This window comes from Convivina intestini (assembly GCF_003096575.1).
GTDB classification, from domain to species: Bacteria; Bacillota; Bacilli; order Lactobacillales; family Lactobacillaceae; genus Convivina; species Convivina intestini.
In genome coordinates this window covers 1-57,671 of the sequence record NZ_QEKT01000005.1, presented here as the reverse complement: position 1 = coordinate 57,671, position 57,671 = coordinate 1, and the positions used below count along the sequence as shown (strand labels likewise).

Genomic DNA, 57,671 nt, shown 5'->3' with positions numbered 1-57,671 from the left:
GTGCAAACTTTAAGCCGAGTTAAGGATGGCGCCTATTCCAATTTACAGTTAAACCAAGTGATTAAAAAGCATCAGTTGTCAACAGCTGATCGTTCCTTGCTAACGACTCTTGTTTATGGTGTAATCCAACATCGGTTAACTTTGGCATTCTATCTAGCCCCCTTTATTAATCCGGCTAAAATTGATCCCTGGGTTCGTGAATTATTATATACGGCCTTATTCCAATGGCAGTTTTTAGACCGAGTGCCTAAGCATGCTTTATTTAATGAAAGCATTGAAGTCGCTAAAATTATGGGGCATCAAGGAACCGCCAAATATGTAACGGCTATTTTACACAAAATTGACCGGCAAGGCTTACCTGATATACAGACGATTGACGATTTGACTGAGCGCTTGGTCGTTGAATACAGCGTACCGCGTTGGTTAGTGGAAAACTTAATCAGCCAAGTTGGTCAGTCAAAAACGCTTGCCATTTTAAAGAGTATTAATTTAGCACCGAAACAATCAATTCGGGTCAATAGCGCTTTGGCCACTGATGATCAGGTGGTTGCATCCTTAGAAGAAGCCGGTTTAACGGTCGAAAAATCAGCGATTGTACCGCATGCTTATTTGGTAACTGGCGGTCATGTTGCTACTAGTCAAGCCTTTCTAAAGGGCTGGCTAACAATTCAAGATGAAAGTGCCATGCTGCCAGTGGAAAGTATGCAGTTAAATTCGACTGGCCAATCGGTATTAGATGTTGCGGCAGCACCAGGTGGTAAAACCACCCAAATTGCGGCAGCCTTGGGTGAAGCAGGACATGTGTTGGCGCTGGATATTCACCAGCATAAAATTAAGCTGATTTTAGATAATGCGCAGCGTTTGGGTGTGGGAGATCAGGTTAGTGCTCAAATGCTTGATGCTCGTCAAATTCCAGAACAATTAAACCAGCAATTTGATCGTGTTTTGGTGGATGCTCCTTGTTCGGGTTTGGGCTTATTACGGCGTAAACCTGAGATTCGTTATGAAAAAACTTTAGCCGATGTGGAAAAATTAGCGCAACTACAGGGAGAAATCTTAAGTGCAGCTAGTCACATTGTGAAAAAAGATGGTATCATGGTTTATAGTACTTGTACCATTTTGCAGCAGGAAAATGACGATGTTGTGCAGCAGTTCTTAGCGCAACACCCTAATTTTGAACTGCTAGCCACTAAAACAGATTTTAATTTAAAGTCTGACCGTCAAGAAAAAACATTGCAAATTTATCCTGATGATTACCTGACGGACGGTTTCTTTATCGCCACCTTCCAACGCAAGGAGTAATATTCTATGCAAATTGCCTATCAAACGAGTGCCGGACCTTTACGAACCGATAACCAAGACGCTGTTGGTGTTTTTTATAATACTAAAAAAGCCCCACTCATGATGGTAGCTGATGGGGTTACTAGTAATCCCGGCAGTCAGCAGGCTAGTCAAGTAGTTATTCGATACTTAGGCGCGCAATGGGAGATTAGTCATTTTGACGATTTAAAGCAGGTACAAGCATGGCTGGTTAGCCAAGTACACCTAGCAAACCAAGCGGTGATTGAAACTGGTCGCCATCAGCCTGGTGCAGCACAGATGGCGACAACCTTAGTTTTAGCAGTGGTGATTGACCATCAGTTACTCATTGCTAATGCAGGTGATTCCAAGGCCTATATTTTACACAACCACGAATTATCTCAACTGAGTTTTGACCACAATTTAAGAAATGAGTTATCACGAGAACAAGGAAAAGTTTATGATGATTCTTTGCCACAAGGAAATAGCTTAACGCGTTATTTAGGCGTAAATGATCAAGTGGACTTGGAGTTTAATTATGGCAATTTCTTTTTAGAGGATGTCTTATTTTTGACTTCGGATGGTTTATCAAAGGTTCTTAGTGATGATGATATCGTTAATATTATTGAGCAAAGCCATTCGGCTGCCCAGCGAGTTGAAGATTTGATGGCGGCTGCGGTAAAACTTAATGTTTCCGATAATATAACCGCATTGATTGCCCTTGATGATGAGAGTTGATGAGCTAAGCTCATAAAGGATAGAGATTAGAATGCAAGCAGGGACTATAATTGATAATCGATATCGTATCATCCGCCCACTGGGTGGGGGTGGTATGGCCAATGTTTATTTGGCTCATGATCAAAAGCTCAATCGTGATGTGACTTTTAAAATCATGCGAATGGACTTACGTGATCGCCAAAACTTAGTCAAACGTTTTCAACGGGAAGCTCAAGCGGCTAAGGATTTAGTCAATGAACATATTGTTCAAATTTATGGGACTGGTGAATATGATGGCTCCCACTATATGGTCATGGAATATGTCGAGGGGATGGATTTAAAGGAATATGTTTCGCAGCATTTTCCCATTCCTTACCGCCAAATTGTCGACATCATGCTCCAAATTCTAGAAGCAGTCGAAGTTGCCCATGATGCCGGCATTATTCATCGGGATTTAAAGCCCCAAAATATTTTAATTGATGACGATGGTCAAGTAAAAATTACTGATTTTGGGATTGCCGTAGCCAAAGAAAATCAAAATCTGACGCAAACAAATTCCGTTATCGGTTCAGTACACTATATTTCGCCAGAACAAATTGCCGGAGAAAGTGCTTCCGTCCAATCTGATATTTATGCTTTAGGGGTGATTTTATATCAGTTAATTACCAAGCAAGTACCATATGAAGGAGAAACGGCGGCCACAGTTGCCCTGCAGCACACTACCGGCACGATGCCGTCGGTTCGTAATTTTGATCCGACCATCCCGCAACCTTTGGAAAATGTGGTCCTTAGGGCAACCGCTAAAAATCCGGAAGATCGTTATGTTAGTGCCCTAGACATGGCCGATGACTTGCAGACTTGTTTGTCGCCTAGACGCGCCCATGATCCTCGATATGTTCCCCTAGTTGATGATGACACTCGGGTAATTCCGCTAGATGAACTAGAGGATTATAACCTGCCTGAAGAGCAAGAAAAAGCCACTAGTGCAACGGAAGGGGAGAATACTAAACCAGTCGTTGATCAAATTATTGACTATGCTAATCGAGGTTATGCCATTAAAAAGATCGCCGGTCTAGTCGATCGTACCCCCCGTTATGTGCGTAAGGTCCTTAAAGATAATGGTATTAAATTCCATGACAAACGTCGTTGGCTGGTCGGATGTGGACTAGTTTGCTTACTGGGGCTGATTATCTTTTTCATTAATCAATCCCAGAATAACTATGTCAAAGTGCCAGATTTAAGTAATTTATCGCAGAGTCAAGCAACTAGTAAATTGGAAAGCGCCCATCTAGTAGCCGATAATAATGTGACTTATACTACTTCTAAAACTGTTAGTAAGGATGAGGTGATTAAGACCTCTCCTAGTGTAGGAAGTCGGGTAAAGCGTGGAAGCAAGATTCGCCTAATTATCTCAACTGGGGCTGGTAAAATTCGGTTTGGCGATTTTACTGATTCTGATTACGGTGCTACGGCTGCGCAATTAAATGCCCAAGGCTTTACCGTTAAAAAGGAACTAACAACGTCTAATGACGTGCCGGCTGGTAAAATTATCAGTCAATCCATTGAAGCAGGGAGTTTGGTTGATCCAACTGATACGACCGTTACTTTTGTTGTTTCTAGTGGCGTGGCTAAGGTTAGTGTGCCAGATTTTTCTGGTAAAACGCGCAATGATGTCCAGGCCTGGAGCCGGGCCAACAATATTACCGTTTCTTATATATCACAAACTAACCAGGCACCTAAAAATGAAGTCTTAACGCAATCCTTAAGTGCTGGATCAAAAATGTCAGTTGACCAAACTTTAGAAGTAACCATTTCAGATGGACCAGCTTCAGCTAGTTCTGCTGATAGTTCATCCTCAGCTAGCTCTAGTAGTTCCAGTGGGACGAATTCATCTAGTCAAAAGAGCTCAAGTGGCTCATAAATAAATAGTACGAGCTATTGCAGGTTATTACACAGTAATGACCTGCTTTTTATTGCGTCAAACCGTCTATTAAATCTTGGCATGGTATAATAACAGCATGAAAACAGGTAGAATTATACGCTCATTAAGCGGTTATTATGATGTTCAGCTGGCCGATGGTACGGTTGAACGGACCCGGGCTCGGGGACAATTTAGAAAGTCTAAACAAAAACCCGTCGTGGGTGATTTTGTTGATTTTGAAAGTGAAAACGATGAAGGCTTTATTTGGCAAATTAAGGCTCGAGAAAATGAATTGATTCGGCCACTAATTGCTAATGTTGACTTAGCGGTTATTGTCACGGCGGTGCGCCAGCCGGATTTTACGAATAATTTATTGGATCGACAATTAGTTGCTTTAGCAGCTGCTGATGTTCAACCCGTGATTTATTTCTCTAAATTAGACTTATTAGAAGCTAATCAAAGGGCTGATTTTGAACAAGTAGTCCAGTTATACCGTCACATCGGTTATTCAGTCGTCTGTTCTGACCAGGAGCCTTTATCTCAGTTAAAACAATTATTTAAGGATAAAGTAGTCGTTTTTATGGGCCAAACCGGGGCTGGAAAATCCACCCTGTTAAATCAAATTGCCCCAGAGTTGAATTTAACTACTGGAGAAGTTTCTAAGGCGCTTAGTCGTGGTAAACACACGACTCGGCAAGTTTCTTTAATTACGATATCAAGTTATGAGGCCATGATTGCTGATACACCTGGCTTTTCATCTTATGAAGTTTTTGATTTTCCAGTTGAAGACTTGGCTGATTATTTTCCAGAAATGGCAGCCATTAGTGGCCAATGTCGTTTTCGGGGCTGTTTACATTTGAATGAGCCTGGTTGTGCGGTTAAAGCCGCCGTTGAACTTGGCACGATTGCCCCATCACGGTATAATGATTACAAGCTATTTTATAACTTAATTAAGCAACAAAAGCCCCGTTATTCAAGGGAATAGAAGGAAAAGAGGACCTTTCTCATGGCAGGAATTATTGCCCCATCAATTTTAAGTGCAGACTATACGAATTTGGAACGCGATGTCAAAATCGTGGAAAATGCCGGTGCTGAGTACCTACACATCGATATTATGGACGGTAGCTTTGTACCAGCCATTTCTTACGGACCTAACTGGGTCAAGCAGTTGCGTCCTGAGACCAATATGACTTTGGATGTGCACATGATGGTTGTTCATCCAGAAAACTTCATTGACCAATTTGCCGATGCTGGTGCTGACATTATTGGGGTTCATGTAGAAGCCACTCCCCATATTCACCGCGCTTTGCAAATGATTCAAAATCGTGGTGTTAAGGCTGAAGTCGTGATTAATCCTGGAACGCCGGTTAGTGCTATTCAACCAGTTTTGGATATGGTTGACCAAGTCTTGGTCATGACGGTTAATCCTGGTTTTGGTGGACAAAAGTTTTTGCCATCTACTTTGGACAAGATTAGTCAATTGAATACTTATCGGACGATGAATGATTTGAACTTTGATATCGAAGTTGATGGTGGTATTAACAATGAGACGATTCGTCTAGCCTATGAAGCTGGCGCTAATGTCTTTGTTGCTGGTTCTTATGTTTACGATAAGAAGGACCCAGCTGCTAAGGTAGCCCAGTTGATGAAGTTGACTTCTGGATCAGTTGTGACTGACTAATTGAGGAGGGGGATTTGATGCAGGTTAATATTTTAGCAGGCGGTAGCGCAGAACTTTGGCCAACCGATATCTTTGATCAACCCGGTGTATGGATTGGCGCTGATCGTGGTGCTTGGCGCCTGCTAAAGGCTGGGGTTAATTTCCAATTGGCCGTTGGCGACTTTGACTCGCTAAATCCCCAAGAGTATCAATTTTTAAAAGAGCATTTTCAACAAGAAAATATTAAACAAGTCCCCACGGTTAAAGATTTTACCGATACCCAATTGGCCCTTCAAACGGCAATGGGCTTTGATTGTGATTTAATTAAAGTGTATGGTGCTACCGGAGGGCGAGTTGACCATTTGCTTAGTAATTTATGGATTATTAACGAGCCAGTTTTTCAACCGATTGTTGAAAAAGTTCACTTTGTGGATTGCCAAAATGACATCAGTTACTTACAACCCGGTTATAAAACCATTCAGCATATTCCTGGTATGAAATATCTGGGCTTTATGCCGTTGGGTCTAGTTGATAATTTGCATATTATTGATGCCAAGTATACCTTGACATCTGCGGTAAATTGGCCTAAGATGTGGTCATCAAATGAATTTGTCGACGAATTGGTACATGTTAGTTTTGATTCTGGAATTATCATGGTTACCCAGACAAAAGATAGGAGCAGCGATGACAGTAGCAGTAGTAACTGATGCAACTTTTGAGAAGGCCTCCAGTCAAGGGGTTAGTATCACTGATTTTTGGGCTCCTTGGTGTGGCCCTTGTAAGATGCAGTCACCTGTTTTGGACGCTTTGGCGGAGGAAATGACGGATGTCCACTTCTTAAAGATGGATGTCGATCAGAATCCACAAACACCAGCCAATTTTGGTGTTCGGGCTATTCCAACCCTATTGCTTAAAAAGGATGGAGAAGTAGTTGATCGTTTAACTGGTTTCCACAATAAAGAGCAATTGGCAAAGATCTTAGAGAATTATCTATAGTAGCTTGTCAAAGTTCGGCACTTCTGGTAAAATTTATTATTGTTGTAAGAAGAGCGTTTAAGATAAAAGGCTCGCAAAAGGAGGGTTGAACATGGCAAAGGATGCTATTACTGGCGCACGTACACGTTTCGGTAACCAACGTTCACACGCACTTAACTCAAGTCGTCGTAGTTGGAAGCCTAACTTGCAAAAAGTAACGGTTAAAATTAATGGTTCTGCACCTAAAAAAGTTTATTTGACAGCACGGACTTTAAAGGCTGGGTTGAAGAACGGTTCCATTGAACGTGTTTAATGAAAAGTCACTATTCAGTGGCTTTTTTATTTTGTGAATTTATCCTCGAGCTTATCAATAATCGAACTGGTTGAATATGATACAATAGAAGGCAGCAAGTACGGACTGGAAGGAAAATAGGGAATAGTAATATTCCTTATCACTGAAAGAAATGGCAATAAAAATTAAAACCAAAAATGGCGAAATTAACATTGAAAATGATGTTATCGCTAGTATCGTTGGCGGCGCAGCAATTGCTAATCCTGGTGTAGTTGGCATGGCTTCTCGGGCCGCTTTGCGAGATGGAATGGATCAGATTTTAAATCGAGAAACCTACGGTCGCGGAGTGGTTGTCCATCAAAAGAATATTGGCTTGAGTGTTGATGTTTATGTGGTGGCTCAGTATGGGATGCGCTTGGCTGAAATTTCAAAATCAGTCCAAAAAAAGGTTAAGTATAATTTAGACGCTCAATTAGGCGTTCGGGCTGCCGAAGTGAATATTATTATTCAAGGCATTCAAACGGGCGACTATCGCTAGGAAGAAACATGACAAGTAAAAAAGTAACAACCATAACCAATGTCGAATTTGGCAAAATGATTAATGCTGCTGCGGCCATGTTAGCTGCTAATGCTGAAAAAATTAATAAATTAAACGTTTTCCCAGTCCCAGATGGTGATACCGGAACTAATATGAGTTTATCGATGGCTAGTGGTGCTCAGTACGAGCGTGACGCCTTAGATACTCAGATTGGGGCCTTGGCCAAGGCAACTTCTAAGGGATTGTTGATGGGCGCTCGTGGTAATTCGGGCGTTATTTTATCGCAGATCTTTCGTGGTTTTGCCAACAGTGTTGCTGATAAAGATACTATGTCGGCCCGTGATTTGGCTGACGCTTTAATGGAAGCTGCTCAAGTGGCTTATAAGTCGGTGATGAAGCCGACTGAGGGAACAATTTTAACAGTCATTCGTGAAGCAGCTAGTCAAGCTAATCAAAGTGCTAAAGAAACCGATGATGTTGTGGCTTTGATGGCTGCTGTAACCGATGCTGCCCAGACGGCCTTAGACTCAACTCCTGATTTATTACCGGTCTTAAAAGAGGTCGGTGTAGTTGATTCTGGTGGACAGGGACTAGTTTTCGTCCTCCGTGCTTTTTATGAAGTACTTAGCGGCCAGTTTAATGAAGATGAATTGACGGCTCCTGATAATGCCGAACTCGATCGGATGGTTGAAAACTTACATGCCGGTGCTCAGGCGGATAGTAATTTGGATCCAGCTGATATTAAGTACGGTTATTGTACCGAAATTATGGTCGAAATAGCCCGGGGAACAACGTTTGATAAGCAGTTTGATTATCAAGAGTTTTATGATTATTTAGCCCAATTAGGCGATTCTTTGCTAGTCATTAATGATGATGAGATCGTCAAAGTGCATGTTCACACTGAAGATCCAGGATCAGTACTACATTGGGGAACTGAGTATGGTTCTTTGGTCAAGGTCAAAGTGGATAATATGCGTGATCAGCAACAGGCTGTTATTGATGAACAAAAGCGCCAAGATGCCCAGCAAAGTGGTCAGGTGCCTCAAGCAACCAAGGTCCCTGATGTAGCCGTCATCGCTGTTGCCGCTGGAGATGGTGTGGCCGAACTCTTTAGAAGTTTAGGAGTTTATACCGTTATTAGCGGTGGTCAAACCATGAATCCATCAACGGCTGACATTGTACAAGCTATTCAAGAAAGTGGCGCCAAGGCGGCGGTTGTTTTGCCTAATAACAGTAATATTTTCATGGCGGCGGAGCAGTCCGTGGATTTGGCTGGTGTGCCAGTTGAAGTTGTCAAAAGTCGAACGGTTCAACAGGGATTATCGGCTATGTTAGGCTATAACCCTGAAGGTAGTTTGGCAGATAATGCGGCTGAAATGACGGCCTTGTTGGCAGAAGTGAAGTCAGCACAAATTACCCAGGCGGTCCGAGATACTAGCTTGAATGGTCGCGAAATTCAACATGGTGACTGGTTAGGAATTGTCGATGGTGAGATTGAAGTGGTCGGTAAAAAGCTTATGACAGTGGCTACCGACACGATTCAAGCCATGCTAGACGATGATTCCGAGATTGTTACGGTTATCTACGGACAAGATGCTAAAAAACGTGATGCCGAATCATTAATGAAGTGGGTTCAGGATTACGATGAAGATTTAGAAACTGAAATTCATGATGGTAAACAACCGCTTTATCCATTCTTAATTTCAGTTGAATAAAAAAGTGGAACTGTGTAGCGGTTGGAAAATCAATTCCTCCGGCACGGTTCCACTTTTTATTTATCATTTAAAATCACATTAAGCCTAAGGCACTTACGGCGGCGTAAATAACACCACCAACCATGATGAAGACCATTAGAAAAGACATGAAAAGGGTTAAACGATGTAACTTGGTTTTTTCCTTTTTTTGGACCTTGGGAATTGGTCGTTTATCTAATTGTTCCGTCACTTCATCAGCTAACTTTTTATTAATCTTAATTTTTTTTGTATTCGTTGCCATAGCTTTCCCTCACTTAGAATAGTAACATGGTATCATATTATTTTTTAAAATTGAAATTTAGAGGTGTTTATGGATTGGAAATATTGGGCCTTGGGCCTGTTAGGAATTTTAATCTTATTGTACTTTTGTAGGCACTTTTTTCGTACCTGGCGACAGATAACCTTTTTTGATTTAGCCGTATTCCCGAGCTGGATTGCCCTCTATATGACGATGGGATTAGCTTTTGGGGTGTCATATTTACCATTCATCTTAGGAATATGGTTATTTCTTGGTTTGGTTTTTTCTTGGTGGTTATTGGGAAAGGATTGGCCAGTGCATGTTTTTTTTCATAAATATTGGCAATGGTCTGCCTTGGTGGCGATTTTAGCTGAATTAGTAGTTGTGATTGTGGCCATTTATTTAAAAAAATAAAAAAATCTTAAGGACTTAATTAGTTCTTAAGATTTTTTTTATGGTCTCTAATTGAAACTAAGTGGTAAAAAAGTGGAGGAAAGTGGGGGAATGTGGTAAATTAATCTTAGTAAAGCAGAGGAAAGGAGGCGATTCTTATGTTCATGGGAGAATATTCACATACCGTTGATACTAAGGGTCGCCTGATTATTCCTGCTAAATTCCGCCATCAACTGGGGGATAGTTTTGTCATTACTAAGTGGATGGAGCATGCCTTGCGGGCCATGCCCCGCGATGTTTGGGAAAATCTTGAAAAACATTTAAATCAACTACCGATTGGTAAAAAAGAAGCCCGGGCTTTCAAACGCTTTGTCATGGCGGGGGCCTTAGAGGCTGAATTTGATAAACAAGGCCGAATTGTGATCCCCAGTAATTTACGACAGCACGCCCAGTTAGATAAAGATGTGGTCATTACCGGAGCGGGTGATAGCTTTGAAATTTGGAGTAGCCAAAATTGGCAAAACTATACCCAAGCTACTGCTGAAGACTTTGACGAAATTGCTGAAGGTTTGGTTGATTTTGACTTTTAAGGCCTGCATACGAGTAAGGAGACATAATGGCATTTGAACACGTAACCGTCCTATTAAAAGAGGCCGTTGAATTTTTAGCGATCAAACCAGATGGTATTTATGTCGATGCTACTTTAGGTGGTGGTGGTCATACCGGTGAAATCCTTAAACAGCTAGAAACTGGGCGTTTATACAGTTTTGATCAAGATGATGTGGCCATTGCCTACAATCAAGACCAGTATGCCACTGAGATTGCGGCTGGTAAATTAGTACTAGTACATCAAAATTTTCGTGATTTAAAGTCAGCTTTAGCTAATCAGCAGGTTAAACACGTTGATGGAGTCCTCTATGATTTAGGGGTCAGTTCGGTTCAATTTGATGATGGTCAGCGTGGCTTTTCCTATAATCATGATGCGCAGTTAGATATGCGCATGGATCAGCGGCAGACTTTAACAGCTTGGCAGATTGTCAACCAGTGGTCCTTTCAAGACCTCTATCGTATTTTAAGTCGTTATGGTGAAGATCGATTTCCTAAGCAGGTTGCTCGTAAAATTGAGCAAAGTCGGCAAGTAAAAAGTATTGATACCACACTAGAATTGGTTGAGGTTATTAAAGAAGCTATTCCAGCGCCAGCTCGTCGTCACGGCGGACATCCGGCTAAGCGAACATTTCAAGCGCTGAGAATTGCAGTTAATGACGAATTAGGTGCTTTGGAAGATTCTTTAACGCAGGCCTTAGAATTATTGGACTTACAGGGACGTGTCAGCGTAATTACCTTTCAGTCGTTAGAAGATCGCTTAGTAAAGCAAATGTTTCGTGAAAAAGCGAGTGGACCGGATTTACCGGCCGAACTGCCAGTCCTACCTGGCCAGTTTGAAGCTGATTATCGCTTGTTAAGCCGTAAGGCAATTAAACCCAGTGAAAGCGAAATTCAAAACAATCATCGCGCCCAGTCAGCTCAGTTACGTGCAATTGAGCGGATTCATTTTTCAAAGGATTAGGAGTTAATCTTATGGCACAAAATCCAAGTTACCGGACCGCTAATTTAGCCCGTGATTTTTCTAATAAACCAGCTAAAAAGAAAGTTTTGAAACGCTATAAAGCCGCGGTTTGGACTAAAAATGAACGGCGTTTAGTTTTTGGCTTTGCTTTGGGAACGCTAATAATTATGTTGGCTACAGTTTATACTAGTGTTCAAACCGATAATGTGCTTCAAAAGAATGTCCAAACGCAGCGTAAAATGACTCAAATTAAGCAAGATAATGATAGTTTGAGGGCTGATATTCAAAAAAAAATAAACCGTCAGAATTTAGATGATGTTGCTAAAAAATCAAAAATGTCACAGACGGGTGATAGCGTCCGTAATATTAATCAATAACTATTATGAGTAAAAAAATTAAGCGTCTATCCAATCGAAGAGTGTCAAAAAATGCCAAATTTTTTGGCTTTTTTCTGTTGATTGCGACTGGATTGCTAATTTTGATTATGGGCTTACGTTTGTTACAAATTGCTACCTTAAAGCGAGTTAATTCACATAATTTAACCACGGCAACCCGTCAAGCCTTTATGCAAGAGCAGATGGTAGCTGCTACGCGGGGGCGAATTTTTTCTACTGATGGCGAAGTTTTAGCTGATAACAGTACGGTTTATGATTTATATGCCGTTTTAGATAAAAATCAGTTTGATGGTAAGAAACCCAAGTATGTTCAAGATAAAAAAGAAACTGCCAAGAAATTAAGTTCAGTGATTGATTTATCTGAGGATGATATTTTAAAACGCTTAGATAGCAATAAATTGCAAGTTGAGTTTGGTACAGCCGGTAAAGGCCTAAATATAGACCAATACAATAAAATTAAGGCGATGAAACTAACGGGAGTAGGCTTTATCCCGCAGCCGGCTCGTTATTACCCTAATAATCGGATGGCTTCCCATATTATTGGTTTAACCAACTCGATTACCAATGCCTTTGGTAAAAATACCCTGAATGGTATTTTAGGGATTGAAGATACCCGTAATAAGAGTTTAAAGGGTAAGGATGGCGTCAAGGATTATCTGGGTAATCAGGTGTCACAAGGACAAAATCAAGTTAAAAACGGTGATAATGTTACCTTAACTCTGGATGAAAAGTTACAAACTACTTTGGAAAATCGAATGGATGTCATGTTTGATGGTACCAAAGCTAAGTCTGCAATGGCGGTTTTGATGGATAGTAAGACCGGTAAAATTTTAGCGGCGACTCAGCGACCAAATTTTGATCCCAACTCGCAAGATGGCTTAAAAGATAACTGGGTGAATTTGTTAAACCAATCGACCTTTGAACCAGGATCAACAATGAAAACCATCACCCTAGCGGCTGCCATCCAAGAAGGTAAATGGCACCCTAATGACACCTACCAATCCGGAAGTTTGAACATTGATGGGGGCCGAATTGTTGATGCCTTTGGGCAAAATGAAGGGGTGCTAACCTACCGAGAAGGTTATTGGCGTTCTTCGAATGTGGCCTTTGCCCACATTGAACAATCTTTGGGGGCGACAACTTGGAAAAAGTATATCGATCGTTTCCATTTCTTAGAGCCGACCCATTCAGATTTACCAAATGAAGCCAGTGGGTCAATTTCCTTCCAACAGGCCATTGACCAGGCCAATACCGCTTACGGACAGGCGATTAACGTGACTACTTTACAACTATTGCAAGCCTATAGTGCGATTGCCAATAATGGTAAAGAGGTAAAACCATATCTGGTTGAAAAAGTGGCCGATTCTAAAACTGGTAAAACCCTATATCAAGGCAAAACCACAACCGTGGGGCAGCCGATAACTGCTGCCACTGCTAAAGAAGTTCGTAAGTACATGACAGATGTTGTTAATCAAGAAACTGGAACAGCCAAGCAGTATGATTTACGCGATGCTGGTTATCAAATTTCAGCCAAGACCGGAACGGCTCAAATTTCAGAAAATGGTCGTTATTTAGATGGCTTGAATAATGATATTCATTCGGTCATGACGATTGTCCCAGAAGAAAATCCGCGCTTCATTATGTATGTGTCGGTCCGCCAGCCAAAAGTTTTCCCTGATCCTAACATTCAGCTCACGTTGAATAAAGTTTTTCGGCCGGTCATGCTCCAGGCTTTGAATGATAGCAAGAGTGCGGTAAAATCAAAAACAAATGAAGTTAAATTACCGCAAGTTACCGGTCAATCAATTGATGATGCTCGTGGTAAGCTAGAAAAGGCTGGTTTACGGGTTGCTGTGGTCGGTTCAACTGGTCGGGTTAAGACGCAGTCAGTTTCGGCTGGTAGTTATGCCCTCAAAGATCAATTGATCATTCTAAAGGCTAACGGTAAAACGTTATTACCAAATATGGACGGGTGGAGCTTGGCTGAAGCACAACGCTACGCCAATGAGACTGGTTTTAACCTTAAGACTGATGGCACAGGTTTTATTACCAAACAGAGTATGGAAGCCGGTCAAGAAGTGAATGGTCAGTCGGTTGTAAGCGTCGAGTTAAAGGAAAAAGAGTAGGGGGAAATAATGAAGGAGAATTTTTTGGTGTTTTTGATTGCCCTGATTATCACGGTAGGAGGAATGCCCTTTGTCATTAAGTTTTTACGACAGTCAAAAGAGCAAGCTGTTATTCGTAAATTAGGGCCTGATCATCGTGCTAAGGCCGGAACGCCTAGCATGGGTGGTGCTTTATTTATCGCAGCAACAATTATTGCCACTCTTTGTATGCCTAGTTCTTATCAAAGTTGGACCAGTTTCACTTGGACCTTGATTTTGATTGTGGCAGTGGGATCTTTTGCCGCGATTGGTGGTATTGATGATGCCTTAAAATTAATTCGGCATGCCGATGAGGGCTTTGCTTTCAAACCGAAACTGTTGGCTCAGACCTTGAGTGCCGTTTTGATGATGTTGCTAATGTGGGCCCTCAAAGTTCCTTTCATCATTACCATTCCCTGGGTTGGTCCAGTCAACCTTGGTATCTTCTATTTCTTCTTCCTCTGGTTCTGGTTAGTTGGTTGGTCTAATGCCACTAATTTGACCGATGGCTTGGATGGTTTATTGGCTGGAACAGCCCTAATCGTTTATGGTGCCTTTACCATTTTGGCTTGGCGAGCAGGAAATCCTAGCATTTTAACATTTAATTTTGCTCTCATGGCCGCTTTAATCGGTTTTCTATTTTATAACCATCCCAAGGCTAAAATATTCATGGGAGATACAGGTTCCTTAGCACTGGGGGCTGGTTTAGCGATTGAGTCAATTCTCTTGCATGCCTCCTTATCGCTTCTCTGGTTTGGGCTGGTTTTTGTCATTGAAACCTTGTCCGTTATTATCCAGACTTTCAGTTATCATTTTTATCATAAGCGCGTCTTTCCGATGGCACCTATTCACCACACCTTTGAAAAAATGGGCTGGTCAGAATGGCAAATTGATGGTTTTTTCTGGGCGATTACCCTCGTCCTTGCTGTTATTGGTGTTAATGTTATCGGTTAATTGTGGTTTTACCACAGTACATATTTGGATAGGAAGTAATTATTAAATGGGACAATTAGTATTTAACGAAAAGAAAGTTTTAGTTTTTGGCTGGGCCCGCTCCGGTAAGGCAGCAGCCAAGCGCTTATTAGATTTAGGGGCCAAGGTAACAGTGATTAATCGTGATCCTTATCCAGATGATACTGACTATCAGCAGTTATTAGCAGCCGGTGTTGAATTTGTCATTGGTGATCAAGCTGAACAACTTTCGCCTGATTTTGCCTACATTGTTAAAAATCCAGGAATTAATTATGATCATCCCCTGGTTCAAAAGGCATTAGTACTAAAAATACCAATTTTAACCGAAGTTGCCGTTGCCCTATCAACTTTCCAAGGACGTTTAATTACGGTCACAGGTTCCAATGGAAAGACCACCACCACTTCATTAATCGGTGAAATGTTAAAAACAGCAGGGGTCTCAGTCACAGTTGCCGGTAATATCGGTACACCAGTATGTGAGGTGGTCGGTGCCTTAAAGTCTTCGGATACGCTCCTATTAGAGCTTTCAAGTTTCCAATTGTTGGGAATTCCGGCTATTCAACCGGATATTGCCTTGATTACCAATATCTTTACCAACCACATTGATTACCATAAAACCCGGGAAAACTATGTAGCGGCAAAGTTTCGGATTACCAAAGATCAGCGTCCTGACCAAGTTTTGGTTCTCAATGCCCAAGGAGCTGATAGTCCTGACTTTGCGACTAAAACAGCTGCGCAAGTTTATGAATTTTCACGCCAGGAAAGTCCAACCTTTGCCCACGTAAATCAAACTGACCTAATCGTTGATGGACAGACAGTTTTGCCATTGAATCAAATCCGTCTGGTGGGCCCACAAAATCTAGAAAATATTCTAGCAGCAGTGGCAGTTGCCCAACTAGCTGGCGTCCCTACTACGGCGATGGCAGCAGTCCTAAAAAGTTTTGGTGGAGTACCTCATCGTTTGCAGCATCTCTTTGACCGAGATGGTGTGGCTTATTATAATGACTCGAAAGCAACTGATATTGAAGCAACCCAAGCGGCTTTAGATAGCTTCACTAAGCCAACAATTTGGTTAGCAGGCGGCTTGGACCGTGGGGATGATTTGATGCGCTTAGCACCTAATTTAAAGCATGTCAAAGGGGTCATTGCCTTTGGACAAACGCAACAAAAGGTAGTGGAATTAGCTCGATCTCAACACCTACCAGTCATTACTGCTATTGATGTGGAACGTGCAGCACCGATGGCCATTAAATTAGCGCAACCAGGCGATGTAGTCTTACTTTCTCCTGCTGCAGCTAGTTGGGATCAGTATGATAACTTTGAAGTCCGTGGGGAAGTTTACACCCAAGCCCTGCAGGAAGCATTTGAACAAGGAGAAAATTGATGCGGGTAATTTTATCAGGTGGCGGTACTGGTGGCCATATCTATCCAGCCCTAGCGTTATCAAAGGTTATTAAGGAACATGAACCTGATTCTGAATTTTTATATGTTGGTTCTTTACGTGGGGTTGAGGCCAATATCGTTCCGAAAACTGGGATGGCTTTTGATCAACTTGAAATTCAAGGTTTCCGGCGTTCTTTATCATTTGATAATTTTAAAACCTTATATTTCTTCTTAAAAGCAGTCCATCGCGCTAAAAAAATTATTCGCGATTTTAAGCCGGATGTAGTGATTGGCACAGGCGGCTATGTCAGTGGGGCAGTTGTTTATGCTGCCCAAGCCCTCAAAATTCCCACAGTTATTCATGAACAAAACTCAGTTGCTGGGATTACTAATCGCTTTTTGGCCCGTAAAGCAACTCGCATTGGCTTGGCCTTTCAGGCGGCCGAAAGTCAATTCCCAAGTGAAAAAACACGGTTAGTTGGTAATCCCCGGGCCCAAGAGGTGGCCGGAATTCAATCTGATTTTAGTTGGACAGAGATTGGTTTAACTGATAATCAGCCAACTTTATTGATTTTTGGTGGATCACAAGGTGCACCAGCCATTAATAAGGCAGTGTTACAGGCAATGTCTGATTTTAACCAACGCAGTTATCAGACCGTGATTGTAACCGGGCCAAAGCGCTTTGACAGTTTCCAAACTCAGTTAAAAGAATTGAATATAACGCCACAAGCGCAAATTAAAATTTTACCTTACATTGACAATATGCCAGCGGTGTTAGCTAAAACAGCTGCCATTGTTGCCCGAGCGGGTGCTACTTCCTTAGCTGAAATCACTGCTCTTGGGATTCCTTCCATTTTGATTCCAAGTCCTTATGTAACCGGTGATCATCAACGAAAAAATGCGCAGAGTTTAGTCGAGGCTGGGGCGGCCTTGATGATTACCGAAGACCAGCTTTCTGAACAAAAACTTATGGCCACTGTTGATCAAATTATGCTTGATCAAACGATGCGGGCTGATATGGCTAAAAAGGCCGCAGCTATCGGAGAGCCTCAAGCTGGAGAAGCATTATATCGTTTAGTTTTGGATGCCATGGCGGAGTGATATCTTGAAAAAAAATCATTCACAATTTAGTAAAAAAAATACTCATAAAAATTCACTCCTTAGTCGTATTGCAGTTTTTTTTATGTTTTTTTTACTATTGGTGATTTTTTTTAGCTATTGGCGTCCTTGGGAAAAAATTAGTACTGTCCATGTTTCCTCGGTCAATATTCCAGAACAAAATGTTAAAAAGGTTCTAAAGATTGGTCCTGGTAGTTACCGTTGGCAGGTCGTAGGCCAGGAAATATTTTTAGTGAATCGTCTTAAAATGGCTAACGATAAGATAACGGATGCTGATTTTAAATTAGCGGGGCAAAAATTAGAAATCATCGTACACGAGCGCGTTAATGCTGGTTTTTTCTTACAAAATGGCCAGTGGTTCGAATTAGATAGTCAAGCCCGTAAGTTAAAAGTTGATAAACCCAATGGAATCGCACCGATTTATACCGGCTTTAAAGATGATCAGCAACGTAGTCAAGTAGCTAAATCTTTTACCACTTTGAACTATGCGATTCGGCATAACGTAAGTGAAATTATTTTTGCACCTGATAAAAATAATAATCAAAAAATCATTTTGGTTATGAATGATGGCAATACAGTGTATGCTAGCATCCGAAGTTTTGCCGATAAAATGAAGTATTATCCTAGCATTGTGGCGCAGATGAACGATAAAGGGGTTGTTGATCTTCAGTATGGTTCTTACTCGTATGCCTATGGGAATAAAAGTAAAGAATAATACGAAAAAAGCTGTGCTAGCACAACACTATGTTATTTGTTTATGTTAAGATTATCTTTAGGTTAGTTTCTAAATTTTTTATTAAAAAAGGGGAAGTTTCATGAGCCAGACGGGCGTGACAGTAGGATTAGATATTGGTGCTACTTTAATTAAAGTAGTCGTGGCGCAAACCGATGGCCAACATTTTAATGTGATTGCCACAGGTAATGCGCCATCCCGTGGAATTCGTAATGGCATCATTGTTGACATTAATGAGACTGCTAGTGCGATTCGACAGGCAATTGATTATGCTCGTGAAAAAGCTAACATTGAGATTCAAGAAGTGGTTGTTGGATTACCTGCTAATCAGCTAGAAATTAGTAACGCTGATGGTTTGGTATCCATCGAGAATCAAAATAAGCGCATTACATATAACGATGTCGCCAACGTTACCGAGCAGGCTTTAGCTGGTTTATCTAATAATGGCAAAGAGGTCATTGAATTAGTTCCTAGTGACTTTGTTGTGGATGGTTTTGACGGTGTTAAGGATCCTAATGATATGATTGGTGTGCGCCTTGAATTGCGTGGACTAGCCTATCTTGGCCCTAGTAAGATGATTGATAATATCCGAATGGCGGTTCAAAAGGCCGGCCTACGGGTTAAAGAATTTGTCTTAGCTCCGTTGGTGATGGGCGAAACGATCCTAAATGATGGGGAACAGGATTTTGGCTCGGTGCTTATCGACTTGGGTGGGGGACAAACCACTGTTTCAGTTATTCATGACCATCAGTTAAAGTTTACTTTTGTGGATCCTGAAGGTGGCGATAATGTTACTCGCGATATTTCAACGGTGTTAGGTATTTCATACAATGATGCTGAAAATATCAAACGGGATCACGGCTTTGCTACACCTAGTCAAGCATCGGCCAACCAGACGTTTTTCATTGAAGTGGTCGGCGAAAATGAAGCCCAAATCACTAATGAAGAGTACTTGGCTGAAATCATTGCTGCTCGATTAGGTCAAATTTATGACCGAGTGATTGAGCGCTTGAAATTCATTGGTGCCATGGATTTGCCGGGTGGCTTCATTATTACCGGTGGTAATTCAGCACTGCCTGGTTCATTGGCTTTTGCCAAAGAACGGCTTGGTGATAATGTGCATATGTCAGTCCCAGACCAAATTGGGCTACGACATCCCGCCTATTCGCGCGCTTTGTCCTACGTCTTGTTTAATAGTTCGGAAACGCAGTTACAAGAGGTAGTTAAGCGGGTTTTGATGGCTCAGTTTGATGAGGAGGGTGCCAGTCACGTTGCACCGTATCACCAAGTCAGCGGGGCTGATGAAGCAATCGAAACGCAAATCGATGAAGAAGATGAGATTTACGTTGATGAGCAAGCTGGTGGTGGCTTTTTGAACCGTTGGCGCACAAGGATTACTAACTTATTTAAAGAAGAAGACGACGAGAAAAAATAACATTTTTTAAGGAGTGAATTTATGGGTTATTCAATGGATGAAGCGCAGAGCAATGGCGCGGTAATCAAGGTAATCGGAGTTGGTGGCGGTGGTTCAAATGCTGTTAACCACATGATTGATGAAGGAATTGGTGGCGTTCAATTTATCGCCGCTAATACCGATGTTCAGGCTCTAAACAAGTCACAAGCTGATATTAAGGTTCAGATCGGGCCAAAATTGACTGGTGGATTAGGTGCTGGTTCCAATCCAGAACGTGGTGCTAAGGCCGCTGAGGAGTCTTCGGAAGAATTAGCAGAAGCCCTTAAGGGTGCTGATATGGTGGTCATCACTGCTGGTATGGGTGGTGGAACGGGTAACGGGGCTGCACCAGTAGTAGCTCGGATTGCTAAAGAACAGGGAGCCTTAACCGTTGCCGTTGTGACTCGACCATTTTCTTGGGAAGGACCTAAGCGTAGCCGCTATGCAGTCGAAGGCTTGCAAGAATTATCCGAATCAGTAGACTCGTTAATCGTGATTACTAACGAACGGCTTAAAGATCGGATTGATTTACGCACGCCGTTGTCAGAAGCCTTTAAGATTGTTGATGACGTTGTCTCACAAGGCGTTCGTGGTATTTCTGAATTGATTACTAATCCCGGCTTTATTAACTTGGATTTTGCCGATGTTAAAACTGTCATGAAGGATGCTGGTCCAGCTTTGATGGGTGTTGGTGTAGCCAACGGAGAATCTCGCGCAGCCGATGCAACGAAGGCGGCTATCTCATCACCATTGCTTGAAGTTGATATGGCTGGGGCTGAGGATGTTTTGCTAAACATTACTGGTGGTCCAGACATGTCATTGTTTGAAGCTCAAGCAGCTGCTGACGTCATTAACCAAGAAGCTGGTCGGGACGTCAACGTAATTTTTGGAACCTCGATTGATGAAAATCTAGGGGATTCAATTCGAATTACAGTAATTGCCACTGGACTTCAAAAAACCAGTGGCGTTGATCCCAAGAATGCTATGCATCAAAAGCAAGACGGTTTGTTTACTAAGCCTAAGACTAGTGATGACCAAGAGTCAGTTTTTAATCGTGAAGATGATCAAACCACTGTTAAAGAAGACGGTAATCTAAAAGAACCTCGAGATCCATTTGCTGATTGGGATATTTCTTCAACAGCAACTAAGGGTGATGATGGTCGCTTTGATGGCATTCAAAAGCGCAGTTTTGACCCAGTTGAAGGCGATAATAAGGGTGTTAATTTAGATTTGTCTTCTGAAGATGATGATAAGCCACCATTCTTCAAGAAACGGTAAGGAGCTATTATGGCATTTGATTCAATTAAGCGTTTATTTAGTAGTGATGATGACTACTATGAGGAAGAAGAGTTTCACGAAACACCAACTCAAGAAGTTCCAGCTGGTGCTAAAAATTCAAACAATAATGCTAATCGGGGTAAAATCACCAATCGTGATTTAGCTACAATTAGCAGTAAGATTGCTTTGTTTGAACCTAAAGTTTATTCGGATTCACGTGCAATTGCTTCCCAAGTATTGGGTGGTGAAGCGGTGATTGTTAATTTCACTCAAATTGATGAAGGACAAGCTAAGCGAATTTTGGATTTTCTAGGTGGTTCAGTTTATGCAGTTGATGGTGAGATTGAAAGAATTGGACAGTCAATTTTCTTAGTTACACCAAATACATTTGAAATTTCAGGTTCACTTAGTGATAATTTAGAGCCTGCTAGTCGGTACTAATTCTAATGGCGCTTTTTTTATCAATTGTAAGTTATTTTATTCAATTCTATAGTTTTTTAATCGTGGTATTTGCTTTAATGTCTTGGTTGCCAGGTGCGGCCAATTCATGGTTGGGCCGGGAAATTAGCCGAGTGGTCGTACCTTATTTACGGTTATTTCGTTTTATCCCGACGGTGGCTTCAATTGATTTCTCGCCGATTATTGCTTTGCTAGTCTTGCAATTTGTGATGAAGTTATTGTCAAATTTGCTCTGATGGCAAGTGATGATCAAATTAAACAACATTTTCGACCAGATGAGTTTGCTTTTATTGCTCAAGTTGAAGATTGGTTGAGACGAGTATCCCTTGATAGCCGAGAGATTTTAACGCCATTTTTAAATCCCCGCGAGCAATACATTTTAAGTAGTTTGGTAGCTCGTCAAAAAGATCTTCAACTAGCCTTTAATGGTGGAATTGTCTCAGCAGAAGCGCGTCGGGCGATTATCGCTCCCGATTATTTTGATTTATCCCAAGCTGATTTTGAAATCAGCTTACTGGGGATTGATTATCCGCAAAAGTTTAACCATTTGCGTCAGGCAGATATTTTAGGCGCTGTTTTAGCAGCAGGCTTAGATCGAAAAAAGCTGGGTGATATTTTATCGGATGTTAATGAAAGTCAATGGCAATTGCTGGTTGATCAGCAATTAGTCAGTTTCATTACACAAAATGTCGACCACATTGGTAATAGTAAAGTTAATTGGTTGGTATTAGCATTGGATTTTGCTTACGATAAGTTGGATGCCGGGCAGGAAGAATTTGTCCTGCTAGCTTCCCTGCGGATTGACTTAGTTGTTGCAGCTATTTTTGGTCTATCCCGTCAAGTGGTCAAGACTATGATAGATCAAGGATTAGTTAGAATTAATTGGGCTACATGTCAAAAAGCAGATAGTGTAATTGATATCGGGGACATCATTTCGGTGCGTCATTACGGCCGATTACGTCTATTAACTGTTACGGGGCGTAGTAAAAAAGATAAAATTAAAGCTACTTTTAACGTTATTAAACGATAGTTTGTTGTGGTTGAATGGGAATGAGAAAGGAATTAATGATGGCATTAACACCGGATGAAATTTTAAATCATGAATTTACTCGTAAAGGATCTAAGGCTTATTTAGCCAAAGAGGTTGATACTTTCTTAGATAGTGTTAATAATGACTATCGTGAGTTGATTGCTCGCTATGATCATTTAAGTGCTACCAATGAACAATTAGAGACGCGGGTAAAGCAGCTAGAAAGCCAGCGAGAAGAAGTTAACCAGTCAATTATCTTTGCCCAAGAGATGGCTAACAAGGTCCGTCGTGAGGCTGAAGAAGAATCACAAAAACAGGTTAGTCAAGCTCGTGAAGCAGCTACTCAAATTATTGATGATGCTCGTGGCAAGGCTGACGTGGAAGCTAAACGTTTGGCCCAGGAAAATGTGGACCTTATCAATGAGCAAAATCGCTTACGTGGTGAAGTCATTAAATTCCGGGATTCCTTTGCTAATTTGTTAACCCAACAAAAGAACCTATTAGAAAGCCAACAACTAGATGCAGCCGTATCTTTGTTACCAACTAGTCAAATTTCGGTTAATGCGCTTGAGGCTAGTCCAGTGGAAACGCCAGTAGTTAACACCGTTGAAACAGTTAACATGGCATCAGCTGATGTAGTGGCTGAACCGGGCGATGTTCCAGCAGTTGAAGCAAGCGGTGATACTGCTCAACCAAGCGATAAGCAAGATGATGATCCAACGCTGGTTGTTTTCCCGGACAATCCCTAATATAATAGACAATAAATTGAGGTAATCCAGAAGGATTAATAACACGCTCAAAGCGAGCCACGTTGGTGTGAGGTGGTAGTCTCTGTTATTAATCGGATCAATTACCATTCACCCAGACTGAAGATGAAAATTGTTAAGTTTGGGCGGTTCAGACCGTTATCACTGATTAGAGGGTTGTATTTTACAACTAAAAAATGGGTGGTACCACGTTCAAACGTCCTGTGCAATTATGTTGCACAGGACGTTTTTTATTCAAAAGGAGGCAGTTTTTATGAAGTATAAAGATACATTAAATTTAGGTAAGACTAAATTTCCAATGCGGGGATCACTCCCTAAAACTGAGCCCGAGCGTCAGGCCAAGTGGTATCAGAATAATCTCTACCAACAACGTTTAACTCAAAATGAGACGAAGCCACACTTTAATTTACATGATGGGCCTCCCTATGCGAATGGAAACATTCATTTAGGGCATGCTTTAAATAAAATTACTAAAGATATTATTGTCCGTTATAAGAACATGACTGGTTATTATGCACCTTACGTACCGGGGTGGGATACCCATGGTTTGCCAATTGAACAGCAATTGACTAAAGCCGGCTATGATCGTAAGTCTATGCCTAAGGCCCAGTGGCGTAATTTGGCCAAAGACTATGCCTTAGAACAAGTTGATAAGCAACGTGAAGACTTCAAGCGCCTAGGTGTTTTAGGCGACTGGGAACATCCTTATTTAACCCTTCAACCAGAATTTGAGGCTGCCCAGTTACGCGTCTTTGGAAAGATGGCTGGTAAGGGCTATATCTATAAGGGAGCTAAGCCAGTTTATTGGTCTTGGTCATCTGAATCCGCTTTGGCCGAAGCCGAAATTGAATATCATGATATTGATTCAACTTCACTTTTTTATGCCAACCGAGTTAAAGATGGCAAGGGACTGCTAGATGATGATACTTATTTTGTGGTCTGGACAACGACGCCCTTTACGGTAACTGCTTCTCGGGGAATTACCTTAGGACCTGATTTTGAGTATTCAGTAGTTCAACCAGCGGGTGAAAAACGTAAGTTCGTGGTTGCTACAGAATTGTTGCCACAAGTTGCACCTAAGTTTGGTTGGGATGCTTGGGAAACGTTGGCTACCTATAAGGGCCAGGAGTTAGACAAAATCACGGCCTACCATCCTTGGGACCCCGAGGCCGAAGAGTTAGTGATGAACGCTGATCATGTGACCCTGGATTCTGGAACTGGTTTGGTCCATACAGCGCCCGGTTTTGGTGAAGATGATTATAATGTTGGTAGCAAGTACCATTTGCCAATTATTGTGACTGTTGATGAAAAAGGGTACATGACTGCTGAAGCTGGTCCTGAATTTGAGGGTAAGTTTTACGATGACATTACCGGCTTAGTCATCAATAAATTGCAAGATGCCAACCTATTTTTGGCTAAAGAAAAAATTACCCACTCCTATCCATTTGATTGGCGTACTAAAAAACCAATCATTTGGCGAGCTGTGCCGCAGTGGTTTGCCTCAGTTGAAAAATTCCGTCAAGAAATTTTGGATCAACTTGATAAAGTTAATTTCTATCCTGGTTGGGGTAAGAAGCGTCTTTATAACATGATTCGCGATCGGGGTGATTGGGTTATTTCCCGTCAGCGAGTTTGGGGTGTACCGCTACCAATTTTCTATGCAGAAGATGGGACAGCCATTGTTGATGAACAAATCATCAATCATGTAGCCCAACTCTTTGAAGAACATGGTTCAAACTACTGGTTTGAACATAGTGCCAAGGAGTTATTACCAGCTGGTTATACCAATGAACATTCACCTAATGGCGAATTTACTAAAGAAGAAGACATCATGGATGTCTGGTTTGACTCAGGCTCATCCTGGAACGGAGTTTTGCGTCAACGACCACAATTAGATTATCCGGCTGATCTTTACCTTGAAGGGTCTGATCAATATCGTGGTTGGTTTAATTCATCGTTGATTACCTCGGTGGCTAGTTATGGACAGGCGCCCTATAAAAACCTACTATCGCAAGGATTTACCCTGGATGGTAAGGGTAATAAAATGTCAAAGTCGCTTGGAAACACGATTTCTCCCCTAGAAGTAGCTGACCAAATGGGGATTGAAATCTTACGGTTATGGACGATTACCGTCGATACTTCTCAGGATATGCCGGTTTCTAAGGAAATCTTAAAGCAGGTTTCTGAAAGTTATCGTAAGGTTCGTAACACTTTGCGCTTCTTACTAGCCAATACTAGTGACTTTAACTATGAGCAAGATAAGGTATCTTTTGCTGACCGTCAAGCCCATGATCAGTATTTTACCGTGCTCTTAAATGACTTTGTTAAAGAAATCCGCGCTTCATATGATAACTATCAATTTAACGATATTTTTAAGCGCTTGATTAACTTTGTAAATGTTGATTTATCAGCATTTTACTTAGACATTGCCAAGGATGTTGTCTACGTTGAAGCACCAACTAGTCCGCAACGACGTTCCATGCAAACCGTCTTTTATGAGACTTTGTTGGCTTTGACGAAGTTACTACTACCAGTTTTGCCTCATACGGCCGAAGAAGTTTGGGAATACTTACCAAACGAAACTAGTGATTTTGCCTATCTTTCAGAAATGCCAGTCGTGCAAGATTTAGGTGATACGAGTGCTATGATGGCTGATTGGCAAGCCTTTATGAAGATGCGAACTGCGGTTAATAAGGCCCTTGAAGACGCTCGAGAAGCTGAATTAATTGGTAAAAATGCCGAAGCTGCCGTTACTCTTTACCTAACCCAAGAACAAAAAGACGTTTTGACCCGTCTTGGTTTGAACGCCCGCTTGTTGTTAATGGTATCGCAGTTAGACCTCAAGGATGCTAGTCAGGCTGATGAAGCCAGCCGAGATTATGATGGTTTGCAAGTAACAGTGAGTCATGCTCGCGGTAAGGTTTCACCACGAGACCGGATGTATCATGAAGATTTGGGAGCAGATTCAGCCTTCCCAGAGCTATCTAAACACGAAGCTGAAATTGTCCGTGAATTCTATCCCGCAGCCGTTAGTGAAGGTTTTGAATAATTATTAATTAGACTGTCAAGTATATTTGCTTGACATTATCTAGAAATGATGGCATACTAATACCAGTCATTAAATTAACGGAGGAATTAAATCATGGCAGTTAAAATTCGTTTGAAGCGCATGGGTGCCAAGAAGCGTCCTTTCTACCGTGTGGTAGTTGCTGATTCACGTTCACCACGTGATGGCCGCTTTATTGAAACTGTGGGTACTTATAACCCAATCACTGTACCAGCTGAAGTAAAGTTGGACGAAGAAAAGATTATGGGATGGTTAGGAAACGGTGCACAACCTTCTGATACTGTTCGTAACCTTTTGACTAAGGCTGGCATCATTGCTAAGTTCAATGCTGCTAAGTCAGGTAACGCTGCTCCTAAGGCAAGTGGCAGCAAGCCATCAGCTAAGAACACTGTTGCTGAAATCAAGGAATACTTGGATGCCCAAGGTATTTCTTACGCATCATCAGCGAAGAAGGCTGAATTGCTTGAATTAGTATAATTTTTAAAAACTACCGTTGACGTAAGGTCAAGGTAGTTTTTTTGTGAGGAAACAAACCGACTTTATCCCCCAGACCTTGGTATAATAGTAGCTATGGAAGAAAAATATTATAAAGTCGGAACCATTGTCAATACCCATGGAATCCGCGGTGAAGTAAAATTAAAAGCAACCACTGATTTTGCCCAAGAGCGTTTTGCCAAGGGACAACTGGTTTATTTGGATATGGATCAGAGCCAATATCAAGAACTAGTAATTAAGGCCAGTCGGCCGCATAAGGGGATGTGGTTACTAACTTTTGAAAATTATGCTGATATTAATTTGGTAGAGGTGTTTAAAGGGCATGATCTGTATGTAAGTGGTAGCCAACGTCAAGACTTAGCTGCTGGTGAATACTACTATGACCAAATTATTGGCTGTCAGGTAGTTGATTTAAACCAAACAGTTTTGGGTGAAATTATTGATATTTTCACTACAGGGGCTAATGACGTTTGGACCGTACAGTTGACCAATGGTAAAGAAGGATTGATTCCGGTGATTGCCGATGTTGTCAAAGAGGTTGATGTGGCGCAAAAGCGGATTACCATCGAGGTTTTAGAAGGGTTATTTGATTAATGCGAATTGATGTTTTAAGTCTATTTCCAAATATGTTTGCCCCCATGCATCAATCAATTGTGGGAAAAGCCATTGAACGGGGAAAATTAGATTTTCAAGTAACCGATTTTCGAGATTATACAACCAATAAACACAATAATGTTGATGACTATCCTTTTGGTGGTGGTGCGGGGATGCTTTTGACCGCTCAGCCAATTTTTGATGCCATTGATCATATTGAACAGGAAGCTGGTCAGCGTGGACATGTGATTTTGATGGATCCAGCTGGTCGCAAATTTGACCACAAGGTTGCCCAAGAATTGGCCGGTTATGATCACTTAACCTTTATTGCTGGACATTATGAAGGTTATGATGAACGGATTCGTGAACTAGTCGATGAAGAACTATCCCTAGGGGACTATGTTTTAACCGGTGGTGAGTTGGGTGCCATGGTAATGATTGATGCGACCGTGCGTTTCTTACCAGAAGTTTTAGGTAATCAGGCCAGTGCTAATACAGATTCCTTTGAAGATGGGCTCTTAGAGTATCCCCAGTACACTCGACCTGCTGAATTTCGTGGGCGTGCGGTGCCAGATGTATTACTCAGTGGGAACCATGCTAAAATTGCCGAATGGCGATTAAAGGAATCCTTGCGCCGTACTTACTTACGTCGACCAGATTTACTGACTAATCGGACTTTAACAGCCCAGGAACGCGATCTTTTGGACGATATTAAAAGCGAAATCGAAGAGGGCTAAAGGCTCTCTTTTATTTTTGGCGGGGCCTATAGCTAAATTATGGTAAAATATTGTAGTTATACGGGGTGATTGACATCATTTCAATAGAGGATAAATTATGCAGCTCGAATTTTTAGGGACCGGATCAGGTCAACCTTCCAAGGGTCGAAACGTCACCAGTACTGCGCTTAAACTGTTAGATGAGCGGAATGCTGTGTGGCTTTTTGACGTTGGAGAGGCAACACAACATCAGATTTTAAAAACTAGTATTCGTCCGCGTAAGATTGAAAAAGTATTTATTTCTCACTTACACGGGGATCATATTTTTGGTCTACCAGGATTTTTGAGCTCTCGTTCTTTCCAAGGGGCGGACAAAGATGAACCTTTGACAATTTATGGGCCTAAAGGCTTACGGTCTTTTGTTCAAACAGCGCTGCGAGTTTCTGATAGTCATCTATCCTATCCCATTCATTATGTCGAAATTCAACCCGGTATTATTTTTGAAGATCAAACTTTTCGAGTAATTGCTGCACCAATGCGACACCGAATTGAATCCTGGGCCTTTCGAGTTGAGGAAAAAGATCATGCTGGTGAACTTTTGGTTGATAAGCTCAAACAAGATAATATTCCAGCTGGACCAGTCTATGGTCTCTTAAAGGCTGGTCAAACCGTTCAATTAGCTGATGGCCGTACAGTGAATGGGCAGGATTACATTGGCCCTCGACAACAGGGGCGCATTATTGCAATTGTTTATGATACCCGGCCTAATCCTGAAATTGTTAACCTCGCTAAGGGTGCCGATGTGTTGGTTCATGAAAGTACTTATGGTCAAACACCTGAAGACTTTAAGCTAGCTAAGGCCCACGGCCATTCTACCAGTGCTGATGCCGCTCGAGTAGCCAAGGAAGCGGGCGTAGGACGGTTGATCTTGACCCATATTTCGGCGCGTTATTTAGGTCCGCTGTTAAAAAATCTTATTACCGATGTCCGTCAAATTTTCCCCAATACCTATGTTGCACGGGATTTTGACATAGTAGATATTCCCTTTAAAAAGGAGCTCAATGAGTCAAAGTAATTGGCAAATTTTACCACAGCCTGATTCCAAACAGGTTCAAGCATTAGTTGATCAATTAAATATTGCTGCTTTTACGGCTGGTATCTTGGTCCAGCGTGGGATTGATACTCCGGAACAGGCTTTGGCCTTTTTGCGGCCTAATGTCAATCAGCTGCACAGTCCTTTTGAATTCCACGATATGGATGTAGCCGTTGAACGGATTCAAGCGGCTGCTTTTGGTGGCGAAAAAATTGTCGTCTATGGCGATTATGATTTAGATGGCATGACTAGTACGACGATTATGGTTGAAGCGCTTGAAATACTGGGCGCGGATGTGATGGCCTATATTCCTAATCGTTTTCAAGATGGTTATGGACCCAATCTCGACCGTTATCAGGAACTAATTGCCAAGGACACCCAGTTAATTATTACAGTTGATAATGGCGTTTCAGGAAATGCTGCCATTGAGTACGCCCAAAACCAGGGAGTCGATGTGGTTATCACTGACCATCACGCGCTACCAGCGAGTCTTCCGCCAGCTTATGCCATTGTTCATCCGCGCCATCCGCAAGGCGCCTATCCTTTTGCTGATTTATCAGGAGCTGGCGTTGCTTTTAAGGTTGCTCAAGCGCTCCTAAATGAGGATCAGCCGGTTATTAGCTGGGAAGATTTGCCCGTCGATTTTCTTGATCTCGTGGCCCTAGGAGAAATTGCCGATATGGTCTCACTAGCAGGGGAGAATCGGGCCTTAGTTTCACAGGGGCTCAAACAGTTAAGTATGAGTCCTCGCCCCGGAATCCAGGCCCTGTTAAAAGCTGCCAAACATGCCAGTCAAGAACCAGTTACAGCCGAAACGGTTGCTTTTAAAATTGCGCCACGGTTAAATGCAGTCGGTCGGATTGCCGATGCCCAACTGGGTGTTGATTTGCTACGCAGTGATGATCTTGAACAAGCTAAAAAATTAGCTACCCAAGTCGAGGCTCTTAATGATCAACGGCGTGAAATCGTGGAAGAGGTCTTTGCGGCCAGTAAACAAATTGCTCTTCAAGCTGATTTTAAAAATCAGGGGGTCCTCATCGTTGCTGGTCAAGGTTGGCATCAAGGAATTTTAGGAATTGTGGCCAGTCGATTAGTCGATTTACTAGAAAAACCAGTAGTGGTTTTGAGTGAAGTTGATGGTATCTATAAGGGTTCGGGCCGCTCATTTGGTGATTTTGACCTGCATCAATTTATGAGCCAGTATCAAGACCTATACCTAAACTTTGGTGGGCATGCCGGGGCCTTGGGCTTGTCAGTTGATCCGGCTCGATTAGCGGACTTACAAAAACAAGTCGCCCAGGGAAGTCGTGATTTAAAGTTGGTTAAAGCACCGGTGGCAGTCACTGCGGTGTTGAAGACGACCGCTTTAACGACTGATTTGTATCAACAATTATCAATTTTAGAACCTTTTGGGGTTGATAATCCCCAGCCGGTTTTTGAATTTGATCAACCCCGAGTGTTGGCTAAAACGACCATGGGTGCCACGCAACAGCACCTAAAGTTAAAGTTACCGGGTTTGCAACAGCCTATTGAAGCAGTCGGTTTTAACCATCCGGATTGGGTCCAGGCCCTAGAAAAACAGCCCTTAGATAGTTTTATCGCTAGCCTGGGTATTAATTATTTCCGTGGACAGGAAAATTTACAGCTCTTATTGAGCGATTTAACTGTTCAAGTTCCGGAAGCAACTGCGCAAACTGGGAATCATAAAGTCCTCTTTGCTCGAGTTTACAAATTTATCGTGCAGCATCAGGATTTGAATTTTGCACAAAATATAAGCAATGTTGCTGGGCAATTAAATTTAACTGTTGTGCAGGTTAAGTTGGTGCTTCAAGTCTTTATAGAATTAGATTTTGTTACTATTCAAACTGGATATGTAATCGTCAACCATACGGCCGATAAAAAATCACTTAGTGCATCACCAAGTTATCGTAAGTATTTACAAAATAACTAAGAATAGAAGGAAAGTTAACTTTCTTTAGAGGATATATAAATGAAAAAAATTGATTTGCATGATTATGTTGCAACCGTAAAAGATTATCCTGAACTAGGCATCTCCTTTCGCGACATTTCGCCTTTGATGGGCAGTGGACCAGCTTACCGGGAAGCAATTAATCAAATCCAAGAATTTGCCAAGGATTTGAATGTTGATTTAATTGCTGGTCCAGAATCACGTGGCTTTATTGTGGGTTCACCCTTGGCCTATGCTTTAGGAGTAGGATTTGTGCCGGCTCGTAAAAGTGGTAAGTTACCTCGAGCCGCAGTTAGTGCTTCTTATACGTTAGAATACGGCGGTATTAACGAACTAGAAATTCATCAAGATGCTATCAAACCGGGACAACGGATTTTGATTGTTGATGATTTATTAGCAACGGGGGGCACAATTAATGCGACCCGAGAAATTATTGAAAAATTAGGCGGTGTTGTGGCTGGGGTAGCCTTTATCATTGAATTAGAGGACCTGCACGGTCGTGAAAAAATTATGGAAGCCGGGGAAGTGCCTTTCTTAGCATTGATGGAGTATTAATGCCCCAGCCTTTTTTAATTCAAGCTAGCAAACGGGAGATGGCCAAATGCTGTATTTTTTGTATTTTTTAGTTTTATTAAACACTATTTTGGCTTTAGTAACGGTTTTTCGTGAACCACGAGATATTGCTGCTACCTGGGCTTGGATGCTAGTTTTGATTTTTCTACCAGTGATTGGTTTCCTATTGTATTCCTTTGCCGGTCGAAAGCTACCTAAAAAACGATTATTTCGCTATCAAGCGCAAGATTTTAATGAAATTCGTAAGTTAATTGGCCAACGTTTACAACAGTTGGCTATTCGGCCGAATGAACAACCCATTAAAAATAGTCGCGATAATAGTTTGATTACTTTATTTAACACATTGAATCAGACCTATTTAGCACCAGATAATCATGTCCGGATTTTTACGAATGGTCCGCAGCTATTTGAACAACTAATTAAGGACTTAAAAGCAGCTAAAGCAACGATTAATATTGAATTTTACACTTTTTACAGTGATAAATTAGGTCATCAAATTCGTGACATTTTAGTTGAAAAGGCCCGTCAAGGGGTTAAGGTGCATGTGGTTTATGATAGTTTAGGCTCTTTTGGGACCAGCGAATTATTTTTTAGGCCACTACGGTTAGCGGGTGGTTATGCCCGACCATTTTTGCATACGCATTCAATTCTGTTTGATTTTCGTTTGAACTTTCGTGATCACCGTAAAATTGTGGTGATTGATGGTCAGCTGGGATATATTGGTGGCTTTAATATTGGTGATCAGTATATGAATCGGAGTCGTAAGTTTGGTTATTGGCGTGATACCCATTTACGGATTAGTGGTCCAGCGGTTTACCAGTTACAGGGACAATTTATTTTAGATTGGAATGCCACGGATATTAAGAATCCAATCAAGGCAACTTTAGCCGAGTACTTCCCATTGGTGGCAACGGATGGCAATAGTAATTTACAAATTGTTACCTCTGGCCCGGATTCAGATGAACAGCAAATTAAAATGGGCTATATTCGTTTAATTCAGTTAGCTCAGCGGACTTGTTGGATTCAAACGCCTTATTTAATTCCTGATGATAGTACCTACGATGCTTTGCGGATTGCGGCTAGTTCGGGGATTGATGTCCGAATTATGGTGCCCTGCATGCCGGATCATCCCTTTGTTTACCGGGCGACGCAGTATTATGCCCATCAGTTAGCGCTTGCTGGAGTTAAAGTCTATTATTACCGTAAGGGCTTTATCCATGCTAAAACGGTGGTAATCGATAATAAGATGGCTTCGGTTGGATCAGCTAATTTTGATTTTCGCAGTTTCAAATTAAACTTTGAAATTAATTCTTTTATTTATGACAAGGCCCTTGCCCATAAATTAGGGCAAATTTTTGAAGAAGATTTGAAGGATGCCACCTTAGAAAGCCCAGCTGATTTTGCGAAACAGTCCTGGTGGCTGAATTTTAAACAGCATTTTAGTCGATTATTAGCACCAATTTTATAAAATAAAAAAATGTCCATTAATTTGGACATTTTTTATTGGACTAGATACACTGCTTCTTGAATATTGTCTAGGCTGCGATAGTTTTGATTGAGGTGTTTATTTTTTTCTAATTGGGCCGTTTGCCAAAAGTCAGCCGAATTCGTGGCCCCGTTGGCTTCCCCAATTACAATTAAATCGCCTTGAAAATTTTCTTGTCGCAGATAGTTTAACAACTGATAATCTTGATTATCAGTATCAGGAGCCCAACTCATGATGATTACTGTTGCTGGTATTGTTTGAACGGCTGTAAGGGCATCTAAAGTTTGAACCGAGCACCAAGGATGGGGGCTTTGATTGTCTTGTCCCTGCCATTTGAGGGTATCAGTTGTTTGGATAATTTGACTCGCTTGTTGAAGACATGCTGAAATCAGTGCATTCCCAGCCATTATTTCTAGGGTTGGTCGCCCATGAATAAAGGCGCTTAAATCACGAATAAAAGCCTGGTTGGGTAAGGACCAAATACCAAAGTTAACAATTAAGTACTGACGTAATTGACTAAATAAGTCATCAAGGGGCATTAACCGTGGGTCTGCTAAAATGGCGTTAATACTAAACGTTAGCACTGGTAAGGGCTGAGCCGGCAATTGTTGTTGCTTTATTTTTTTTAAACAATCTAGGACCGCTTGAATTTTATCTTGGACTAGTGGTCGATCTGCAAAAATTTGATATTGTTGTCGGAGTTGCTGTTGAAATTCATCCACGATTGGATTCCTCAAAAAAGTTATTGTAGTAGGAGTTAAGGGGGACAAAGGGGCGTTGCAGGGCTAAATTAATCTTATTGGTTTTTAAACTCCACAAATCAAGGAGGGCAGCAATGGCAATGTGAATTGGCAAGTCATCGTTACTTTCCAAGACGGTTAGTTGGTTATACAGGCCATCGGGTCGAAGTTCTGGTTTGACACTGAGCAGACGTTTGGTAAGGTGATAGGTGACGTAGTGATTGGTTAAAAAGTTACCAGAAATCATCCAGTTTAACTGGTGGACAAAGATTAAATCACCAAAATAGCCTAGGTGAAAATTTAACGAAGCTACCGTTTCAGTTGGACTACTAATTTCAAAGCGCGGAATTAAACCGTAGGAGAGTTGTCTTAGGCGAACTAAAACCTCACCAGACATGCTTTGCACGGTTAACTGGTCATCTTTTTTACCTAAACGCCCGGCTACTAAGTAGACGGCTTGGAAATTTTGATCAAAAACAATGTTAATGCCATCGTCTTGGCTACGATGATGACGAAGATAGTATTTTTCCATAAGACCAATCCCCTTTTCCTTATTTTAACATGAAAGGATCAACGCACCATGCTATCACACACTAGCTGGGCTCCAGGTATCAATGCTGAGTTAAGTCCGACTTATTTGACCGAGATTGCCGATTTTATCAATCAAGTATACCAATCCAATCAAGCAATTTATCCACCGCGGGAAAAGTTGTTTGCCGCTTTGGAACAAACGCCTTTATCAAATACTAAAGTCGTGATTATGGGTCAAGATCCCTATCACGAGCCTGGTCAGGCCCAAGGGTTAAGTTTTTCAGTACCAGACGCTGTACCAGCGCCGCCATCCTTGCAAAATATTTTAAAGGAATTGGCCACTGATATTGGCCCCCGTTCTAGCCACGATTTATCATCTTGGGCCCAACAGGGCGTTTTGTTATTAAATTCAGTCCTCACTGTCCCCAAGGGACAGGCCAATGCCCATCGGGGCCAGATTTGGGAAGGACTAACCGACGCCTTAATTAAGATTGCTTCAGATGATACTCAACCAAAAGTATTTATTTTATGGGGACGCTTTGCCCAATCTAAACGTAAGCTCATTGATGAAAAGAAACACCTAGTCTTAACTAGTGTGCATCCGAGCCCGTTATCAGCCTATCGAGGATTTTTTGGGAGTCAGCCTTTTTCTAAAGCAAATACCTTTTTAATTGAAAAGGGGCGGGAACCAATTAATTGGTTACATTAAGTTTACTTTGTGAAACTAGTTGCTAGGTTTGCTATAATAGCAGTAGTAAAATATTGATTTGATAGGAGTGTCATATGGATTTGTTTGAACAGTTTAAAGAAAAGATTCAAAAGCAACCGCAAACTTTGGTTTTTCCGGAAGGAGAAGATGAGCGAGTTTTAGGAGCCACCGTTCGTTTGGCCCAAGACCAGCTTGTTAAACCAATTTTATTGGGCGATCAAAGCAAAATTGAAGCCGTGGCTCAAGCTCATAATTGGTCAATCGATCAATTAACCATTATTGATCCAAAGCAGTATCCCAGTGCTGATTTAAGTGCTATGGAAGCGGCAATCGTTGCCCGTCGTAATGGAAAAACGGATGCTGATACAGCGGCTAAGTGGGTTAAGGATGTTAATTACTTTGGTACTATGTTGGTTCAGATGGGTAAAGCTGATGGAATGGTATCAGGAGCTACTCATCCAACTGGTGATACCGTACGTCCGGCCTTGCAATTAATCAAGATTGCCCCAGGTTCAACTCATATTTCGGGTGCCTTTATTATGCAAAAAGGTGATCAACGTTACGTCTTTGCCGATGCTGCCATTAATATTGACGTTAATGCGGCTACCATGGCCCAGATTGCTATTCAATCAGCTCATACTGCCAAGGTTTTTGATTTAGAACCTAAAGTAGCAATGCTATCATTTTCTACTAAAGGATCAGCTAAATCAGCTGAAGTGGATAAAGTCGTGGAAGCAACTCGTTTGGCCAAAGAAATGGCACCAGAGTTAGCCGACCAAATTGATGGCGAATTGCAGTTTGATGCAGCCTTTGTCCCTAAGGTTGGCCAGGCCAAGGCCCCTGGATCTAAGGTAGCCGGTCAAGCCAATGTCTTTATCTTCCCAAGTCTAGAAGCAGGGAACATTGGTTATAAAATTGCCCAACGTTTGGGTGGCTTTGAAGCCATTGGCCCAATTTTACAAGGATTGGCCAAACCTGTTTCAGATTTGTCACGTGGTGCAAATGAGGAAGATGTTTATAAAGTTGCCATTATCACTGCTGCACAGGCATTGGTACAATGAGAACCAGTTTGGTTCTTTTTTTTTATTTTTTTGCTTCCAGGGTCCATATTTCGCGATTAAACCTAGTTAAAACCCTACCAACTGTGGCATAATGAATAGTGGTTTTACTATTAGACTCATATTAGAAAACAATCTGTATCCGGAGGGAACAAAATGAATATTTTCATCAATAAAGGGATGGGTCACGGTAATAGTGGTGTCGAACATGCGCAATTTTACCGGGCCGCTCGTTTTCGTCAAAAGAATATTCCATTTAAACTAGTCTTTACCGATTTGTTGCCAGAATTGCATCAACACATGCAAGAATGGCACTTAGCCGAAGACGAAGTGATTGGCATGTATGATTACTTGTTGAGTGATGATCCTGATCAGTATCTAAAGACTGGTCTAATTGAGAAATTTTCTTTCCAAGAAGATTCTTTGTGGGATTTAACGAATACACAACGGCGTCAAGTTCGGCAAACAACTGGTAAATATCAAGAAACAATCATTCGGGATAAGCGTTATTCTGATGAAAAAAAGATCTATATCGTTGATGATAGCCGTATTTTCTTAGAAAATGGAGATCATAAGATTTCTTGGCATTTCCGTGAGGTACCTTCTCGAGGAAAAGTACCAACTAATATTCATTTAAATAATTTCCGTGGTAATGATTATCTTTTCGAAACTTTTGAAGAATTGGTTACTTTCTTTTTAGGGGAACTAGAAAATTCCTTTGATAAGAATATTTACTTTATTGATCGTGGTAATGAAAACGAAGAAGCCTTGGTTCGAGCAAAAAAGAAGGGTGCTGATTTCAAGATTGTTGATATCGTGCATGCTGCTCATCTGGTCGAATTCCAAAACGGTCATCCACTATTTAACAACTTCTATCAGTACATGTTTGACCACTTTGATACCATGGATGCGGTTATTACGGCTACTAAGTTGCAACGGGACGCCATGAAGGATGATTTGAAAAATCAAGTCGTGGCGGTTGATTTGGAAAAAATTCATGCTATACCAGTTGGGGGAGCCGATATTAACGAGCCTGCTCATCATTGGGATGGTAAGGAAGCCCGTTTTGTGACGGCTTCTCGTTTGCACCCTGAAAAGCACATTAGTCAAATTGTTAAGGCCATTGCTGCTTTGCGTCAGGATGGTTTGAACGCGACACTGGCCATTTACGGTTCTGGGGCTGATGAAAAGCCGTTAAACGATTTAATTACTGAATTAAATCTAGGGGACTATGTGGCCGTTAAGGGACTTAGTCAAAACGTGGTTAAAGACTTACAAGCTTATGACGCCTTTGTATCAGCTTCTTATTCTGAAGGATTTGGTCTGACTTACATTGAAGCTATTTCTGACGCCTTACCAATTGCGACTTATGCTAATTTGTACGGGGCCCAAGAATTGGTTCAAGACGGGGTTAACGGAAAATTGGCTGAATTTAGCCGCCAAGACAGTGACGAAGATCAAAACGTGGTTAACTTAACTGCTGCTATGCGCGCTATTTTTGATGACTATGATCAATTATCACAGGGGGCCCACGAAGTTGCCCATGTTTATCAATCTGATCGGATTGCTGATCAGTGGCAGAAATTAGTAGAGGAGCTATCATGAAAGTTGAATTAATAAATTCCCTTGATTTCCTTAATTTCCCGGGAATTGGTTGGCAAATTGAACAAGTTAAAACTGGTAAAAGTGATGAATTGTGGATTGCTACGCCCCATGAAGATGCTGCTAACTTGGTTAAGGGGCTCGGTCTAGATCCTAAGCGGGTCTATGATATGTATTCTCGGGCTTATTTGTCTGATGCCGATGAAACGCAAGGTATTTGGTTTACTGATTTGCCAGTTCCTAATGAAGCCCAAGCCATTATTAACGACGACTGGACGAAGAGTATTATCAGTCAGGGTCATGAACTGGCTAAGGTGCGTTGGTTTGCGAATTCGCAACGTCTGGTTCAAGCGGTTAGCTGGCAAGATGCCGACGGTCAAATTGATTACAAAGATATTTACCAACGTGATGGTAGTATTTTTGCTAAACAATATTTCAGTGAAGGGCAGTTGTTAGAGTCTGACTTTTATGTTGGCGCCAAAGAGCCACAAGCTTGTGACTTTTATTTTGAAGGGCAACGTAACTTTGTTTATGCCGATGGTCAAAAGTACGCAAATGCCGAAGACTATGTTGCTGCAGTTGGTAATAGTTTTCCTGAAAATGAGTATCGGATTACCCAAGTTGGTCGTGAAATTGATTTTGCACCGGCGAATACCGTGTTAACCTTGCCAGAATCAGTTGTGGATGATCAAGGTAACATTTTGGGTAACTTGATGAACGTTTTGAATAACCCGGATCATAAGATCAAAAAAGTTCAAGTTAAGCCCCGTGACTTTGCGGTATTACGTAAGGCTCGTTTGAAGCTTAATAAAGTATCGTTGTTAAAGTAATTATCAGTTTTTTAATTGGAGGAAGTGGCAATGCCCATACATATGATGCCAGATTGGCAGCGGTATCTAAATCAGGTTCCACAGATGGATGCTATGGTGCACCAGGCCAAGTTATTTACTCTCAATAAGGAAGCCGTTGAGCTAGTTGTTTGTGACTACTTACCAAAGTTTCGAGCACTTTTATCGCAAAACGGGTTAGAAGGTTTGTCCTACTGGTCAGCCTATGACTGCTTGCAAAATGTTAACATTAAACAACAGCAACCATTAGGTGTTCATGACTTTACCTGGCCGCCGGATGCACAGTTTATTCGGATGTATGATCGGGTATTGATTATGGTCAAGCGTCAGCACTATGCGACAATTTGGCCTGCTTATCCATCCGGTGATTTGTTTGACCGGATTGATTTGATGGAAAATGATAAACTAAAACAACAATTGACGCTGGATGATCGTGGCTTTGTCTCGCGCGTGGTTAACTTTGAAAATGATGTTGTGGTGCGAGTAGACTACTTAACACCTAGTGGGGATATTGCGGTTCAAGAAAATTACCAAACTGGCCTAGTAACGACCCAGCAAAGTTGGACTGGTCAAAAGACCTTTCCTAATATGAACGCTTTGATTCGAGAGGTCAGTGTTCGCTATCTTAAAACCCTACCACCAGAAGAGATTTTGTTAGTGGCTCAAACTGGTCGAAATGTTGAAATTTTGGATCAACTACCAGCTGGCTACCAAATCATTACGACTTATAATGGTGATTACGCTGAAAGTACGGTTCAAGTTCCTACTAATGGCCAGCAAATTATTGCCAGTCAACCAGGCGAAGTGCCTGCTTTACAGGCTAATTCTTTGGTTCAAGTACCCTTAGAAGTCATTCCACCGTTTGCAGCGCAATTAGTTTTGGGACGGGCGGCACCACATAATAACTTACCAATCTTTTGGGCAGTTAATCAGGTTGATGAACAGTTACGCCATCAGATTATGCGGACCTTAATTCAGTTAGTTCAGGAGCATCGTGAGTTAAATATTGTTTGCGAGTCATCACAGGCAGTCGATGATTTACGAGCAATTGTGGCTGAAGCGGCGCAACAAATGGCTAGTCAACCAGGAAGTACAACCGCGGATGTACAGGCCTTTCAAGACCAATTCATCTTTATTCCACCGCAATCTGAAGGGCAACTATTGGACTGGTTCCATGCCACTTATTTGCTGTTAGATTTTGGCAATCGGCCCAATACTTATTTACAGACTTTGGCAATTTCCAAGGGTATTCCGCAGTTAAATCGGGTAGCTACGCCCTATTTGGTCAATGGACAAAATGGTCAAATTTTGCAAGAGCCAAGTCAAATTATTGCTGTAGTTAACCAGTATTTGGAAGATTGGAATTACTGGATGAACATTCAAACCGCAGCGATTCGCCTGTCCTATGAATTTGATCAACAGGAATTATGGGAAAAGTGGCAAGAAGTGCTTAAACGTGCGCGTTTAGGTAATAAATACGGAGAAAAATAACGGCATGGCTGATATATCGGTATTACAAATTGGACAAGCAGATTGGACAAGTCAAGCTGCAACGGATGGCCTAAAATGGGTTCATACCACAGTAGCTGATTTGCCTACTTTTTTGGCTCAACAAGATGAACCCTTTAAATTAGAACAAGACTACGTTTTGTTGACCGATTTGACACTGGATAGCAGTTTGCTAGTAAGAAAAATTGAAGAATGGCCGGCTTATCGTTTCATTTATTTGGCTGAATTGAGCCAGATTAGCGTTGAATTGCAACAGGCTTTGTCAATGCGCGGTGCCTTTCACTTCAACGAACAACAACCCCAAACAGTGGCCCAACGTATTTTAGCGGATTTGTATTTGGGACAAATTGCCTTTCCAACCCGTTTTAGTGAAGAGCAATTTATTCCAACCATTAATTATGATTGGCAATTCCGCCGTTCCGGTCGTTTTTCCAGTGCCTTTACCGGTGATTTTGGCGATGATTGGCAACAAATTGGGACTTTAAAAACTTTTGCGGGGGATTTGAACCCTAACCAAGATAATTTGATTTATCTCGATTATGATGCAACTGGGACAGCTCAAGTTAGTTTAGAGTGTGTCTTTTTCCATGGTGGTCGTCTGCAACAACTACAGTTTTTGCGGGGTGATGGCTTAGTTAATATGACGCCTTTGAAGGCCCCAGCTCGTTACCAAGATTATCAAATTATTGTTTTGGCCAAGGGGAAGGGGACTGTGGATTTACATGCGGTACATCAACGCCGTTCCCGGCACGGTTTGGGGATGTTTATTCCCGGTGGACAGCGTCAGTTGACCGAAGACAATCAAGAAGTCTTGTCCTACTTTAATCCTGGTACCAAAAAAGGACCAATGATTGTCCTCTTTGCCGGTACCCGTTTGCACGTGGAAGGTTTTGAAATGATGGGGCCTTTGGACAAATTAGGTTATCCTTATTTGTTATTCACTGATGCTCGTAGTCAGGGGGGAGCCTTTGACGTTGGTAATGCCGCCTATGAAGCCTTGGTTGTAAAGATTATTCGTAAGGCCCAACAATTTTTGGGCTTAACCAGCGATCAGGTCATCATGTCTGGGTACTCCATGGGAAGCTATCCGGCTATTTATTACACGCCAGATATTAAGCCGGGGGCCCTCTTACTAGCTAAGCCAATCTTGAATTTGGGTACTTTTACATCCAGTGCTGAATTCCCACATAGTGGCGTTAACCATGACTGGACTTTGGACGTGCGCCGGCAATTGACTGGCCGAGTTGATCCAGAAGACACGGTCGCCTTAAATCAAAAACTGTGGCATAAACTTGATCAACTCAGCGCCACTGACTGGCCACAAGTATCAATGTTTAGTATGGATAGCGATGAATATGATGGGGTTTCTTTGCCACAGTTGTTAGACTATCTAAAAGAACGGCGTGTCCGTTTGAATCATCACGGAGAGCCTGGTTATCACGAACAGAAGATTCCAGAGATGATTCGTTTCATGATTGATGAATACGAGCGGATTATTGCCGAAATGATTGCAAAGGGGCGTTAAGATGAGATATCAAGTATATTGGACGCCCGAAACGCAGTTAATTGAATTGCAGGGGGCGGTAATTGATTTTAAAGCCTACAACGAAGTTGAGTTTCAGCATCAATTTTTGCCCAGTGGACAGCCAATTGTTGGCTGGTACTCTCAGGCTAATTATTTAAATACTAAAACGATGTCAGATTTACCGTATTTGTATCCCGGTAAAACCTATTATTTTGACCGTCAAGTTGTTAATTCAGAGCGGATGCATGCCTATTTAGCCGTAACTTTTTACGATAAAGACGGCTTGGCTTTGGATACTAAGCAACAAAATGCTGATCGCATTGAAGTGACGGTGCCAGAGGGAACTGACTATTATCAAGTTAAATTACTTTCCGCTGGAACGGGTAGTTTTATCTTCCGAGGCTTTAATATTCGTCCTAAGGTTGAAGAGGGTTATCTACTCAGTGGTGATCAGCAATTAAATGATGATCTGTATGCTTACTTAGACGTACCTAAAAACTTAAAGAATAAGACCTTACGGGTAATTTTTTCAGAACCAGAATTTCACAGTCTTAAATACGTGAATGATTTGATTTCACCTAGTAATCAGGCGGTTCTGTACTTTACTACGGACTTATTGCATGCCGATAGCTATCTTAAAACCGACCTAGTCGAAGAAATTAATAAGGCCAAAAAAGCGGTACATGCCAACAAAATTGAATTTGTTGGCTATGGTTTAATTTCTAGCTATACGGCCTTAACCTATCAGGGTAAATTCCGAGGTAGCCATGCGGTTATTTCTGATCCGAGTGCTGATCAAAAAGTACCTTATTTGGAACGGATGTCACCCGCGCTAAGAGAACAATTTAAAAATATTTCCGTTAGAATTAGTGAGTCGTTAACCGGTTCCTTTGAATTTTTAACTAGCGCTTTTGCCAATGATTTGCGAGTGCCCGTGATGGTGCCCCATCCTAATGAGGATCGGTTAGCCAGTTTGCGATATGATACAGCAATCACTGATTATACTCGCGCTGATATGATCCCTCAGCACGCCAGTCATCAAGAAAAGAAGAAAAGTAGTAAGCTTCATAGTGGTCGGCTACGTAACTTCTTTATGAATGAAGATTAGTTCGTCAAAAAAAGCCTTAATTAAAAGGCTTTTTTTACTTAGGCATTAATAATGGTAAAACGGCTTTGGTGGTGCTGAGGATGCTGGATTTCTGATAGCATCGCTTGAGCCATCGTACCAGAGGTAGTTACGGATTGATCAGCCGAGTTAAAGAGTAAGTCATCTGTACCAGTAATTATTTGTTCACTAGCTGGACCATCTTCAAAGGTAATTCCTGGAGAAATACCAAACCAATTGACATTATCCACCTGCTTTAGGAAATCTAGTTCGGCTAGTTGATTTTGTGGAATCGCTTGCCAAGCTTGGTTAGCCGGATCAGCGATAATATCATCTACCAGGTTATGCCGATTGGCCCCAGTCTTTAAGCTACCAGCCCCAAGGATGAAGGCTAAGCGTGGCTTAGTTTGATTGCGTAGGCAAGCTACTAGATGTGTTGCTAAATCAACATGGAGGTAGGCTTGATCTGGACTAGTGGCAAAGGCATCAATGACCACATCAAATTGTGTCAATTGACTCTTAGTTAGGCTAAAGGCATCAGCGACTAAAGGCGTGATGGCTGGGTATCGCTGTTGCAGCTGAGCTAATTTTTCAGCATTGCGACCATTAGCGGTAACCGAGAAGCCTTGTGCAACAGCAAGTTGGGTTAGGGATTGACCGGCCATGCCGGTTGCACCAATAATTAAGATTTTCATGATAAACAACCTTTCTTTACATTAACCATATTATACGGTTTATGGCTGCAGCTTGTCTGATTTATTAAATTTATCCAACAAAAAACAGCTAAGTATGCTTACTTAGCTGTTTTTGTTTGGACATTGTCTTAATTATTGACTACAGTTTACCAGGCTGAGTCGGACGTGAATACATAACTAAATATGTATAGGACTTATATTACTACCAGCCAGATAGGTAGTAAAAGCCTACATACACGTTAAGAACAACGTCAGGGACTTACATCGTCGGTGGATTGGAGTAGTAGTGTGTGCTAGGAGAAATCATATGCCGACGAAGGCCCCGTATTATGGCATCAAAAAGTACGGTATCGGTTCCAGTCTTGATAAAAATATATAACCGGTAATCCGGTTAAAATAGTAAAATTCGAGTGTTTATTAACTTTATTTATTTCCTTTATTATGCAATTTTAATGAAAAATAATTAAGCTGTTTCACTACTAATGCAGGATTTTTATGCTAAAAAGAAAAAACTCCAACTTCAAATTGGAGTAACTTAGGCTTAGGTGGTGCTTTACTAGCCTGTTATGCCGATGACAGGGGTCGAACCTGCACGATGAAATCATCATACCGACCTGAACGGTACGCGTCTGCCAATTCCGCCACATCGGCAAGATACAACTAATGTATTATACCGTTAAAAAGGACTCGATTACAAGACTTGACATTCAATCGTTCCGGGGTATGATTGGGGGAGTAAATACCTAATGAAGGGGGGACTGGAAGATGCTAATTATTCAATTAAATAATCATGTACTCTTTTCCTCCTCCCCCGTTGGCACTCATTGCTAATCGGGTTTATTTACGTTTTTAAATAGTAAACCAAGTTGAGCATGGGTGTCGATCAATCATTCGACCCCGTGCTTTTTTAATACCCAATTTGGGAGGTAGATATGCAAAGTTATAATTTTTCGGCTGGGCCAGCGGTTATGCCCAGCGAAGTTTTGGCTCAGATTCAGGCTGATTTGGCTCAAAGTCAAAAAGGGCATATGAGTATTTTAGAAATTTCACATCGAAGTTTAACCTTTGACAAAATAGTTGATCAGGCTAAGGACCGCTTACGTGAGTTAATGAATTTACCCCAAGACTATGAGGTGCTTTTTGTTCAAGGGGGTGGCTCTTTACAATTTGAAATGGTGCCGCTTAATTTTGCTAACCAAAAGCATCAGATTGCGGTCTTAGATTCTGGTAATTTTGCGCACAAGGCCGCCCAAGCTGCTCAAGCAGAAGGAGTTTCGGCTAAAATTGTAGCGAGCTCTCGTGATGAAAAGTATCGCTACTTACCGCAGTTACCGGCTGATTTTTCGGCTCCAGCGTATGATTATTTGCATATTACGACTAACAATACGATTGAAGGAACCTGCTATCACCAAAGTAATTTACCGCAAACAACCGGTCCTTTAGTAGCTGATATGAGTTCTAATATTTTAGCAGAGCCCTACGATGTCCGTAATTTTGACTTGATTTTTGCCGGAGCACAAAAGAATTTAGGCCCGGCCGGAGTAACTGTGGTAATTGTTAAGAAGTCCTGGTTAGCTCAACAAAACGTAACTAAGGTGGGACCAATGATGCGTTATCAAAGCTATTTGGATAAAAATTCAATGTATAATACACCACCAGTATTTAATATCTACGCCTTAAATTTGGTCTTAGGCTGGGTTCAGGATCAAGGTGGGGTACCCGCTATGTATGCTGCAAATCAAAAGAAGGCCCAGTTGCTCTATGACTACTTAGACCAATCTGATTTTTACCATCCGTTAGTTACAGGAGCAGATCGCTCTTTGACCAACGTGGTCTTTAGCACCGGTAATGATCAATTAGATCAAACAATTGCTCAACAAGCCCAAGAATATGGCCTATATAATTTAGCTGGACATCGTTCTGTGGGTGGTTTCCGGGCTTCCTTGTACAATGCCCAGCCGCTAGCAGCGGTAACGGCCTTGATTGACTACTTAGATAAAGCACAAAAGGAGCATCAAAATGAACGTTAAAACCTATAATGCCATTAGCCCTAAGGGGTTAAATTATTTAACTGAACACGGATACCAACTCAATGCTGATCAGCCAGCTGATGCGATTTTGTTACGGTCACAGGACCTCCATGCCGAAACGATTAGTGACAGTGTTAAGGCCGTTGTAAGAGCCGGCGCTGGTTTTAATAATATTCCGGTTGATGAGCTTTCTCAGCGTGGTATTCCAGTTTTTAACACGCCGGGAGGAAATGCTAATGCGGTCAAAGAACTAACCATTGCGGCCTTGATTATGGCTGCTCGGCCGGTCATCGGGGCCATTGATTTTGCTAATAGTGTCCGTGGTGGGGATGTTTCCTTGCGAACGGAAAGTAATAAGGGAGGCTATCGCGGGACTGAATTAGCTGGTAAAACACTAGGAGTGATTGGGCTAGGAAATGTCGGTTCCAAGGTGGCTAATACGGCCCTAGCCTTGGACATGAAGGTGATTGGTTATGATCCTGGTTTAAATGCTAATACAGCTTGGCGAATTGACCGACATGTGCAACATGCCAGTCAGGTAGAAACTTTATTGCAGGATGCTGACTACGTCACTGTTCATATTCCTTATACGGAAACCAACCATTTCTTCATTAGTCGTGATAAATTAGCCCTAATGAAGCCAGAAGCAGCTTTGATTAATTATTCGCGCAATGGCATTGTTGACAATCAAGCTGCGGTTGATGCTTTAAAAGAGGGACGTTTACGGCGTTATCTAACTGATTTTAGCGATGACGTACTATATGACAACGACCAGGTTATTATTACACCTCATATTGGTGGTTCAACCATTGAAGCTGAGGAAACTAGTGCTTCGATGGCCGCCCAACAATTGGATGCCTTTTTGACCAGTGGAAACTTAATTCATTCAGTTAATTTTCCAGATATTAACGAACCTTTTACTAGTCAATATCGAGTTGGTATTTTCCATGAAAATGTGCCTAATATGCTGGGACAAATTTCCCAAGTATTCGGTAGTTTAGGCTTAAATATTGAAGAATTAAGTAATCGAGCTAATAAGCAATATGCCTATACTTTAGTGGCGATTAATGAATTGGATGAACAGCAAGAAGCCGGTTTGTTGAGTCGTTTAGGCCAAATTGACCAAGTATTAAAAGTTCATTTTTACCAGCAAAGCAAGTAAGGAGAATAAAAAATGACCGAAGCACTACAATCAGCCGCCATTGCTAAGTTACAAGAACGAGGAGTAGCCCTTTCAGATGTTTATGATGGTGCCGCTGAATTCTTAACGAATAAATATCATGATGAAATTCAAAAAGAGTTTTTAGATCAAGCTATTAATCGGGTGTTACATAAGGATGAAGTGGCCGATATTATTTTAACGGCGCTGTATCTAGATGAACAGGCTGAAAAAATGCCTGACAGCGAGCCGCTTAAGGCCCGTTTGCAACGTGATGCCAATGGCCATAATGTCGATGAAATTTTAGCAATTGCCATTACCCAACAGTGTTCGGCCGCTGCTACGGTCCATTACGGCCTCTTAGATGATTTAAAACCAGGTTTGATTGGTCAAATCAATGATCGGTTAGATTCAATTAATGTCTATTTGGATGATATTTTAGCGGCCTTAATTGCTAGTGCGGCCATGACTTACCTGGAAATTCTAGGCGGTAATCAGTATTAAAAGAAGTGCTAGTCTTAGACTTCTTTTTTTGGTAAAATAAAAACTATTCGTATTGTTTAAGGAGATGACACAATGTCAGGACACAGTAAATGGCATAACATTCAAGGTCGTAAAAATGCCCAGGATGCTAAGCGAGGAAAAATTTTCCAAAAGTTAGCCCACGATTTATATGTTGCGGCAAAGGCTGGCGGTGCAGATCCCGAAATGAATTCTTCCCTACGTTTAGTAGTTGAAAAGGCTAAGGCAGCCAACATGCCAAAAGACAACATCCAACGTGCTTTGGATAAGGCTTCTGGTGCTGGTGGGGCTAAGTTCGAAGAAGTCACTTATGAAGGTTATGGTACTGCCGGAGTAGCCGTTCTAGTGGAAGCTTCGACTGATAACATTAATCGTACGGTTTCAACGGTTCGTAATTCTTTCAAGCACTTTGGTGGTTCACTAGGAACCAGTGGTTCAGTGGCTTTCCAATTTGATCGTAAGGGTTACTTAGTGATTGATCGCGAAGAATTCCCTGATTTGGATGAAGATACAATTTTGGAAGCCGCTTTAGAGGCGGGTGCCGAAGATGTTCAAACTTCTGATGAAGCGTTTGAGATTTATACTGAACCAGCTGACTTTCAGACTGTGGAAGCTGCTTTAACTGATGCTGGCTACACTTTTGCCGATTCAGAAGTAACCATGATTCCACAAAATCCAATGGCCATCGACGGTGAAGACCGTGAAAAGCTAGATAAGCTAGTTGATGAATTGGAAGAAAATGAAGATGTTTTGGCGGTTTATACCACTGCTGAATAAAAAATTGTCCCATAATTATGGGACAATTTTTTATTTTAAGGCCTGAGCTTTGGCAATAATTTGATCGGTAAATAACTTTAAAATGACCGCATCCTCGGCGCTGGGCCGTAAATTAATCCGGACAATTTCTGCTCCTTGAATAGCACCGGTTGGTTGGATTTGCTTTTCAAAGCTGTCCAAGGCTAAACAGTAAGTATCACCGTAGTACAAATCTCCTGAACCAGCAATACCATAAACAACCCCGGTTAAATCAACGTCTGCCAAATCTTCAAAGAAGTCTAACCCTTCATCGGGTAGAGAACCTTGGTCATAGGTGTAGGGCACAATGATGGCAATATCAACTTGTTGGAGTTCTTCTACTTCAGTTTGACTGATTTCACTTTTTTTAACCGACAAACCGGCCGCTTTAAGTTGATCAATAATAATATCCGCCACGGCTTCATTGTTACCAGTGATAGTAGCAAAGACCACCTGAGCGCTTAAGGGGTGTTGGGTCATTTTAAAATCCTCCTAAATACATTATTGTTTATTATACCGACTTTTATGCTTACCGCCAGTTAGCATACATCCGCCTGGAAAATGCGGTACAATATTAGCAGATTAGATTAAAGGAGTGCTTACTAATGGCCTTAACAAAAAGTCAAATTCAAGCGTTACAATCAGTTTATGATAACGGTATTTTAGATCATGATGATACTGCCCGCCAAGCCTTGGCGCAAGTTTTAGAAGATTTAAAATAATTGTGCCAGCGCAAGTTTTGTGCTAGACTACAACTATAAACAGTGATAAGGACAACCTGTTATACTTCAAGTTTTAAGAGAGCCTACATCTGGTGTAAGTAGGTAGCTTGGCTATAACGGGACTACCTTTAAGTGATCAGCGAGTAGATGGAAAGTTGATCCGGGTGACACCGTTAACCGTTAAAAGAGGGGCCTGTGTTTTAACAACAGGTCAATTGGGTGGTACCACGGTAAAACGTCCCTTTGAACAATATGTTCGGAGGGGCGTTTTTTTAGGGGAAATCCGGTCACTGCAAACGAGTAAAAGAAGAGGTATATTATGGCAACAATTAAGTTAACTTTCCCGGATGGGGCTGTTAAGGAATATGAAGCAGGCGTAAAGCCGATTGATGTGGCTAGTCAAATTTCTAAGTCCTTGGCTAAAAAGTCCGTTTCAGCTAAGCTAGACGGTCACTATGTGGGGATGCACGATGAAATCAAGCACAGTGGTGACTTTCAATTAATTACCACTGCTGATGCAGAGTCCGGTGACATTTTACGCCACTCAGCCTCGCATTTGTTGGCCCAAGCGCTTAAGCGTTTGCCAAAGTTTGCAGATATGCACTTTGGGGTTGGTCCTTACATCGAAAATGGTTTCTACTACGACACTGATAACGGTGCTGGAAATCAGGTTTCTGTCGAAGATTTTCCGGAAATCGAAGCCATGATGCACAAGATTGCTAAAGAAGATTTGCCAATCCTTTCTCGCGAAATTTCTCGTGATGAAGCATTAAAACTGTTTGCTAATGATCCTTACAAGGTTGAATTAATCGAAGACTTACCAGCTGATGAGCCGATTACAATTGCCGTGCAAGGTGATCACATTGAATTGGATAAGGGCGGTTTAGTCCCATCAACCGGCTGGATTAAGCACTTTAAGTTGATCTCAGTTGCTGGTTCTTACTGGCGTGGTAAGTCTGATAATCCTGTAATGCAGCGAATCTATGGAACAGCCTTTTGGAAGGACAGCGATTTAGAAGCTGACTTGCAACGTCGAGCCGAGGCTAAGGAACGTGACCACCGTAATATTGGTCGAGACCTAGATCTCTTCTTTACTAGCCAAGAAGTTGGTTCTGGTTTGCCAGTTTGGTTGCCAAATGGGGCCACTATCCGTCGCCAAGTAGAACGTTACATTGTTGATAAAGAACTATCAAATGACTACTTGCACGTTTATACACCAGTTTTGTCCAACTTAAACCTGTATAAGACTTCGGGACACTGGGACCACTATCGTGATGATATGTTCCCACCAATGGATATGGGTGATGGCGAATTCTTAGAGTTGCGGCCAATGAACTGTCCATCACACATTATGGTTTATAAGCACAAGCCCCGTTCTTATCGTGACTTGCCAATGCGTATCGCTGAATTGGGCATGATGCACCGTTATGAGAAATCCGGCGCCTTAACGGGTTTGTCGCGGGTGCGTGAAATGACCTTAAATGATGGCCACACTTTCGTGGAACCAGAAAAGTTGGAAGAAGAATTTAAGTCGATTTTGCAAATGATGATGGGCGTTTATGAAGATTTCAACATTACTGATTACCGCTTCCGTTTGTCATATCGTGATCCCGAAAATACCGATAAGTACTTTGATGATGATGAGATGTGGGAAAAGTCCCAAGCTCAGTTAAAGCGCGCTATGGACGACTTGAAGTTGGATTATTACGAAGCTGAAGGAGAAGCGGCCTTCTACGGTCCTAAGTTGGATGTCCAGACCAAGACTGCCTTGGGTGGAGAAGAAACGCTATCGACCATTCAGTTGGACTTCCTTTTGCCTGATCGCTTTAATCTGACTTATGTTGGCGAAGATGGTCAAGATAATCATCGGCCAGTGATGCTCCACCGTGGAATCGTTGGTACGATGGAACGTTTCACCGCCTACTTGATTGAAATGTATAAGGGCGCTTTCCCAACTTGGTTGGCACCTTTGCAAGTGCAAATAATCCCCGTTAACTTAGGTGCGCACGGTGATTATGCTCGTAAGGTTCAAAAGCAGCTTCAAGCCGCTGGTTTGCGGGCTCATGTTGAAACCAAGGATGCTAAGATGGGTTATTTGATTCGTGAAGCCCAGACCAACAAGATTCCTTATACTTTGGTATTAGGAGACGACGAAATTGAAGGTCAAACAGTTACTGTTCGTCAGTACGGTCAAGATCAAACCAAGACGATGAGTCTGGCTGATTTTGAAGGTGAAGTTGTGGCGGATGTAGCAAATTACTCACGTGAAAAGTAATTTTTAATGAAAATGAATTAAGGCAGGCACTCAACGACGAGCAGGATTGTTGGGTGCCTTGTCTTATATTTTCAGTAAAGGAGAAAATGATGTCTTTAAATCAAGATAATCAGGGCCAAGAACAGCAACGCGGCCTCCAAAATCGACATGTTCAATTGATTGCGATTGGTGGCACAATTGGGACCGGACTCTTTATGGGGGCTGGTAATTCGATTCATTTTGCTGGGCCAGCTATCTTATTGATTTATGCCATTATTGGCTTGTTGATGTTTGTGGTGATGCGTGCGATTGGGGAAATGCTGTATGCAGATCCTAACCAGCATACTTTTATTACCTTTCTTAGCCGTTATTTGGGTAATCGAACTGGCTTTTTTGCCCGTTGGTCCTATTGGCTAACAGTGGCCTTCATGGGGATGGCCGAACTAACAGCCATTGGTAAATATGTTCAGTTTTGGTTCCCCCAGTGGCCTAGTTGGATTATTCAAATTGTGATTTTACTGGTCTTAACGGCGGTGAATTTGATTGCCGTAGCCCTATATGGTGAAACCGAGTTTTGGTTTGCCATGATTAAAATCGTGGCTATTTTGGCTTTAATCGTGACTGGAATCATGATGGCCTTAACTGGTTTTAAAACCGCGGCAGGGCCAGTTGCTTTTAGCAATGTTTGGCAACATTTTAGTCTTTTCCCTAATGGGGTCGGTAATTTTGTTAATGCCTTTCAGATGGTGATGTTTGCCTTTGTGGGGATGGAATTTATCGGGATGACAGCGGCCGAAACTGAAAATCCACGAAAAGTATTGCCTAAGGCAATTAATCAGATTCCCTGGCGAGTATTGTTCTTTTACCTAGGGGCGCTGTTCATTATTATGACCATTTATCCTTGGACTAAGATTCCGGCTAACCAAAGTCCTTTTGTGATGGTCTTTGAACTAGCCGGGATTGATTGGGCGGCGGCCTTGGTTAACTTTGTGGTTTTGACCAGTGCAGCCTCAGCCTTAAACTCAGTTTTGTTTACCGCTAGTCGTAATTTTTATTCCCTGGCAGTTGAATCTCGTGGTAGCTTCTTAAAGCCTTTTGCTAAGATGTCAAAGAATAATTTGCCAACTAATGCGATTTTCTTTACTTCACTAGTAGTCGCTTTTTCAGCGATTATCAGTCTTATTCCGCAAATTACAGACGCCTTTAGTTTTGTAACGAGTGCCTCAACTGATTTGTTCTTAATGATTTATATTTTGACTTTGGCGGCCTACTGGCAATATCGTAAGTCCAGTGATTACCTCAAGGATGGTTTCTTGATGGACTTTCCTCAAGTGGCGGTGCCCTTTTCGCTAGTCGTGTTTGTTTTGATTTATATCACGCTTTTCTTTAACCCTGATTCGGTTGTACCAGCAATCGGGGCTACCTTGTGGTTGGCTATCTTTGGGTTAATTTCACGCCTTCAACCGCAATCTGTAACGAAGTAATTTAAATTTTATTTAATGCCTCCCTTGTTACAATAGACTTACTCAAATCGAATGGAGCTTTACATGTCTTTTTTAATTGACTTTGTCCTACACATCGATCATCATTTGGCCAATATTGTCCAACAGTTCGGCCCATGGACCTATGTGATTTTATTTATCATTATTTTTGTGGAAACGGGTGCCGTCGTTTTGCCTTTTCTGCCGGGTGATTCCTTGCTCTTTGCTGCCGGTGCAATTTCCATGACTGCTGCTGGACAGGCAGCTGGTCTAAACCATTGGGTGTTTATGGTGTTATTTTTCATCGCGGCTGTGGCTGGGGACACTTTAAATTATTGGATTGGTCATACTGGTGGTTATCAGTTACTGAAAAAACCACCATTCAATAAAATGATTAAAGAGCAAAATATTAAAGAAGCCGAAGCTTTCTTTGAAAAGCATGGTGGCATGGCGATTATTTTAGGACGTTATGTACCAATTATTCGAACTTTTGTACCTTTTGTTTCAGGTGTTAGTCATTTTTCATTTAGTACATTTTTCCGCTATGTTGTGATCGCTGCCTTTTCATGGAGTTTTCTAGCAACTGGCGCCGGTGCCTTATTAGGTAATATTCCCTTCTTCCAGGAACATTTTTCCGCCATTATTCTAGGGATTGTATTGGTTTCATTAATCCCAACCATTATTGCTGTGGGCCGTTCTTTCTTTCAAAAGCGTAAAGCTGATTAATATTTATTAGAGATGCCGTGGGCATCTTTTTTTCTACTTGTAAAAGCAGGTATAATAGAAGTATGAATAATATTAAAAAATTACAAGAATTAACCAAAATATCGGATCAAGATTTAGCCGAAGCTTTGCAGGTGGATAGCAATCAACTGGCTACTTGGCAGGGCGGCCAGGTCATGCCAAGTGCTAGTCAAATTGAAGAACTGTGTTTGGTTTTCTCAAAAGTATTGGATCAGCGGGGCAATGCTAGTCAAACCCAAGAACACCCGATTCATATTCGTTTAACCAGCGATTATCTCTTTAATTTGGGGATTACTAGTTCAGATTGGATTAGTTTAAAATGGGCCTTAGAAGGTGAGTGGGCCGGTGATCAGTTGGCAGTTGGTTTATTTCAAACCGGTAAATTGATTAAGACCGTGGCTAGCAATGCCGAATTCATAAAAGCTTTTGCTGGTTATTTGATTTTACAAACGCGGGGGCTTTACGATCCTTACATTGATGAGAAAAATAATAATGCCCAGTATGATTGGCGAATTATTCGTTTAGCAACTGACCAAAATTATGGCGATTTGACGCCACTCTTAACTAGTAGTAATCCTACGGAGATGTAATAATGACTAATATCATTTTGGCAACTGATGCATATAAACTAACCCATCATTTACAATATCCACAAAATATTACCAAGCTTTATTCCTACGGGGAAGCTCGACAGGGCGGGCGATATGACCATATTTCTTGGTTTGGTATGTCAATGATTTTAAACGACTATTTTACCCAGCCAGTTACTGATGCCATGATTGATGAGGCTCAAAAGGTGGCTGAATTAACCTTTGGCAATGATGTCTATTTCAATCGACCAGTTTGGGAAAAGGTGCGAGATTTAGGCCATTTTCCGGTTAAAATTAAAGCCTTACCAGAAGGAATGGTCGTGCCAACTGGGACTGCTTTATTTACAATTGAATCCACACAGAGCTGGTTTGCGACTAGTTTAAATGCCTTGGAAACGATCTTGATGCATGTTTGGTATCCAACGACCATTGCGACTAATTCGATGTACATTAAAAAGCGTTTAGCGCCCTTAGTTGAAAAAAGTGGTTCCATGGACAACTTGCCCCTGATGGTTAATGACTTTGGTTTGCGGGGGGCCACTTCGCTAGAATCTGGTGAACGTGGGGGTAGTGCTCATCTGCTCCATTTTCGTGGTTCTGACAATATGGCTGCCAGTCGTTATTTTGCTTCAGTCTATGGCTTAGAAGGTCGGGCCTTATCAATTTGGGCGACGGAACATTCAGTAGCGACTGCTTATGGCGAGGGCCAGGGGGAGCTTGATTATCTAAATGCCCAGCTAGATCGGACGCCTGAAGAAGCACCAGTGTCAATTGTGATTGATTCTTACGATACTTTTAATTTTGTACAAAACGTAGTGGGCTCACCGGCCATGAAGGAAAGAATTAAAAATCGATTGGGTCGAGTCGTCTTACGTCCGGATTCTGGTGATCCACAAACCGTTGATCTACAAATTTTGGATTTACTGGCTGAAATATTTGGTACTAGCTTAAATGAGAAGGGCTATCGAGTCTTGAATCATAATGTTGGTTTAATTCAAGGGGATGGTATGAATGCTGATACCATGATCGAGCTCTACCAAGCCTTATTAGACCACGGTTGGTCTAGTGATAATTTGGTGGTTGGATCAGGTGGGGGCTTGTTGCAAGAAGGCTTTACTCGAGACACTGAGCGTTTTGCGATTAAGGAGGCCTATGCTGAAAATAGCGCCGGAGAGCACCTGCAAATTCAAAAACGTCCTAAAACAGATCCTTCTAAAGTTTCAAAATCGGGTCGGATGAAGGTTATTTATGATGACCAGGGACAAATCATTACCGTACCTGCTGATCATCCTGGTCAAGACCTATTAGAGACTGTTTATGACAACGGTTATATGAAACAAATTGATGTAAACTCAATGCTTGCTCGGGCTGAAAACTTTCACGATTTTTAAAAAAGTGTTAGACTGGTGTTAGCATAAACGGTGGGAAAGATGCGGACTGATTTATTGCATTTTCAAAGAACTTACAATTTTATCGGGCCCCTTTTTTCTCAAAAACAGCTTTCTTCGGAAGCTGTTTTTTTGTTTTTTAACCCAAAAAAGAGGAGAAATCAATGACCAGAGTTAGTAAAAACAATGTGGTAAATGAAGACTTTATTAGTCGTTTACACCTGCAAGATCCGCATAATTTAAAAGCTGTTTCGGGTGGAGACATTAATTTAGCTTATTCGTTGTACAGTGGCAATCAGCACTTATTTTTAAAGGTGCAACCAGATCACCCAGCCAGTTTCTTTGACAGTGAGGTAGCTAGTTTAAAGGCCCTGGGTCAAGTTGTACCAGTTCCAAAAGTAATGGCACAAGGAGAGGTGCAGGGCAATGCCTACTTACTTCTGACTTGGGTTGAATCAGGGCGTGGCTACCAAGATGATTTAGGGGCTACCGTAGCTAAGCTTCACCGTCAAACGGCAGATCAATTTGGCTTTGAATTGAATAACTTAGTTGATTTTGTGCCCAAAGATAATAGTTGGCAGGATAATTGGGGTGAATTTTTCATTAAACAACGGTTAGAGCCCTTGATGAAACAGGCTCAGCAAGCCAAATTTTGGTTAACCCAGCGGGGCGATCACTTTGACAATCTAAAGGAACAAATTCGTCAAGACGCTCATGTCCAATCAGTTAAACCTTCGTTACTCCATGGCGATTTATGGGCTGGAAACTTTATGTTTGATCAATTTGGCCATGCCGTTTTAATTGATCCAAATGCCTTTTATGGAGATCGCGAATATGATTTGGGAATCAGTCGTGTCTTTGCCGGTTTCAATGACGACTTCTATGAAAGTTATCAGGAGCATTTTCCACTAGATGATGGCTGGCAAGAGCGAATGAAGTGGTATGAATTCTATTACATTTTGATGCACTTTGTCCGTTTTGGTGATATATATGCGCCACGTTTAAACAATTTATTAATTAGTTTTTAAACAGAAAAAACACCTCAACCGGGGCCCATGGCGGTTGGGGTGTTTTATAGATAGGACTTATATCACCAGCTTGAAGAAGTTTAGAAGAAAGAATTAAAATTGATATGCCAGTGAAGGCCTAGTACTTAAGATACATTAACTAGGGTTGACGAACTCGTAATTAATTGATCATTTTCATCGGAAACAAACATACTAACGCGATAAACACCATCCTTGATGTAAGGCATGCGAACGTCATTAATGACAAATTTTTGATTAGGTTGGCTGAACTTTATTTTTCTTTTTTTACTCCAAACCAGTGGGATTTCTTGATCTTCATTGACTTCACTGTAAAGGAAGGAAATTTTGTGCATGTCTAGTAGGGCAAAATTGATAGCCCCAAAACAAATGGAAAATTGAATATAAAAATCAGTCCGCTCAATCGTAGTGGTGGGCGTGGTTAAGCCAATTTTAGATAGGTATAAATAACCAATCTGGTTCATTATCATTTTGTACTCCCCGTGATAAATCATTGACAGAATTAAGGTTATCGCTGTAGCGACGATAATTTTTAACGTGAATTGCACGTATGTACTGGGGCTTACATTGTCAGCGGTAAGGATTACAACGCCGTCACGCTTTGAGGTTAAAACGACTGACAAAGGCCCAATATGTAGGGGGACTTACATCACTAGTGCAGCACGTGAGATTGTGTTCATATATTGGCTAGTGAAAGCCCCAAGAAATTATAATTTTAGCTTTAGTTGTTGTCTTTTTCACAAAATAACTTACTTGAAAAAATGCGACTAAAGACATCTTAGCATAAGATATCGGCGGTTTTTCAGTAAAAAAATAAAAATAGGCCAATCCTGTACATAGTGGGAAAGAAAGACGATATATAAGAGCTAGATTAAGCTATACCTTTAATAAAAATGGATGAAATAATAATATTTATTAAAAAAAGAAAAGGAAACAAATTTAAAGGTGATTTTTCGTGTTAAAATTATAAAAAATGGCGAATAAAAGTATTTTTTCACATTTATAGAGATTTCCAAGATTTATTTTTAAGTAAATAGTTAATGATGTGTATTAAATAAGCCTTGTACATAGATTTGTCATTTTTTAATTATGTAATATGATGAGCAAAATAGAGACTTATTCTCATATGAGCCTTTATCAATGCTCTGATGGAAGCACGAAAGGAAAGATTTTGCCACGAGTTCGTTATTATAATCCAGATAACTTTGGAAAAGATTCCGAAAGCAAAGAAAAGCAGCGGAATGAACGCGAGCGTTATATTCAACAGGCTAGTGACGTGAATGATCAGTTCATCAACCATAGTCGCAAAGATAAAGAAATGCGTTCTGATCGACGGAAATCCATGCGAGAAGATTTATCAAATGGATTCCTTAATTATGGGGATCACATGGATTGGCTATAAGTTTGATGGTAAATGAAAAGACGGCTCTGAAGTAGAGCTGAAGTGCGCCCCCTAGATTGGAGAAATCCAAACTAGGGGGCGCCTTTTATCATGGCGAAATATTCACTGGCAACTAAATTAAAAGCAATTGACC

General features: G+C 41.5%; 57 protein-coding genes, 1 tRNA gene and 1 other annotated feature (1 of these 59 running past the window's edge). Of the genes, 51 read left to right on the top strand and 7 right to left on the bottom strand.

Going from position 1 to position 57,671, the window contains the following annotated elements; all coding sequences use genetic code 11:
• The 10 genes from rsmB to C7384_RS05040 all read left to right on the top strand — a co-directional run.
• Positions 1-1,302, top strand: partial view of a 16S rRNA (cytosine(967)-C(5))-methyltransferase RsmB gene (rsmB, locus tag C7384_RS05085; RefSeq protein ID WP_089938735.1) — the 3' portion only. 45 nt of this gene lie to the left of the window's left edge; the window shows 1,302 of its 1,347 coding nt (coding positions 46-1,347); its start codon lies beyond the left edge, outside the window; the stop codon is at positions 1,300-1,302.
• A 6-nt stretch (positions 1,303-1,308) separates the two neighbouring features.
• Positions 1,309-2,037, top strand: a complete 729-nt coding sequence (locus C7384_RS05080; RefSeq protein WP_089938737.1) for a PP2C family protein-serine/threonine phosphatase — start codon at positions 1,309-1,311, stop codon at positions 2,035-2,037.
• A 31-nt stretch (positions 2,038-2,068) separates the two neighbouring features.
• On the top strand, positions 2,069-3,937 hold the full coding sequence (gene pknB, locus C7384_RS05075) for a Stk1 family PASTA domain-containing Ser/Thr kinase (protein WP_089938739.1): 1,869 nt from the start codon (positions 2,069-2,071) through the stop codon (positions 3,935-3,937).
• 97 nt (positions 3,938-4,034) lie between these two features.
• Positions 4,035-4,922, top strand: coding sequence for a ribosome small subunit-dependent GTPase A (gene rsgA, locus C7384_RS05070; protein WP_089938741.1), 888 nt, complete (start codon positions 4,035-4,037; stop codon positions 4,920-4,922).
• 21 nt (positions 4,923-4,943) lie between these two features.
• A complete protein-coding gene (rpe, locus tag C7384_RS05065; RefSeq protein WP_089938743.1) occupies positions 4,944-5,618 on the top strand; it encodes a ribulose-phosphate 3-epimerase in 675 nt (224 codons plus the stop codon).
• Positions 5,619-5,635: 17 nt separating this feature from the next.
• Entirely contained in the window at positions 5,636-6,304 is a 669-nt protein-coding gene (locus C7384_RS05060; protein ID WP_089938745.1) for a thiamine diphosphokinase, read from the top strand.
• A complete protein-coding gene (gene trxA, locus C7384_RS05055; protein WP_089938747.1) occupies positions 6,282-6,593 on the top strand; it encodes a thioredoxin in 312 nt (103 codons plus the stop codon). Before C7384_RS05060 ends, trxA begins: the two co-directional genes overlap by 23 nt.
• A 91-nt stretch (positions 6,594-6,684) precedes the next feature.
• A complete protein-coding gene (gene rpmB / locus C7384_RS05050) occupies positions 6,685-6,885 on the top strand; it encodes a 50S ribosomal protein L28 (protein WP_047974341.1) in 201 nt (66 codons plus the stop codon).
• 151 nt (positions 6,886-7,036) lie between these two features.
• Positions 7,037-7,402, top strand: a complete 366-nt coding sequence (locus C7384_RS05045) for an Asp23/Gls24 family envelope stress response protein (protein ID WP_089938749.1) — start codon at positions 7,037-7,039, stop codon at positions 7,400-7,402.
• 8 nt (positions 7,403-7,410) lie between these two features.
• A complete protein-coding gene (locus C7384_RS05040) occupies positions 7,411-9,117 on the top strand; it encodes a DAK2 domain-containing protein (protein ID WP_089938751.1) in 1,707 nt (568 codons plus the stop codon).
• A 73-nt stretch (positions 9,118-9,190) separates the two neighbouring features.
• Here C7384_RS05040 and C7384_RS05035 read toward each other — a convergent pair whose 3' ends face one another.
• Positions 9,191-9,397 (bottom strand): DUF4044 domain-containing protein, encoded by a 207-nt coding sequence (locus C7384_RS05035; protein ID WP_089938753.1) that lies wholly within the window; start codon positions 9,395-9,397, stop codon positions 9,191-9,193.
• A 204-nt stretch (positions 9,398-9,601) separates the two neighbouring features.
• Between C7384_RS05035 and C7384_RS08055 the strand changes: the two genes are divergently transcribed.
• From C7384_RS08055 to cls, 23 genes are all read left to right on the top strand, one after another.
• Positions 9,602-9,808, top strand: a complete 207-nt coding sequence (locus C7384_RS08055; protein WP_133240784.1) for a hypothetical protein — start codon at positions 9,602-9,604, stop codon at positions 9,806-9,808.
• A gap of 137 nt (positions 9,809-9,945) precedes the next feature.
• Positions 9,946-10,377, top strand: coding sequence for a division/cell wall cluster transcriptional repressor MraZ (gene mraZ / locus C7384_RS05025; RefSeq protein WP_089938758.1), 432 nt, complete (start codon positions 9,946-9,948; stop codon positions 10,375-10,377).
• Positions 10,378-10,403: 26 nt separating this feature from the next.
• A complete protein-coding gene (gene rsmH, locus C7384_RS05020) occupies positions 10,404-11,357 on the top strand; it encodes a 16S rRNA (cytosine(1402)-N(4))-methyltransferase RsmH (protein WP_089938760.1) in 954 nt (317 codons plus the stop codon).
• Positions 11,358-11,368: 11 nt separating this feature from the next.
• Positions 11,369-11,734 carry a hypothetical protein gene (locus tag C7384_RS05015; RefSeq protein ID WP_089938762.1) on the top strand — a complete coding sequence of 122 codons (366 nt, stop codon included), beginning with the start codon at positions 11,369-11,371 and terminating at the stop codon, positions 11,732-11,734.
• A 5-nt stretch (positions 11,735-11,739) separates the two neighbouring features.
• A complete protein-coding gene (locus C7384_RS05010) occupies positions 11,740-13,878 on the top strand; it encodes a penicillin-binding protein (RefSeq protein WP_089938764.1) in 2,139 nt (712 codons plus the stop codon).
• 9 nt (positions 13,879-13,887) lie between these two features.
• Entirely contained in the window at positions 13,888-14,850 is a 963-nt protein-coding gene (mraY, locus tag C7384_RS05005; protein ID WP_089938766.1) for a phospho-N-acetylmuramoyl-pentapeptide-transferase, read from the top strand.
• A 46-nt stretch (positions 14,851-14,896) separates the two neighbouring features.
• The gene (murD, locus tag C7384_RS05000; RefSeq protein ID WP_089938768.1) at positions 14,897-16,252 is read left to right on the top strand and encodes a UDP-N-acetylmuramoyl-L-alanine--D-glutamate ligase; all 1,356 of its coding nucleotides are present in this window, start codon (positions 14,897-14,899) and stop codon (positions 16,250-16,252) included.
• Positions 16,252-17,352: an undecaprenyldiphospho-muramoylpentapeptide beta-N-acetylglucosaminyltransferase gene (murG, locus tag C7384_RS04995; RefSeq protein WP_089938770.1), complete on the top strand. Its 1,101-nt coding sequence runs from the start codon at positions 16,252-16,254 to the stop codon at positions 17,350-17,352. The genes murD and murG overlap by 1 nt, the downstream gene beginning before the upstream one ends.
• Positions 17,353-17,434: 82 nt before the next feature.
• Entirely contained in the window at positions 17,435-18,085 is a 651-nt protein-coding gene (locus C7384_RS04990) for a cell division protein FtsQ/DivIB (RefSeq protein ID WP_133240783.1), read from the top strand.
• Positions 18,086-18,185: 100 nt separating this feature from the next.
• Positions 18,186-19,538: a cell division protein FtsA gene (ftsA, locus tag C7384_RS04985; RefSeq protein WP_089938774.1), complete on the top strand. Its 1,353-nt coding sequence runs from the start codon at positions 18,186-18,188 to the stop codon at positions 19,536-19,538.
• 21 nt (positions 19,539-19,559) lie between these two features.
• Complete coding sequence (gene ftsZ, locus C7384_RS04980; RefSeq protein WP_089938776.1) at positions 19,560-20,834, top strand: cell division protein FtsZ; 1,275 nt, start codon at positions 19,560-19,562, stop codon at positions 20,832-20,834.
• Between the two features lie 9 nt (positions 20,835-20,843).
• Positions 20,844-21,275, top strand: coding sequence for a cell division protein SepF (locus C7384_RS04975; RefSeq protein ID WP_089938779.1), 432 nt, complete (start codon positions 20,844-20,846; stop codon positions 21,273-21,275).
• Positions 21,276-21,280: 5 nt separating this feature from the next.
• Positions 21,281-21,529, top strand: coding sequence for a YggT family protein (locus C7384_RS04970; protein WP_089938781.1), 249 nt, complete (start codon positions 21,281-21,283; stop codon positions 21,527-21,529).
• Positions 21,529-22,323, top strand: a complete 795-nt coding sequence (locus C7384_RS04965) for a YlmH family RNA-binding protein (protein ID WP_089938783.1) — start codon at positions 21,529-21,531, stop codon at positions 22,321-22,323. Before C7384_RS04970 ends, C7384_RS04965 begins: the two co-directional genes overlap by 1 nt.
• A gap of 38 nt (positions 22,324-22,361) precedes the next feature.
• Complete coding sequence (locus C7384_RS04960; protein WP_165806780.1) at positions 22,362-23,072, top strand: DivIVA domain-containing protein; 711 nt, start codon at positions 22,362-22,364, stop codon at positions 23,070-23,072.
• A gap of 271 nt (positions 23,073-23,343) precedes the next feature.
• Entirely contained in the window at positions 23,344-26,139 is a 2,796-nt protein-coding gene (gene ileS, locus C7384_RS04955; protein ID WP_089938788.1) for an isoleucine--tRNA ligase, read from the top strand.
• 93 nt (positions 26,140-26,232) lie between these two features.
• Positions 26,233-26,634, top strand: coding sequence for a 30S ribosomal protein S16 (gene rpsP, locus C7384_RS04950; protein ID WP_089938790.1), 402 nt, complete (start codon positions 26,233-26,235; stop codon positions 26,632-26,634).
• Between the two features lie 93 nt (positions 26,635-26,727).
• Positions 26,728-27,246 carry a ribosome maturation factor RimM gene (gene rimM / locus C7384_RS04945; RefSeq protein WP_089938792.1) on the top strand — a complete coding sequence of 173 codons (519 nt, stop codon included), beginning with the start codon at positions 26,728-26,730 and terminating at the stop codon, positions 27,244-27,246.
• Positions 27,246-27,983, top strand: coding sequence for a tRNA (guanosine(37)-N1)-methyltransferase TrmD (trmD, locus tag C7384_RS04940; protein WP_089938794.1), 738 nt, complete (start codon positions 27,246-27,248; stop codon positions 27,981-27,983). Before rimM ends, trmD begins: the two co-directional genes overlap by 1 nt.
• A gap of 97 nt (positions 27,984-28,080) precedes the next feature.
• Entirely contained in the window at positions 28,081-29,037 is a 957-nt protein-coding gene (rnz, locus tag C7384_RS04935) for a ribonuclease Z (RefSeq protein ID WP_089938796.1), read from the top strand.
• The gene (gene recJ, locus C7384_RS04930) at positions 29,024-31,006 is read left to right on the top strand and encodes a single-stranded-DNA-specific exonuclease RecJ (RefSeq protein ID WP_089938798.1); all 1,983 of its coding nucleotides are present in this window, start codon (positions 29,024-29,026) and stop codon (positions 31,004-31,006) included. The genes rnz and recJ overlap by 14 nt, the downstream gene beginning before the upstream one ends.
• 39 nt (positions 31,007-31,045) lie before the next feature.
• Positions 31,046-31,579, top strand: coding sequence for an adenine phosphoribosyltransferase (locus C7384_RS04925; protein ID WP_089938800.1), 534 nt, complete (start codon positions 31,046-31,048; stop codon positions 31,577-31,579).
• A 46-nt stretch (positions 31,580-31,625) separates the two neighbouring features.
• Positions 31,626-33,065 (top strand): cardiolipin synthase, encoded by a 1,440-nt coding sequence (gene cls, locus C7384_RS04920; protein WP_089938802.1) that lies wholly within the window; start codon positions 31,626-31,628, stop codon positions 33,063-33,065.
• A 32-nt stretch (positions 33,066-33,097) separates the two neighbouring features.
• On the opposite strand, the gene C7384_RS04915 is transcribed toward cls, so the two are convergent.
• Positions 33,098-33,805: an SAM-dependent methyltransferase gene (locus tag C7384_RS04915; protein ID WP_243400717.1), complete on the bottom strand. Its 708-nt coding sequence runs from the start codon at positions 33,803-33,805 to the stop codon at positions 33,098-33,100.
• On the bottom strand, positions 33,798-34,355 hold the full coding sequence (locus tag C7384_RS04910; protein WP_089938804.1) for an LURP-one-related/scramblase family protein: 558 nt from the start codon (positions 34,353-34,355) through the stop codon (positions 33,798-33,800). The genes C7384_RS04915 and C7384_RS04910 overlap by 8 nt, the downstream gene beginning before the upstream one ends.
• A gap of 48 nt (positions 34,356-34,403) precedes the next feature.
• On the opposite strand from C7384_RS04910, the gene C7384_RS04905 reads away from it, so the two are divergent.
• The 7 genes from C7384_RS04905 (at position 34,404) to asp3 (ending at position 42,713) form a co-directional block, all read left to right on the top strand.
• Positions 34,404-35,063: a uracil-DNA glycosylase gene (locus C7384_RS04905; RefSeq protein WP_089938806.1), complete on the top strand. Its 660-nt coding sequence runs from the start codon at positions 34,404-34,406 to the stop codon at positions 35,061-35,063.
• A gap of 74 nt (positions 35,064-35,137) precedes the next feature.
• Positions 35,138-36,124, top strand: coding sequence for a phosphate acetyltransferase (gene pta, locus C7384_RS04900; protein ID WP_089938808.1), 987 nt, complete (start codon positions 35,138-35,140; stop codon positions 36,122-36,124).
• 153 nt (positions 36,125-36,277) lie between these two features.
• Positions 36,278-37,726, top strand: coding sequence for a glycosyltransferase (locus C7384_RS04895; RefSeq protein ID WP_089938810.1), 1,449 nt, complete (start codon positions 36,278-36,280; stop codon positions 37,724-37,726).
• Positions 37,723-38,553 (top strand): glycosyltransferase, encoded by an 831-nt coding sequence (locus tag C7384_RS04890; protein ID WP_089938811.1) that lies wholly within the window; start codon positions 37,723-37,725, stop codon positions 38,551-38,553. Before C7384_RS04895 ends, C7384_RS04890 begins: the two co-directional genes overlap by 4 nt.
• A gap of 30 nt (positions 38,554-38,583) precedes the next feature.
• Positions 38,584-40,062: an accessory Sec system protein Asp1 gene (gene asp1, locus C7384_RS04885; RefSeq protein WP_089938813.1), complete on the top strand. Its 1,479-nt coding sequence runs from the start codon at positions 38,584-38,586 to the stop codon at positions 40,060-40,062.
• 4 nt (positions 40,063-40,066) lie between these two features.
• Positions 40,067-41,605: an accessory Sec system protein Asp2 gene (gene asp2, locus C7384_RS04880; protein ID WP_089938815.1), complete on the top strand. Its 1,539-nt coding sequence runs from the start codon at positions 40,067-40,069 to the stop codon at positions 41,603-41,605.
• 1 nt (position 41,606) lies between these two features.
• The gene (gene asp3, locus C7384_RS04875) at positions 41,607-42,713 is read left to right on the top strand and encodes an accessory Sec system protein Asp3 (protein ID WP_089938817.1); all 1,107 of its coding nucleotides are present in this window, start codon (positions 41,607-41,609) and stop codon (positions 42,711-42,713) included.
• Between the two features lie 38 nt (positions 42,714-42,751).
• Here asp3 and C7384_RS04870 read toward each other — a convergent pair whose 3' ends face one another.
• Positions 42,752-43,405, bottom strand: a complete 654-nt coding sequence (locus C7384_RS04870) for an NAD(P)-dependent oxidoreductase (protein ID WP_089938819.1) — start codon at positions 43,403-43,405, stop codon at positions 42,752-42,754.
• A gap of 567 nt (positions 43,406-43,972) precedes the next feature.
• A tRNA-Leu gene (locus C7384_RS04865) sits at positions 43,973-44,056 on the bottom strand.
• A gap of 281 nt (positions 44,057-44,337) precedes the next feature.
• Between C7384_RS04865 and serC the strand changes: the two genes are divergently transcribed.
• The 4 genes from serC to C7384_RS04845 all read left to right on the top strand — a co-directional run bounded on the left by serC (position 44,338) and on the right by C7384_RS04845 (position 47,893).
• Complete coding sequence (gene serC / locus C7384_RS04860) at positions 44,338-45,435, top strand: 3-phosphoserine/phosphohydroxythreonine transaminase (RefSeq protein WP_089938821.1); 1,098 nt, start codon at positions 44,338-44,340, stop codon at positions 45,433-45,435.
• Complete coding sequence (locus C7384_RS04855) at positions 45,425-46,597, top strand: 3-phosphoglycerate dehydrogenase family protein (RefSeq protein WP_089938823.1); 1,173 nt, start codon at positions 45,425-45,427, stop codon at positions 46,595-46,597. Before serC ends, C7384_RS04855 begins: the two co-directional genes overlap by 11 nt.
• Positions 46,598-46,609: 12 nt before the next feature.
• On the top strand, positions 46,610-47,098 hold the full coding sequence (locus C7384_RS04850) for a phosphatidylglycerophosphatase A (RefSeq protein WP_089938825.1): 489 nt from the start codon (positions 46,610-46,612) through the stop codon (positions 47,096-47,098).
• A 72-nt stretch (positions 47,099-47,170) separates the two neighbouring features.
• Positions 47,171-47,893, top strand: coding sequence for a YebC/PmpR family DNA-binding transcriptional regulator (locus tag C7384_RS04845; protein ID WP_089938827.1), 723 nt, complete (start codon positions 47,171-47,173; stop codon positions 47,891-47,893).
• A 30-nt stretch (positions 47,894-47,923) separates the two neighbouring features.
• Here the strand turns inward: C7384_RS04845 and C7384_RS04840 are convergent, their stop codons facing one another.
• On the bottom strand, positions 47,924-48,391 hold the full coding sequence (locus tag C7384_RS04840) for a flavodoxin (RefSeq protein WP_089938829.1): 468 nt from the start codon (positions 48,389-48,391) through the stop codon (positions 47,924-47,926).
• Positions 48,392-48,666: 275 nt separating this feature from the next.
• Positions 48,667-48,879 (top strand) — a binding site (T-box leader).
• A gap of 73 nt (positions 48,880-48,952) precedes the next feature.
• Here C7384_RS04840 and thrS point away from each other — a divergent pair.
• The 6 genes from thrS to C7384_RS04810 all read left to right on the top strand — a co-directional run bounded on the left by thrS (position 48,953) and on the right by C7384_RS04810 (position 56,118).
• The gene (gene thrS / locus C7384_RS04835; protein ID WP_089938830.1) at positions 48,953-50,908 is read left to right on the top strand and encodes a threonine--tRNA ligase; all 1,956 of its coding nucleotides are present in this window, start codon (positions 48,953-48,955) and stop codon (positions 50,906-50,908) included.
• 89 nt (positions 50,909-50,997) lie between these two features.
• Positions 50,998-52,371: an amino acid permease gene (locus tag C7384_RS04830; protein WP_089938832.1), complete on the top strand. Its 1,374-nt coding sequence runs from the start codon at positions 50,998-51,000 to the stop codon at positions 52,369-52,371.
• Positions 52,372-52,434: 63 nt separating this feature from the next.
• Positions 52,435-53,094, top strand: a complete 660-nt coding sequence (locus C7384_RS04825) for a VTT domain-containing protein (protein WP_089938833.1) — start codon at positions 52,435-52,437, stop codon at positions 53,092-53,094.
• Positions 53,095-53,156: 62 nt separating this feature from the next.
• Positions 53,157-53,702, top strand: coding sequence for a helix-turn-helix domain-containing protein (locus tag C7384_RS04820; RefSeq protein ID WP_089938835.1), 546 nt, complete (start codon positions 53,157-53,159; stop codon positions 53,700-53,702).
• A complete protein-coding gene (locus C7384_RS04815) occupies positions 53,702-55,093 on the top strand; it encodes a nicotinate phosphoribosyltransferase (RefSeq protein WP_089938837.1) in 1,392 nt (463 codons plus the stop codon). Before C7384_RS04820 ends, C7384_RS04815 begins: the two co-directional genes overlap by 1 nt.
• Positions 55,094-55,254: 161 nt before the next feature.
• Positions 55,255-56,118 carry a fructosamine kinase family protein gene (locus tag C7384_RS04810; RefSeq protein WP_089938839.1) on the top strand — a complete coding sequence of 288 codons (864 nt, stop codon included), beginning with the start codon at positions 55,255-55,257 and terminating at the stop codon, positions 56,116-56,118.
• Positions 56,119-56,243: 125 nt separating this feature from the next.
• On the opposite strand, the gene C7384_RS04805 is transcribed toward C7384_RS04810, so the two are convergent.
• Entirely contained in the window at positions 56,244-56,606 is a 363-nt protein-coding gene (locus C7384_RS04805) for a hypothetical protein (RefSeq protein WP_133240782.1), read from the bottom strand.
• Positions 56,607-57,235: 629 nt separating this feature from the next.
• On the opposite strand from C7384_RS04805, the gene C7384_RS04800 reads away from it, so the two are divergent.
• Positions 57,236-57,538 (top strand): hypothetical protein, encoded by a 303-nt coding sequence (locus C7384_RS04800; RefSeq protein ID WP_133240781.1) that lies wholly within the window; start codon positions 57,236-57,238, stop codon positions 57,536-57,538.
• Positions 57,539-57,671: the final 133 nt, after the last annotated feature.

Excerpts from the sequence above, each read along its gene's own strand:
- rpmB (WP_047974341.1), top strand. The coding sequence starts at position 6,685 with ATGGCAAAGGATGCTATTACTGGCGCACGTACACGTTTCGGTAACCAA.
- C7384_RS04990 (WP_133240783.1), top strand. The coding sequence starts at position 17,435 with ATGTTTTTTTTACTATTGGTGATTTTTTTTAGCTATTGGCGTCCTTGG.
- ftsZ (WP_089938776.1), top strand. The coding sequence starts at position 19,560 with ATGGGTTATTCAATGGATGAAGCGCAGAGCAATGGCGCGGTAATCAAG.
- C7384_RS04925 (WP_089938800.1), top strand. The coding sequence starts at position 31,046 with ATGAAAAAAATTGATTTGCATGATTATGTTGCAACCGTAAAAGATTAT.
- rsmH (WP_089938760.1), top strand. The coding sequence starts at position 10,404 with ATGGCATTTGAACACGTAACCGTCCTATTAAAAGAGGCCGTTGAATTT.
- C7384_RS04960 (WP_165806780.1), top strand. The coding sequence starts at position 22,362 with ATGGCATTAACACCGGATGAAATTTTAAATCATGAATTTACTCGTAAA.
- thrS (WP_089938830.1), top strand. The coding sequence starts at position 48,953 with ATGGCAACAATTAAGTTAACTTTCCCGGATGGGGCTGTTAAGGAATAT.
- ftsA (WP_089938774.1), top strand. The coding sequence starts at position 18,186 with ATGAGCCAGACGGGCGTGACAGTAGGATTAGATATTGGTGCTACTTTA.
- C7384_RS05010 (WP_089938764.1), top strand. The coding sequence starts at position 11,740 with ATGAGTAAAAAAATTAAGCGTCTATCCAATCGAAGAGTGTCAAAAAAT.
- C7384_RS04855 (WP_089938823.1), top strand. The coding sequence starts at position 45,425 with ATGAACGTTAAAACCTATAATGCCATTAGCCCTAAGGGGTTAAATTAT.
- C7384_RS05045 (WP_089938749.1), top strand. The coding sequence starts at position 7,037 with ATGGCAATAAAAATTAAAACCAAAAATGGCGAAATTAACATTGAAAAT.
- C7384_RS04850 (WP_089938825.1), top strand. The coding sequence starts at position 46,610 with ATGACCGAAGCACTACAATCAGCCGCCATTGCTAAGTTACAAGAACGA.
- C7384_RS05035 (WP_089938753.1), bottom strand. The coding sequence starts at position 9,397 with ATGGCAACGAATACAAAAAAAATTAAGATTAATAAAAAGTTAGCTGAT.
- mraY (WP_089938766.1), top strand. The coding sequence starts at position 13,888 with ATGAAGGAGAATTTTTTGGTGTTTTTGATTGCCCTGATTATCACGGTA.
- asp3 (WP_089938817.1), top strand. The coding sequence starts at position 41,607 with ATGAGATATCAAGTATATTGGACGCCCGAAACGCAGTTAATTGAATTG.
- murD (WP_089938768.1), top strand. The coding sequence starts at position 14,897 with ATGGGACAATTAGTATTTAACGAAAAGAAAGTTTTAGTTTTTGGCTGG.
- murG (WP_089938770.1), top strand. The coding sequence starts at position 16,252 with ATGCGGGTAATTTTATCAGGTGGCGGTACTGGTGGCCATATCTATCCA.
- C7384_RS04810 (WP_089938839.1), top strand. The coding sequence starts at position 55,255 with ATGACCAGAGTTAGTAAAAACAATGTGGTAAATGAAGACTTTATTAGT.
- C7384_RS04825 (WP_089938833.1), top strand. The coding sequence starts at position 52,435 with ATGTCTTTTTTAATTGACTTTGTCCTACACATCGATCATCATTTGGCC.
- C7384_RS04830 (WP_089938832.1), top strand. The coding sequence starts at position 50,998 with ATGTCTTTAAATCAAGATAATCAGGGCCAAGAACAGCAACGCGGCCTC.
- C7384_RS04890 (WP_089938811.1), top strand. The coding sequence starts at position 37,723 with ATGAAAGTTGAATTAATAAATTCCCTTGATTTCCTTAATTTCCCGGGA.
- C7384_RS04965 (WP_089938783.1), top strand. The coding sequence starts at position 21,529 with ATGGCAAGTGATGATCAAATTAAACAACATTTTCGACCAGATGAGTTT.
- serC (WP_089938821.1), top strand. The coding sequence starts at position 44,338 with ATGCAAAGTTATAATTTTTCGGCTGGGCCAGCGGTTATGCCCAGCGAA.
- C7384_RS04970 (WP_089938781.1), top strand. The coding sequence starts at position 21,281 with ATGGCGCTTTTTTTATCAATTGTAAGTTATTTTATTCAATTCTATAGT.
- pknB (WP_089938739.1), top strand. The coding sequence starts at position 2,069 with ATGCAAGCAGGGACTATAATTGATAATCGATATCGTATCATCCGCCCA.
- C7384_RS04905 (WP_089938806.1), top strand. The coding sequence starts at position 34,404 with ATGCTATCACACACTAGCTGGGCTCCAGGTATCAATGCTGAGTTAAGT.
- cls (WP_089938802.1), top strand. The coding sequence starts at position 31,626 with ATGCTGTATTTTTTGTATTTTTTAGTTTTATTAAACACTATTTTGGCT.
- pta (WP_089938808.1), top strand. The coding sequence starts at position 35,138 with ATGGATTTGTTTGAACAGTTTAAAGAAAAGATTCAAAAGCAACCGCAA.
- rnz (WP_089938796.1), top strand. The coding sequence starts at position 28,081 with ATGCAGCTCGAATTTTTAGGGACCGGATCAGGTCAACCTTCCAAGGGT.
- rimM (WP_089938792.1), top strand. The coding sequence starts at position 26,728 with ATGGAAGAAAAATATTATAAAGTCGGAACCATTGTCAATACCCATGGA.
- rpsP (WP_089938790.1), top strand. The coding sequence starts at position 26,233 with ATGGCAGTTAAAATTCGTTTGAAGCGCATGGGTGCCAAGAAGCGTCCT.
- rsgA (WP_089938741.1), top strand. The coding sequence starts at position 4,035 with ATGAAAACAGGTAGAATTATACGCTCATTAAGCGGTTATTATGATGTT.
- asp1 (WP_089938813.1), top strand. The coding sequence starts at position 38,584 with ATGCCCATACATATGATGCCAGATTGGCAGCGGTATCTAAATCAGGTT.
- C7384_RS05015 (WP_089938762.1), top strand. The coding sequence starts at position 11,369 with ATGGCACAAAATCCAAGTTACCGGACCGCTAATTTAGCCCGTGATTTT.
- mraZ (WP_089938758.1), top strand. The coding sequence starts at position 9,946 with ATGTTCATGGGAGAATATTCACATACCGTTGATACTAAGGGTCGCCTG.
- C7384_RS04895 (WP_089938810.1), top strand. The coding sequence starts at position 36,278 with ATGAATATTTTCATCAATAAAGGGATGGGTCACGGTAATAGTGGTGTC.
- C7384_RS08055 (WP_133240784.1), top strand. The coding sequence starts at position 9,602 with ATGACGATGGGATTAGCTTTTGGGGTGTCATATTTACCATTCATCTTA.
- C7384_RS05040 (WP_089938751.1), top strand. The coding sequence starts at position 7,411 with ATGACAAGTAAAAAAGTAACAACCATAACCAATGTCGAATTTGGCAAA.
- C7384_RS04870 (WP_089938819.1), bottom strand. The coding sequence starts at position 43,405 with ATGAAAATCTTAATTATTGGTGCAACCGGCATGGCCGGTCAATCCCTA.
- C7384_RS04840 (WP_089938829.1), bottom strand. The coding sequence starts at position 48,391 with ATGACCCAACACCCCTTAAGCGCTCAGGTGGTCTTTGCTACTATCACT.
- C7384_RS05080 (WP_089938737.1), top strand. The coding sequence starts at position 1,309 with ATGCAAATTGCCTATCAAACGAGTGCCGGACCTTTACGAACCGATAAC.
- rpe (WP_089938743.1), top strand. The coding sequence starts at position 4,944 with ATGGCAGGAATTATTGCCCCATCAATTTTAAGTGCAGACTATACGAAT.
- trxA (WP_089938747.1), top strand. The coding sequence starts at position 6,282 with ATGACAGTAGCAGTAGTAACTGATGCAACTTTTGAGAAGGCCTCCAGT.
- C7384_RS04820 (WP_089938835.1), top strand. The coding sequence starts at position 53,157 with ATGAATAATATTAAAAAATTACAAGAATTAACCAAAATATCGGATCAA.
- C7384_RS04910 (WP_089938804.1), bottom strand. The coding sequence starts at position 34,355 with ATGGAAAAATACTATCTTCGTCATCATCGTAGCCAAGACGATGGCATT.
- C7384_RS04845 (WP_089938827.1), top strand. The coding sequence starts at position 47,171 with ATGTCAGGACACAGTAAATGGCATAACATTCAAGGTCGTAAAAATGCC.
- asp2 (WP_089938815.1), top strand. The coding sequence starts at position 40,067 with ATGGCTGATATATCGGTATTACAAATTGGACAAGCAGATTGGACAAGT.
- ileS (WP_089938788.1), top strand. The coding sequence starts at position 23,344 with ATGAAGTATAAAGATACATTAAATTTAGGTAAGACTAAATTTCCAATG.
- C7384_RS04805 (WP_133240782.1), bottom strand. The coding sequence starts at position 56,606 with ATGATAATGAACCAGATTGGTTATTTATACCTATCTAAAATTGGCTTA.
- C7384_RS04800 (WP_133240781.1), top strand. The coding sequence starts at position 57,236 with ATGAGCAAAATAGAGACTTATTCTCATATGAGCCTTTATCAATGCTCT.
- C7384_RS04975 (WP_089938779.1), top strand. The coding sequence starts at position 20,844 with ATGGCATTTGATTCAATTAAGCGTTTATTTAGTAGTGATGATGACTAC.
- trmD (WP_089938794.1), top strand. The coding sequence starts at position 27,246 with ATGCGAATTGATGTTTTAAGTCTATTTCCAAATATGTTTGCCCCCATG.
- C7384_RS05060 (WP_089938745.1), top strand. The coding sequence starts at position 5,636 with ATGCAGGTTAATATTTTAGCAGGCGGTAGCGCAGAACTTTGGCCAACC.
- recJ (WP_089938798.1), top strand. The coding sequence starts at position 29,024 with ATGAGTCAAAGTAATTGGCAAATTTTACCACAGCCTGATTCCAAACAG.